Source organism: Blastococcus saxobsidens, from assembly GCF_010682065.1.
Taxonomy (GTDB): Bacteria; Actinomycetota; Actinomycetes; order Mycobacteriales; family Geodermatophilaceae; genus Blastococcus; species Blastococcus saxobsidens_B.
The window spans coordinates 110,239-167,909 of record NZ_JAAGWG010000004.1 but is presented as its reverse complement, the minus strand read 5'-3'; the positions used below and the strand labels follow the sequence as shown (position 1 = coordinate 167,909).

Below are 57,671 nucleotides of genomic sequence, written 5' to 3'. Positions count from 1 at the left end.
CGCCTCCCGGTACAGCCCCGGCCTCACCGAGTACCACACCCCGGCGCAGCTCCCGGACGACGTCGCAGAGCGGGCGGCCGCGATGGCGGTCCGCGTGCACGAGGCGCTCGGCCTGGCCGACCTGTCCCGCACCGACGCCATCGTCACCCCGGACGGCGAGGTGCACTTCCTGGAGGTGAACGTCTCGCCGGGCCTCACCGAGACGTCGATGTTCCCGATGGCGGTCGAGGCGGCCGGGCACGACCTCGGCGACGTCCTGGCGCGGCTGCTCGCTCGCCGGGCGGCGGCCCAGGGCTGAGCCCCACCCGCCCCAGTCGACACAGGGCCCTTACGTCAGTGACGTAAGGGCCCTGTTTGCTGCCTGGACGAGGCTGATCAGGCGTCGGGGCGCCGTCCGGTGATGTCCGGTGCCATGACGCCGATGATCCGCTGGAGGTCGTCGACCGAACCGAACTCGACGACGATCTTGCCCTTGGACCTGCCGATCTGGATCTTCACCTTGGTCTCGAACATGTCGGAGAGCCGGGAGCCGAGCTCCTCGACGCCGGGGGCCGAGATGCGCCGGGTGCGCCGCTTGGCGGCCGGCTCCTCGGCGGCGGCCATCGCGACCGCCTCCTCCGTGGCGCGCACCGACAGCCCCTCGGCGACGATGCGGGTCGCCAGGGCGTCCTGCGCGGCCGGGTCCGAGAGCCCCAGCAGCGCCCGGGCGTGGCCGGCCGAGATGACGCCCGCGGCGACCCGTGTCTGCACCTTCACCGGGAGCTTCATCAGCCGGATGGTGTTGGTGACCTGCGAGCGGCTGCGGCCGATGCGGCTGGCCAGCTCCTCGTGGGTGGCACCGAACTCCTCCAGCAGCTGCTGGTAGGCCGCGGCCTCCTCCAGCGGGTTGAGCTGCACCCGGTGGATGTTCTCCAGGAGGGCGTCCCGGAGCATCGCGTCGTCGGTGGTGTCCCGGACGATGGCCGGCACGGTCCCCAGGCCGGCGGCGCGGGCGGCCCGGAGCCGGCGCTCTCCCATGATCAGCTCGTAGCGCCCCTCGCCCGCCTCGCGGACGACGATCGGCTGCAGCAGGCCGAACTCCCGGACGCTGTGCGTCAGCTCCTCCAGGGCCTCGTCGTCGAAGACCTGGCGCGGCTGCTTGGGGTTGGGGACGACGTCGTCGACGGCGACCTCGCGGAGCTGCGCCCCCGGTACGCCCACGGCGGGCTCCGGCACGGCGGCCGGTGCCGGCACCAGGCTCACCGGGGAGGACTGCGTCGCCGGCTCGGCGGACGGGGACGACCCGTCACCCGATCGCGCCTCCGGCGCCGGCTCGCTCGCGGGCGCCGAGGGTGCCGGCGCCGGTGCGGGCGTCGGCGGGGGACCGGTCGGGATGAGCGCCGCCAGCCCACGTCCCAGGCCGCCTCGCTTGGTCATGACTGCTCCTCGTCGGGAGTGCTGCTCACTGGGATTCCTGGGTGCGGAACGGCTCCGCCGTCTCACCGAAGGCGAGTGCGCCGACCGGGGTTCCGCCCGCGCCGTGGGTGGCGGCGAGCGGCGGCAGGTCCACCCCGCGCTCGGCCAGCTGGCGGGCGGCCTCGACGTAGCTGGTCGATCCACGGGAGCCGGGGTCGTAGGTCAGCACCGACTGCCCGTAGCCGGGCGCCTCGGACACCCGGACGTTCCGCGGGATGACCGCCTCCAGGACGAGCTCGCCGAAGTGGTTGCGCACCTCGTCGGCCACCTGGTCGGCCAGCCTCGTTCGCCCGTCGTACATGGTCAGCAGGATGGTCCGCACCGCGATCCCCGGGTTCAGGTGCTGGCGGACCAGGTCGATGTTGTTGAGCAGCTGGCCCAGGCCCTCCAGCGCGTAGTACTCGCACTGGATGGGGATGAGCACCTCGTCCCCGGCCACCAGCGCGTTGAGCGTCAGGAGACCCAGGGACGGCGGGCAGTCGATGAGGACGTAGTGCGGGCGCCGCTCGCGGGGGAGAGCCGCCACGTAGGCCTCGATCGCGCGGCGCAGGCGGTGCTCGCGGGCGACGACCGACACCAGCTCGATCTCGGCGCCGGCCAGGTCGATGGTGGCCGGCACGCACAGCAGGTTCGGGCTGGCCGTCGTCGGGTGCACGACCTCCGACAGGGTGCTGTCCCCGACGAGGGCGTCGTAGATGGACGGCGTGCCGACTGTGTGGTCGACCCCGAGGGCGGTGCTGGCGTTGCCCTGGGGGTCCAGGTCGATGACCAGCGTCCGGAGGCCGTAGAGAGCGAGGGCCACGCCGAGGTTGACCGTGGACGTGGTCTTGCCGACCCCGCCCTTCTGGTTGGCGATGGTGATGACCCGGATGCGCCCCGGTGCGGGGAAAGGCTCCTGGTGGGCGGCGTGCAGCACGCGGGTGGCGCGCAGCGCCTCCATCGCGATCGGGCTGTCGAAGTCGGCCATCCCGCCGGCGGTGGACTCGGTCGACGACTGGTCAGCGGCGAGGCTGCTGCGCAGCCGCTCGCCCGGGTCGGTCATCGCGGGTCCTTCCTGTGCCGGCGTTTCACGTGGAACGGGTTGGGAACACTGTCCTGTTCCACGTGGAACAGACTAAGGACCCTCCGCCCCCCGCGGCTCGCATGCTCGCTGCGGGCCCCTGCAGAGGGCCGGACGAACCCGATGTCACCGCTCTCCACGCGTCATGACCACCACGGTAGTGGCAGCGTCCCCCAGCGATGCACCGACTGCCCGCGGCTCGATGTCGCGCATGCCCGCCGCGCGCAGCTCGGGGACCAGCTGGGGCAGCTCCTCCAGTGCGCGCGCACCCACCAGGGCCACCAGCTGGGCGCCCGGGCGCAGCAGTCCGCGGCACCAGCCGACGAGCCGGGGGAGCGGCGCGACCGCCCGTGCGGTGACGACGTCCACCGGGCCCACCGACGAGACGACACCGCGGTCCTCGGCGCGGCCGCGGACCACCCGCCAGGACGACGAGCCGGCGAGGTCCGCGACGGCCTCCTCGAGGAACTCCACCCGCCGGGCCATCGGCTCCACGAGGGTGAGCGTGACATCCGGCCGCGCCAGGCCCAGCGGGATACCGGGCAGGCCCGCACCGCTGCCCACGTCCACGACGCGGGCACCGGCGGGGACGGCCTCGGCGACGGCCGCGCTGTTGAGGACGTGCCGCTCCCACAGCCGGGACACCTCGCGGGGGCCGATCAGCCCGCGCGTCACCCCGTCGGTGGCCAGGCGCGCGACGTAGCGCTGCGCGGCCGGGAGTGCGTCCCCGAAGACGCCCGCCGCCGTGGCGGGTGGCTCCGGGGGGACGGCGACCCCGTCCGGGGAACCGTCGGTCACCTGTCGGGCAGGACCACGACGCGGCGGTTGGGCTCCTCGCCCTCCGACTCGCTGTGCACCCCGGCGACCGAGGCGATGACGTCGTGGACGACCTTGCGCTCGAACGGGTTCATCGGGCTGAGCCGCTCCGGCTGGCGGCTCGAGGAGACCCGCCGCGCGGTCTCGCCGGCCAGTGCGGTCAGGTCGGCCCGGCGCGTGGCCCGGTAGCCACCGACGTCGAGCATCAGGCGGCTGCGGACACCGGTCGACTGGGCGACGGCGAGCCGGGTCAGCTCCTGCAGGGCCTCCAGGGTGGCGCCGTCGGGGCCGATGAGGTCGTTCAGCCGGCCCCCGACGATCGCCACGGAGGCGCGGTCGCCCTCCACGTCGAGGTCGATGTCGCCGTCGACGTCGAGGATGTCCAGTAGGCGCTCGAGGTAGTCACCGGCGACGTCCCCCTCGCGCACCAGGTGGTCGTCGCCGGTCCCTCGCACCCCGTCCGTCGCATCGGCCCCGTCCGTCTCGAGGTCGACGGCGTCGACGACGGCGTCGTCGCTGCCGGCGTCGGCGTCGGGAAGGGCGGGCTGGCTGTCGGTCGTGGACTGCTGCGGAGCACTCACGGGTGTTCCTCCCAGGTCTGTGCGGCGGCCGGGCGTACCCGGTGGTCGATGTGCCGGACGTGCCGGCGGGGGAGCGGCGGGGTCAGCGACGCTTGCGCTTGCCGCGGTTCGCCGGGCCCTGGCCCGCCCCCGGGCGGGAACCGCCGCCCGAGCCGTTCCGGGACGCCGTCGCGCCGGTGGGCGGCGCGGCGTCCGGGGCCGGGTCGCCGGGGGTGCCGTCGACCGTGCTGGCCGGGGCCACCGTCGGCGCGGCGGGGCGGCCGGGCTTCGGCCGGACCGGCTTGGCGCCGGGCTTCGGGGCGAGCGTGCGCGGGTCGATCACCGGCTTGTCGGCGTCGGCCTTCCCTTTGGCAGCAGCCGATCCGGGCGGCGGCATCTTGCGCAGGATGAAGAACTGCTGGCCCAGCGTCCAGAGGTTGTTCACCATCCAGTAGATGAGCACGCCGATCGGGAAGATGAAGCCCGAGACGAAGAGGCTGATCGGGACGCCGTAGAGCATCAGCTTCTGGACCATCGCGGCCTGACCCTCGACCGGGCCGGAGCGCGCCATGATCTGCTTCTGCGTGAAGTACGTGGTCGCGACCATGACCAGGATCAGCACGAAGGCGACGGTGCGGATCGTGCCGTAGCTGGCGATCTCCAGGATCGCCCGCTCCTTGTCGCCGCTCATGTTGAACGACGCGGAGATCGGGGCGCCGAACAGCTTGGCCCGCGCGGCCTGGTCGGTCAGCTCGTTCGACCAGGAGTACAGCCCCTGCTTGTCCGGGGCCAGCCGCCGCAGGACGTGGAAGAGCGACAGGAAGATCGGAATCTGCGGGAGGATCGGCAGGCAGCCGGCCAGCGGGTTGACGCCGCGCTCCTTCTGCAGCTGCTGCATCGCCACGGCCAGGCCCTGACGGTCGCTGCCGTACTGCTTGCGCAGCTTCTGCAGCTCCGGCTGGAGCTCCTGCATCGCCCGCTGGGACTTGACCTGCTTGACGAACAGCGGGAACAGGATCAACCGGATCGTGACGACCAGGAACACGATCGCCAGGACCCAGGACAGCCCGGACAGGCCGCTCTCCGGGGCCGGGTTGCCGAAGGCGGCGTCCCACAGCGAGTGCCACCGGGCCATCACCCAGGAGATGGCGGTGTACAGCCAGTCAAGCAACGAAGGTCTCCTCGTTCGCCCGGCCGGGAGCCGGTGGGGAGGCCGGGACGGGGCCCGGGCCATCGGTCGGCGTTCCGGAACGGGACACCGCAGTTCTGGACGAGTGGGCGACCGGCGCGGTTCCACCGGGCCGCCGGGCGGGCGGCACCAGGTCGACCCCGCCCGGGTGCCACGGTGCGCACTTGACCAGCCGCACCAGGGCCAGCCAGGAACCGCGACCGGCACCGTGCACCGCCACGGCCTCCGCGGCGTAGGCGCTGCACGTGGGGTGGAACCGGCAGCGCGGCGGGAGCGCCGGGCTGATCGCCCGCGAGTAGAAGCCCACCGCGCGCAGCAGCACGCGGGCGACGGGGGACCGGCGGCCCGCGGCCGCCTGCTCGCTCATCGGGTGCGCACCCGGTCGCCCAGGAGCCGGTCCAGGCCCGAGGCGAGGTCGCGGCGGAGGGCGGCGGAGTCGGCGTCGGCGGCCTCCGGCCGCGCACGCACCACCAGGTCGGCACCGACGGGCAGCCGGACGAGCTCGTCCCGGACGACGGCGCGCAGACGCCGGGTCACCCGGTGGCGCACCACCGAGTTGCCCACGCTCTTGCCGACCACGAAACCGGCCCGCGCAGCCGCCGGGGACGCGAGGTCACCGGCCGGCTGCCCGGGCCGTTCGGAGAGGTAGTGCAGCACCATGGTCGGTCGCCCGGCACGCCGGCCGGATCGGACGACGGCGCTGAACTCCGGGCGCCGGCGCAGGCGTGCCTGCGCTGGCAGCACGTCAGGCGGAGAGCTTCTCGCGGCCCTTGCGCCGACGGCCGGCCAGGATGGCCCGGCCCGCGCGGGTACGCATCCGCAGCCGGAAGCCGTGGGTCTTGGACCGGCGGCGGTTGTTCGGCTGGAACGTGCGCTTGCTCACGAGGTACTCCCACTACACGACATCGGCGGTGCGCTCCCGTCGGTGGACGGGGGCGCGCAGGGCCTCGGACCGGCACGACGGCCGCTCCTGGTACCCAGAGGCAACGCTGCGGACGGTCGACCGGCTCCCGGCACCGCAGGCACGCTGCAGCGGCCGGGGACGGGCAGACCCGTCCACAGACTCCGGCAAGCATAACCGAGGACCGGTGGGTGCCGGTGACCGGTCGCGACCGACCGCCCATGGTCACCCGACCCGGCCCGCCGGCTGCCGACGACGCGCCGGGAGCCGGCTCGCGCGGTGCGCCGCCGCCGGCCGTCCCGGGGCGGTCGGACGGCACCCGGCGTCGTTGCCCGCCTGTGGACGGAGCTGTTAGCGTCGCCGTCGCTCCGCGTCGGGCGTCAGGGTCACGGCGCGCGGGCCGACCCCGGCGGTCGACCGACCGTCGAGCCGCTCCTCCTCCCGCCTGTTCAGGCCGCTGACCAGCAGAGATGCTGATCCGGCCGCCGTCTTCGTGGGCGGCCGGCGCATTCCACCGCCGACCGTGCACAGCCTGTGGACACCGATGTGGAACACGTGCGTGCGCGTGTCCACAGCGGACATCCTGAGGTGACGCGCAGCTCGCGGCGGGGCCGGTGCGGAGGTGCCAGGTGCACCGGGAGCGGCCGCGGGTCGAATGCATGGGAGGACGAGACGGCATGGCCGAGACGCCGGATCTGCCAACGGTCTGGGACCAGATCCGGGAGCGGCTGGCCACCAGCCTGTCTCCGCAGCAGAACGCGATGCTGAACCTGACCCGCCCACTGGGCCTGGTCGAGGGCACCGCGGTGCTGGCCGCGCCCAACGAGTTCACCCAGACGGTGCTCGAGTCGCGCATGCGCCGGGTGCTCGCCGAGGCGCTGTCCGAGCAGTTCGGCCGCGACATCCGCGTCGCCGTCCAGCTGGAGGACGCGCCGCCGCAGGCGGAGGAGCCCCGCGACGAGGAGCCGGTCCGCCGGCCGTGGTCGGCGGCCGAGGCCCAGCGCGCCGAGGAGGACCGCGCCACGCGGGACCGCGCCGACGACGGACGCAGCGCCTTCGGTGTGCGCAGCGACGTCGTGGGGACGGCGGCCCCCTGGGACCGCGACGCCTCGGCGGAGCGGCCCGCGCCCGCCGACTTCCCCCAGGTCCGGGAACTGCACCCGGCCGACGGCCCACAGCGTCCGCCGGTCGACCGGGGCGCGCCGGAGGACTGGAGCACCACGCCGTGGGGACCGGCCGCCGGCGAGTCCGCCGACGGCGACCGCACCGCCGACGTGCTGCCCTTCGCCGACGACTCAGGCCCGGGGGACCAGCGCCGCGGCGGTGGCGCCCCCGGCGGCCGCAGCCGTCGTCCGGACGGCGGGCGTCCGGCCGGCCTGGACCCCGGCCTCAACGCCAAGTACGTCTTCGACAGTTTCGTCATCGGCAACAGCAACAGGTTCGCCCACGCCGCGGCCGTCGCGGTGGCCGAGGCCCCGGCGCGGGCCTACAACCCGCTGTTCATCTACGGCGAGTCCGGGCTGGGCAAGACCCACCTGCTGCACGCGATCGGCCACTACGCCGCGCGCATGTTCCCCAACGTGAAGGTGCGCTACGTCAGCACCGAGGAGTTCACCAACGAGTTCATCAACCTGGTGCACTCCGGCCGGGCCGAGGACTTCCGCCGTCGCTACCGGGACATCGACTTCCTGCTGATCGACGACATCCAGTTCCTCGAGCGGGCCGAGCGCACGCAGGAGGAGTTCTTCCACACCTTCAACACCCTGCACAACGCCAGCAAGCAGATCGTGATCACCTCCGACCGTCCGCCCAAGAAGCTGACGACGCTGGAGGACCGCCTGCGCACGCGGTTCGAGTGGGGCCTGATCACCGATGTCCAGGCGCCGGACCTCGAGACCCGCATCGCGATCCTCCGCAAGAAGGCGTGGGGCGAGCGGCTGCAGGTGCCCGACCAGGTGCTGGAGTTCATCGCCAGCAAGGTGCAGACCAACATCCGCGAGCTCGAGGGCGCGCTCATCCGCGTCACCGCGTTCGCCTCGCTGAACAAGCAGCAGGTCGACCTGCCGCTGGCCGAGCTCGTCCTCAAGGACCTGATCAGCGACGAGCAGGGCCCCCAGATCACCGCGGCGATCATCATGGCGGCGACCGCCGAGTACTTCTCCGTGACGATGGAGGAGCTGCAGGGCACCAACCGAAGCCGCACGCTGGTGAACGCCCGGCAGATCGCGATGTACCTGTGCCGCGAGCTGACCGAGCTCTCCCTGCCCCGGATCGGCGCCTCCTTCGGCGGCAAGGACCACACCACGGTCATGCACGCGGTCAAGAAGATCACCAACCTGATGAGCGAGCGGCGGGCCACGTACACGCAGGTCACGGAGCTGACCGCCCGCATCAAGAGCCGCGCCCGGCAGTAGAAGGACCCCGTCCTCCCCACCCCTCGCACGCTCGGGGCGGTCCCCTGGACGGGGCCGCTCCGGACCGCACCGCGGCCTCGTGCCGTCCCGGCAACGCTGAGCCGCTTCGTCGTGCCTGCGCGGACCCTTCGGGCCCACTCGGCACGGACGGTGCGGGTCCCGTTCCCGACCCTTCGGGTCCACTCGGGACGGACCTCGCGGGTCCCGTTCCCGGCCTTTACGGGCCCGACGAGCTCTGCCCTGTCGGCGTCGTTCCGCAGCGCTCGGTGTCGTCGTCCCTGGCGGTTCGTGCACATTCCGCCGGGGGTCGTCCAGGGCGGCTGCACGGGCGGCCCCGGAGCTCGCCGCGTCCGGTGAACGGTGAGTGTTCCCGGGGGTGCCGGTCGTCGTCTCGGAGCGGTCGACAAGTGGTTGTCCACACCTGTGCGGAAGCCTGGGGAGGAAGGAAGCCCAGGATTCCGGGCCGCTGACGGCGCAACGACGATCGGTCGTGGTCGACACATCGAGAAGTTGTCCCCAGGAATGTGCACAGGTTGGGGAGATCTTCCGTTCGCCACGATTTCGAGGTAACGGTCCGACCGGCCCACCGAGCGCTCGCCCGCGCGGGCGAGCCGCTGACCTGCAGATATGCGCTACAGCACGGCCGGAAGCCTCCGACCGCGACGCCGGAGCCCGCCGGGGTGGGTACGGACTGGGGACGAGCCGGGGGTGGACGGGGGACAGCAGGTGGAGGAACGACGGCGACGGTGCACAACCGTCGATCTGTCCACGTGTCGACAACAGGAAGACGCTGACCACCCACAGCGGGCCAACACCCCCACTCGGCCGCTGACCTGCGGAAAGGGCCCCGATCCCCAGCATCCACACGTGTGATGACGAGGATGAGGGAGCTATCTCGAGAAATTCTTGAACCACACTCTGGGTGGGGACGCTGCGCTGGGAGGTCTTCCAGGCACTCCGCGCAGGCTCCAGCAGCTCATCGGGGGACGGGGTTTCCCCACGGGGCACTGCAACAGGCACGATGAGCACCGCAGCGGAGCCGTCGAGGCCTCGCTGCGGGAAACGACGAGCTCCTCCCCGTACCGGGCGCCGTGATCCGGTGACCGGTGGGCGGACCGAACATGGGTGGGTCGAGAGATGAAGTTCCGGGTGGCACGTGAGGTGCTCGCCGACGCCGTCGCGTGGACGGCGCGCAGCCTGCCGCCGCGGCCGTCGGTGCCGGTCCTGGCGGGCATCCTGCTGGAGGTCGACGGGAGCCAGCTGTCGGTCTCCGGCTTCGACTACGAGGTCTCGGCCCGCGCGGAGATCGACGTCCAGACCAGCGAGAGCGGTCGCGCGCTCGTCCCGGGCCGGCTCCTCGCCGAGATCACCCGGGCCCTCCCCCCGCACCCGGTCGACATCACCGCCGAGGGTCCGCGCCTGGCGATCACCTGCGGCAACGCCCGCTTCAGCCTGCCGACCCTGCCGGTCGAGGACTACCCGTCGCTGCCGTCGATGCCCTCGGCCGCCGGGATCCTGGCCAGCGACGTCTTCGCCGAGGCCGTGGGCCAGGTGGCCATCGCAGCCGGCCGGGACGACACGCTCCCCATGCTCACCGGCGTACGGCTGGAGATCGAGGACGACCAGATCACCCTCGCCGCCACCGACCGCTACCGGCTGGCCGTGCGCGAGTTCGCCTGGCGCCCGGAGACCTCGGGCATCTCGGCCGCCGTCCTGGTGCCGGCCCGCACGCTCGCCGACGCCGCGAAGACGCTGACCAGCGGCCCGGAGATCACCCTGTCGCTCTCCTCGGGCAGCTCCGGCGAGGGCATCCTGGGCCTGTCGGGCAAGGACCGGCAGACCACCACCCGGCTGCTGGACGCCGAGTTCGTGAAGTACCGCGCGATCATGCCGAACGAGTCGCTGTCCAACGCCACGCTGCCGGTCGGCCTCTTCACCGACGCCGCCAAGCGCGTCGCGCTGGTCGCCGAGCGCGGCACCCCGCTGCGCTGCGAGTTCACCCCCGGCCAGGTCACCCTGCGGGCCGGCGGCACCGACGACGAGGGGCAGGCCGAGGAGCGCTGCGACGTCGACTTCGACGGCGACCCGCTGACCATCGGCTTCAACCCGACGTTCCTGCTCGACGGCCTGGCCGCCGTGCACACGGCGCAGGCGCGACTGGACTTCACCAGCCCGCTCAAGCCGGCGGTCCTCTCCGGCGTCGAGGAGCCGCCCGCGGACGACGCGCCGGCCGCCCCCGCGGAGCGCCCGGGCAGCTACCGCTACCTGATCATGCCGGTGCGCCTGCCCGGCTGAGAGAGGACCTCGCTGCCCCCCACCACTCGCACGCTCGCGACGGGGCCCTGCAGCGAGGCCGCCCGCCGGGCACGATGGGCAGGACAACCGTGATCTACGACAGAGGGGACGCCGTCGTGCAGTTGGGGCTGATCGGGCTGGGCAAGATGGGCGGCAACATGGCCGAACGGCTGCGCCGCGCCGGGCACGAGATCGTCGGGTACGACCGGTCCCCCGGGAAGCGGGACGTCGACAGCCTCCCGGCGCTGGTCGAGGCCCTCGCCGCGCCCCGCGTCGTCTGGGTCATGGTCCCCGCGGGCGACCCGACGCGGCAGACGGTCGAGGAGCTGGCCGGGTTGCTGCAGCCCGGTGACGTGATCATCGACGGGGGCAACTCCAAGTACACCGACGACCAGGTCCACGACGTGATGTGCCGCGAGAAGGGCATCGGCTACATCGACGCCGGGGTCTCCGGCGGTGTCTGGGGCCTGGAGAACGGCTACGCGCTGATGGTCGGCGGCACCAAGGAGGACGTCGCCAAGGCGCAGCCGATCTTCGACGCCCTCAAGCCGCCGGCGCCGCACGACGAGTCCGGCCAGCCGATGCCCGGCGCGGGCTTCGTGCACGCCGGCCCCGTGGGCGCCGGACACTTCAGCAAGATGGTCCACAACGGCATCGAGTACGCGCTGATGCAGGCCTACGGCGAGGGCTACGAGCTGCTGGCCGCCGTCGACCTCGTCGAGGACGTCCCGGGCGTCATCGCCTCCTGGACCCAGGGCACCGTCATCCGCTCCTGGCTGCTCGACCTGCTGGTCCGGGCGCTGGACGAGGACCCCGACCTCGACCGGATCACCGGCTACGCCGAGGACTCCGGCGAGGGCCGCTGGACCGTCGAGCAGGCGATCGAGAACGCCGTCCCGGTGCCGACCATCGCCGCCTCGCTCTTCGCCCGCTTCTCCTCCCGCCAGGACGACTCGCCGACCATGAAGGCGGTCGCCGCGCTGCGCAACCAGTTCGGCGGGCACGCGGTGCGCGCCGTCCAGGCGCAGGAGGCCGAGCGGCCCGCGTGAGAGAGGACCCCCCTTCCCCCCACGCCTCGCTCCGCTCGGCGCGGGTCCCTGAAGGGGGGCCGTTCCAGCCCCGCGCCAGGGGCCGTTCCAGCACGTCACCTCGGGCGCTGCGGTGTACCTGAGGCACCTGCAGGTCGGGGACTACCGCAGCTGGGAGCGGGTCGACCTGGCCCTGGGCCCGGGGCCCACGGTGTTCGTCGGCCGCAACGGCGAGGGCAAGACCAACCTGGTCGAGGCCGTGGGCTACCTGGCGACCATGAGCAGCCACCGGGTCTCCGGAGACGCACCCCTGGTGCGTCACGGCGCGGCGCAGGCGGTGGTCCGTGCCGCGCTGCGCCGCGGTGACCGCGAGCTGCTGGTCGAGATCGAGATCAACCCCGGGCGGGCCAACCGGGTCCGGGTCAACCGGGGCCCGCTGCCGCGTCCCCGCGAGCTGCTGGGCCTGGTCCGCACGGTGCTGTTCGCCCCCGAGGACCTGTCCCTGGTGCGCGGCGACCCGACCGAACGGCGCCGCTTCCTGGATGAGCTGCTGGTCACCCGCACCCCGCGGCTGGCCGGCGTCCGCAGCGACTACGACCGGGTGCTCAAGCAGCGCAACGCCCTGCTGAAGACGGCGCGGCTGGCGCGGGGCAAGGCCATGGAGACCCTCGACGTCTGGGACGGCCACCTGACCGACCTCGGGGGGCAGCTCCTGGACGCGCGGCTCCGGTTGATCGCCGACCTGGTCCCGCACGTCGCGGAGTCCTACGCCGGGGTGGCCGGCGCCGGCGCCGCCGTGGCGGGGCTCGGGTACAGCTCCACGGTGCCGCTGGCCGGGGAGGGCGCCGCGCTCGTGCCGGGGGTCGCGCTGCCCTCGGTCGCGGAGCTGACCGAGGCCCTGGGCGCCCGCATCGCCGAGCGCCGAGGGGATGAGCTGGACCGCGGCATGACGCTGGTCGGGCCGCACCGCGACGACCTGGTCATCCACCTGGGACCCGCGCCGGCGAAGGGGTTCGCCAGCCACGGCGAGTCCTGGTCGCTCGCGCTGGCGCTGAAACTGGCGACGTTCGCCCTCTTGAGGGCCGAGGGCGAGGACCCCATCCTGATCCTCGACGACGTCTTCGCCACCCTCGACGCCGAGCGTCGGGCGGCGCTGGCCGCCGTCGCCCGGTCGGCCGAGCAGACCCTCATCACCGCGGCGGTGGTGGACGACGTCCCTCCGGAGCTGCGCGGTGCGCGGGTCGAGGTGGGCGACGGCTTCGCCGTCGTGGTCAAGGACGCGATCCCGACCGGGGAGGGCACGACATGAGCGAGGACCGCCCGGCCCGCCCCAGCGACATCGCCCGGGCCGCCCTGGAGGCGGCTCGGGCGGCATCGGCCTCGCGCCCCCGGCCGACCCGGCGACGGGTGGCCGGGCCGCGCCGCAGCTGGAGCGGCCCCGGACCCGGCGCCGACGACCCCCAGCCGCTGGGTCGCCTGGTCGACTCCCTGGTCACCAGCGAGGACTGGTCGTCCCAGACCCTGGTCGGGTCGGTGTTCGGCCGGTGGGACACGATCGTCGGCCCGGACATCGCCTCGCACTGCCGGCCGGAGACCCTCAGCGAGGGGGTGCTGCTCGTCGTGGCCGAGTCCACGGCGTGGGCCACCCAGCTGCGGCTGCTGGCCCCGTCGATCCTCGGCAAGCTCCGCGCGCAGGTGGGCGGGGACGTCGTGACGTCGTTGCGCGTTGTCGGTCCGACGGCCCCCAGCTGGAAGAAGGGTCCACGCTCGGTGCGCGGCCGGGGGCCCCGCGACACGTACGGATGAGGCGCCCGACGCACTGATCGGCGCCGGGAGGAGGATGCAGCGATGAGCAGCCCCCGCGACGGTGACCGGGACGGTTTCGACGACGGTGACGGCAGCGGCTGGCGCGAGCCGCCGCACCTCGGCTCCGGCGGTGCAGGTGAGGACGAGGCCGACCAGCCGAACTTCGTCGACCGGCGGAAGAAGCCCCGCGACGACCAGGAGCCCCTGTCCGCGCGCTCCTGGCAGCCGCCGGGCTGGGACCTGCCGGCCGCCGAGCCGCAGCGGCCGGTGCCACCGCCGGCCGCGGGGCCGGCACCCGACGAGGCGCGCCCGCCGCTGGACGCGCCCCCGCCGCAGGGCCCCCCGCAGGCAGGCCCCCCGCCGGAGGACGCCGGCGGCCCCCAGCAGCCGGCCGCCGGCGCACCGGGTTGGCTCGGCGGAGGCCGGGGTCGCCGGCGGACGCCCGGCGCGGCCGACCACGTGTTCGCCTACCAGGGTGACCTCGTCGGGTCGCAGGGCTGGGCGCTGCAGCAGGGCTGGACGGTGTCCGACGGCACGGCTCCCGAGGACGCGCCGCTGGCCGGCGTGATCGCGAGCTCCCCGGTCCGGGCCACCAAGGATCACCGCGCGGGCAACGTGCTGCGCGGGCGGGCCGGCCCGCTGGAGCTGGTCGCCTTCGACGTCGTCTACGCCTCGGGGCGGTACGTCGTCCCGGAGTACGCGATCACCGCGGCCCCCCTGCTGGGCAGCGTGCCGGGCTTCCGACTGAGCCCCTCCCGGTTCTGGCGGCACCGCACCGGTGGGATGGTGCCGCTGGGCACCGGCGACCCCGCCTTCGACGCGCGCTGGCTGCTGCTGGCGGCCGAGGACGACCCGCGGTTGCACCGGCTCGCGCAGGACCCGGCGGTGCACGGCCTGCTGCTCGGCACCGACGACGGCGACGAGTTCTGGTCCGGCGCCGGTCACGTGTCCGCCGTCCGGCCCGACGGGCACCGCCCGCAGCTGCTCGAGCACCACGCCCGGCTGCTGTCGGCGATCGTGGCCGCGCTGGGTGCCGGCGGGAACTGACCGGCCGACGGTGACCGACGAGGGACCCGCCGCAGCTCCCGCTGCCGGCGTGAAGGACCTGCTGCCCCTGCTGCGTCCGCACCGCCGGCCCCTGCTGGCGGCCGGTGCCCTGTCGCTGGTGGCCGCGGCCGCCGCTCTCGCCCAGCCGGCGCTGGTGTCGGCGACGATCCGCGCGGTCGGCGCCGGGGATCCGCTGCTCCCGGTGGTGCTCGCCCTGGTGGCGGTGCTCCTGGCGTCGGCCGGACTGGGCGCGGTGCAGCAGTTCCTGCTGCAGCGGACCGCCGAGGGGGTCGTGCTCACGACCCGCCGCACGGTGGCCGACCGGCTGCTCCGGCTGGAGATCGCGGAGTACGACCGGCGCCGCAGCGGCGACCTGATCTCCCGGGTCGGGGCCGACACCACCCTGCTGCGGGCCACGGTCACCTCGGGCGTCGTCGAGATCGCCGGCTCCACGGTGGTCGCCGTCGGCGCGCTCGTGGCGATGGCGCTCGTCGACGGCTGGCTGCTGCTGGTCACCGTCGGTGCCGTGGGCGTCGGGCTGGCGGTGGTGGTGACGGTCTCGCGCGGGGTGCGCCGTGCCTCCCAGGAGGCGCAGGCGGCGGTGGGCGCGATGACCGCGACCGTCGAACGGGCGCTGTCGGCGGTGCGCACCATCCGGGCCAGCGGTGCCACGGCCCGCGAGGTCGGCGTCGTGGGCGAGGCCGCGGGCGAGGCCTACGCGGCCGGCGTGCGGGTGGCGCGACTGCAGGCGCTCGTCGCCCCGGCCGGTCAGGTGGCCGTGCAGGGCGCGTTCCTCGCCGTCCTGGGGCTGGGCGGCTACCGGGTGGCGACCGGCTCGATCGCCGTCGCCGACCTCGTCGCGTTCATCCTGTACCTGTTCCTGCTGGTCATGCCGCTGGGCCAGGCCATCGGTGCGTGGACGCAGCTGCAGACCGGGCTGGGCGCGCTCGCCCGGCTGCGGGAGATCCTCGACCTCGCGCCGGAGGCCGACGACCGGCCAGAACGGGGCGGTGCCCTCGCCCGGTCCCGCGACGTCCCGCGGGCACCGCAGCCCGGCGACCCGACCCCGCTGCTCGCCCTCGAGGACGTCTCCTTCGCCTACCCGGACGGGACGCAGGTGCTGCGCGAGGTGTCGATGACCGTGCCGGCCGGGGCGCGGGTGGCGCTGGTCGGGCCCTCCGGAGCGGGGAAGTCGACGGTCCTCGCCCTGGTCGAGGGCTTCTACCCGCTGTCCGGCGGGTGCATCCGGTGGGCCGGGACCGACGTCCGGGAGCTGCCGCGGGCCGCGCTCCGGGCCCGGCTCGGCTACGTCGAGCAGGAGGCGCCGGTCCTGGCGGGGTCGGTCCGGGAGAACCTGCTGCTCGCCGCACCGGGCAGCACGGACGACGAGTTGTGGGCGGTGCTGGCCGACGTCGGGCTGACCGGCGTCGTCCGGCGCTCGCCCCGGGGGCTGGACGTCTCGGTCGGTGACGAGGGCGTGCTGCTGTCCGGGGGAGAGCGGCAGCGGCTGGCCATCGCGCGGTCGCTGCTCGCCCGCCCGGCGCTGCTGCTCCTGGACGAACCGACCGCCAGCCTGGACGCCCGCAACGAGGGGCTGCTGCGGGACACCCTGGCCGCGGCCTCGGCCGACCGGGCGCTCCTGGTCGTCGCCCACCGGTTGTCCACGGTCCGCGACAGCGATCAGATCGTGGTGCTCGACGGGGGCCGGGTGGTCGGGCGCGGCACGCACGACGAGCTGCTGGAGACCAGCGACCTGTACCGGGAGCTGGCGGCCGCGCAGCTGCTCGTCTGAAAGGGGACCCCCTTGCCCCCCACCACTCGCAGGCTCGCGGCGGGGCCCTGCAAGGGGGCCGTTCCAGCACGTCGCCGGTTCGGCGGCGGGCGCAGGAGTCAGTTCGCGGCGCGGTCCTCGGCGGCCCGGACGAGTCCCCGCAGCATCCCGCCGAAGACGAACCCGTGGAACGCGGCCACCGCCCACCAGTAGGCATGCCCGGCGAGTCCGCGCGGCGCGAAGGTGGCCCGCTGCCGCAGGACGCTGCCACCGTCCGCCTCGGCGCCGTGTTCCACGTGGAACTCCAGCCAGGCCAGGCCCGGCACCCGCATCTCGGCGCGCAGCCGCAGCAGCCGGCCGTCCTCCCGCTCCTCGACCCGCCAGAAGTCCAGCGCGTCCCCGACGTACAACCGGTCGGGGTCGCGGCGCCCGCGGCGCAGTCCGACCCCGCCGACCGCGCGGTCCAGCCAGCCGCGCACCCGCCAGGCCAGCGGCCACGAGTACCACCCGCGCTCGCCGCCGATCCCCTCGACCACGCGCCACAGGGCGTCGGCGGGGGCGGCGCAGGCGCGCTCCCGGTCGTCGACGTAGAGGCTGCCGCCGGCCCAGTCCGGATCGGTGGGCAGCGGGTCCGAGGGCGCGCCGGGTACCGACGCCGACGCCCATCGGGTGGTGACGGCGGAGTCGCGGACGCGCTGCACCGCCAGCCGGACGGCGTCGTCGAACCCCAGCAGGCCGCCCGGCGGATCGGGCACGTGCTCGGCGATGTCGTGCTCGGCGCAGACCACCGTGTTCCGCAGCGACTCCACCAGCGGCCGGGCGATGCCCGCCGGCACCGGCGTGATCAGGCCGACCCAGTGGCTGGACAGCGACGGGCTGAACAGCGGCACGGGGAGGATGCGGCGCCGTGGCAGGTCGGCGACGCGTGCGTACCGCTGCATCATCTCCGCGTAGTTCATGACGTCGGGGCCGCCGATGTCGAAGCACCGGTGCACGTCGGCGGGCAGCTGAGCGCAGGCGACGAGGTAGCGGAGCACGTCCCGGACGGCGATCGGCTGGATCCGGCTGTGCACCCAGCGCGGCGTGACCATCACCGGCAGCCGCTCGGTGAGGTGGCGCAGCATCTCGAAGGACGCCGACCCGGAGCCGAGGACGACGGCGGCGCGCAGCACCACGGTCGGGACGCCGGAGTCCAGCAGGACGGCGGCCACCTCAGCGCGGGAGCGCAGGTGCGGGGAGAGCTCCTCGTCGTCCGGCTCCAGCCCGCCGAGGTGGACCAGCCGACGCACCCCGGCACCGCGGACGGCGTCCGCCATGACGCGGGCGGTGCGCCGGTCGGTCTCCTCGAACGACGGCCCGGTGCCGAGGGCGTGGATCAGGTAGTAGACGACGTCGACACCCCGGCAGGCCTCGGCGACCGCGTCGGGGTCGCCCGCGTCGGCGCGGGCGATCTCGACGTCGCCGGCCCAGGGGTGGTCCCGCAGCCGCTCCGGGGACCGGCTCATCACGCGCACCCGGTGGCCGGCCGCCAGCAGTTCCGGCACCAGCCGCCCGCCGACGTAGCCGGTCGCGCCGGTGACCAGGCAGGTGAGCGCGCTGCCGGCTGAAGGGTCGGTCGGACCTGCTTCGGGGAGGGCCATGACCCGAGTCTGCGCGGCAGCGGTCACCGGCGTCCGCCGCTGCGAGCCGCCACGGGCCCGGCAGCGGCGTGGCGGGCCGGGTACCAACTCCCATGGTGCGGAAGGTGTCGAAAGTGGCGCAGACACCCCCTCAGGGCGTGGACGGCGCAATTCCTGTCGTACCGCGCGGTATCGTGGTGGGTGGAAACCGTCAGCAACCGGCTGAGCGCCCTTCTGCGCCGTCCACCCCTGTCCGACCGAAGGGGTGCGAGGTCGCCGGTTGCTCGAGAGGAAGGCCCCACGTGGTCGCAGCACCCCTGACCGAGAACGCCTACTCCGGCAGCTCCATCACCGTCCTCGAGGGTCTCGAGGCGGTGCGGAAGCGCCCGGGTATGTACATCGGGTCGACGGGCGAGCGCGGCCTGCACCACATGGTGTGGGAGGTCGTCGACAACTCCGTGGACGAGGCGCTGGCCGGTCATGCCGACACCGTGCACGTCACGCTGCTGGCCGACGGCGGCGTCCGGGTCGAGGACAACGGCCGTGGCATCCCGGTCGACGAGCACCCCGTGGAGAAGCGCCCCACGGTCGAGGTGATCATGACCGTCCTGCACGCGGGCGGGAAGTTCGACGGCAAGAGCTACGGGGTCTCCGGCGGTCTGCACGGCGTCGGTGTCACCGTCGTCAACGCCCTGTCCACGCGCCTGGACGTCAACGTCTGGCGGGACGGGACGGAGTGGAAGCAGAGCTACGCCTACGCCAAGCCGGGCCCGCTGGAGGAGGTCGGCCCCACCAAGAAGCGCGGCACCGCGATCACCTTCTGGGCCGACGGCGACATCTTCGAGACGACCCGCTACTCGTTCGACACGATCAACCGGCGCCTGCAGGAGATGGCCTTCCTCAACAAGGGGCTGACCATCACGCTGCGGGACGAGCGCCCGGGGCACAGCAAGGCCGAGTCCGGTCTGTCCGACGAGGTCACCCTGGCCGAGGCCGCCCCGCAGGCCGGCTCCGAGGACGAGGCCTTCGAGCCGACCGAGATCACCTACAAGTACGACGCCGGCCTGATCGACTACGTCGCGCACATCAACGCGAAGAAGTCGCCGATCCACAAGTCGGTCGTCAGCTTCGCCGCCGAGGGCACCGGCAAGAACGACATGGCCATGTCGATCGACGTCGCCATGCAGTGGTCCGAGGCCTACTCGGAGTCGGTCTACACCTTCGCGAACATCATCAACACGCACGAGGGCGGCACGCACGAGGAGGGCTTCCGTGCGGCGCTGACCTCGATCGTGAACCGGTACGCCGAGGAGAAGAAGCTCTTCAAGGGCAAGGACGAGAAGCTCACCGGCGAGGACATCCGCGAGGGCCTGGCCGCGATCGTCTCGGTCAAGCTCGGTGACCCGCAGTTCGAGGGGCAGACGAAGACCAAGCTCGGCAACACCGAGGTCAAGGGCTTCGTCCAGAGGGTCTGCAACGAGCAGATCGGCCACTGGTTCGAGGCCAACCCGGCCGAGGCCAAGATGATCATCAACAAGGCCTCGTCCGCGGCCCGGGCCCGGCGTGCGGCGCAGGACGCCCGCAAGCTGGCCCGCAAGAGCCTGCTCAGCAACAACTCGCTGCCCGGCAAGCTGGCCGACTGCCGCTCCACCGACCCGCGCGCCTCGGAGATCTACATCGTCGAGGGCGACTCGGCCGGTGGCTCGGCGAAGTCCGGCCGCGACTCGATGTTCCAGGCGATCCTCCCCATCCGCGGGAAGATCATCAACGTCGAGAAGGCGCGCATCGACCGGGTCCTCAAGAACAACGAGGTCCAGTCGATGATCACCGCGTTCGGCACCGGCATCCACGACGAGTTCGACCTGTCGAAGCTGCGCTATCACAAGATCATCCTGATGGCCGACGCCGACGTCGACGGCCAGCACATCCGGACCCTGCTGCTGACCCTGCTGTTCCGCTTCATGCGGCCGCTGGTCGAGGCCGGGCACGTCTACCTCGCCCAGCCCCCGCTGTACAAGATCAAGTGGGGCGGCAAGCACGCCGACGACTACGTCTACACCGACCGCGAGAAGGACGCCGTGCTCAAGGCGGCCGCCGAGTCCGGCCGGAAGGTCAAGGACGACGCGATCCAGCGGTTCAAGGGTCTCGGCGAGATGAACGCCAAGGAGCTCTGGGAGACCACGATGGACCCGGAGACGCGCATCCTGCTGCAGGTCACCCTCGAGGACGCCGCCACCGCCGACGAGCTGTTCAGCGTGCTCATGGGCGAGGACGTCGAGGCACGCCGCAGCTTCATCACCCGCAACGCGCGCGACGTCCGGTTCCTGGATGTGTAGGAGCCTCGACGTCTGACCCGGCGCCGTCGGGCGGCCGGCCGGTGAACACCTTCCGGCGGCCGCTCGACGGCCCGGTTGACCTGCGACTTTGTCCACCTCTGTGCACCGACCTGTGGAGATCTGAACCGTGACGGAGACCCCACCCCGCGACCGCGTCGAACCGGTCGACCTCCAGCAGGAGATGCAGCGCAGCTACATCGACTACGCCATGTCGGTCATCGTCGGCCGCGCGCTGCCCGAGGTCCGCGACGGCCTCAAGCCGGTCCACCGCCGCGTCCTGTACGCGATGTACGACCAGGGCTTCCGCCCCGACCGCAGCTACGTCAAGTGCGCCCGCGTCGTCGGTGAGGTGATGGGTAACTACCACCCGCACGGCGACACCTCGATCTACGACGCCCTCGTGCGGCTGGCCCAGCCGTGGGCGATGCGCTACCCGCTCATCGACGGGCAGGGCAACTTCGGCTCACCGGGCAACGACCCGGCCGCGGCCATGCGGTACACCGAGGCCCGGCTCACGCCGCTGGCCATGGAGATGCTCCGGGACATCGACGAGGAGACCGTCGACTTCCAGCCCAACTACGACGGCAAGAACCAGGAGCCCCTGGTCCTGCCGGGGCGCATCCCGAACCTGCTGATCAACGGCTCCGCCGGCATCGCGGTCGGCATGGCCACGAACATGCCGCCGCACAACCTGCGCGAGGTCGCCGAGGCCGTCTTCTGGACCCTCGACCACCCCGATGCGGAGCCCGAGGAAGCCCTGACCGCCTGCATGGAGCGGGTCAAGGGCCCGGACTTCCCGACCCACGGCCTGATCGTCGGGCGCGAGGGCATCGAGGACGCCTACCGGACCGGGCGCGGCTCGGTGCGCATGCGCGCCGTCGTCACCGTCGAGGAGGACGCCCGCGGCCGGGTGCAGCTGGTCTGCACCGAGCTGCCGTACCAGGTGAACCCCGACAACCTGGCCGAGTCGATCGCCGAGTCGATCAAGGAAGGCCGGATCCAGGGCATCAGCGAGATCGCCGACGAGTCCAGCGACCGCGTCGGCCGCCGGCTGGTCTTCACGCTGCGCCGCGACGCCGTCGCCAAGGTCGTGCTGAACAACCTCTACAAGCACACCCAGCTGCAGACCACGTTCGGCTGCAACATGCTCTCCATCGTCGACGGCGTCCCGCGGACGCTGCGCCTGGACGAGCTGGTGCGCGAGTACGTCAACCACCAGATCGACGTCATCCAGCGGCGCACCCGCTACCGGCTGCGCAAGGCCGAGGAGCGCGCACACATCCTGCGCGGCTGGGCCAAGGCCCTCGACCAGCTCGACGCCGTCATCGCGCTCATCCGCAGCAGCCCCTCGGCCGACGAGGCTCGAACCGGGCTGATGGAGCTGCTCGACGTCGACGAGATCCAGGCGATCTCGATCCTGGATCTGCAGCTGCGCCGTCTGGCCGCCCTCGAGCGCCAGCGGATCATGGACGAGCTGGCCGAGATCGAGGCCCGCATCGCCGACCTGCAGGCGATCCTGAACTCTCCCGAGCGCCAGCGGCAGATCATCAAGGACGAGCTCGCCGAGATCGTCGAGAAGTACGGCGACGACCGCCGCACGCAGTTCGTCGCGAACGACGGCGACGTGTCGATGGAGGACCTCATCGCGGAGGAGGAGGTCGTCGTCACCATCACCCGCACCGGGTACGCCAAGCGGACGAAGAGCGACCTCTACCGCTCGCAGCGCCGCGGCGGCAAGGGCGTGATGGGTGCCGCGCTCAAGCAGGACGACATCGTCGACCACTTCTTCGTGGGCTCCACCCACGACTGGATCCTGTTCTTCACGAACAAGGGCCGGGTGTACCGCGCCAAGGCCTACGAGCTCCCCGAGGCCAACCGCACCGCCCGCGGCGCGCACGTGGCGAACATCCTGGCCTTCCAGGGCGACGAGAAGATCGCCCAGGTCATGCAGATCAAGGACTACTCGGTCGCGCCGTACCTGGTCCTGGCCACCGCCAAGGGCCAGGTGAAGAAGACCCGGCTGACCGACTTCGACTCCCCCCGCACCGGTGGCGTCATCGCCGTCAACCTGCGGGACGGCGACGAGCTCGTGGGTGCCGCGCTGATCGACCCGGAGCAGGACCTCCTGCTGGTCACCCGCAAGGCGATGTCCATCCGGTTCAAGGCCGACGACGCCGCGCTGCGGCCGATGGGCCGGGCGACCGAGGGCGTGCGGGGCATCGCCCTGAGCTCCGACGACCGGCTGCTGTCGATGATGGTGGTCCAGGAGGGCGTCGACGTCCTGGTGGCCACCGAGCGCGGGTTCGCCAAGCGCACCGGCATCGAGAACTACCCGAACCAGGGTCGCGGCGGCAAGGGCGTGCTCACCGCCGACCCGAAGGCACGCAAGGGTGCGCTCGTCGGCGCCCTCGCGGTGACCCTCGGCGACGAGCTGTACGCGATCACCTCCGGTGGCGGCGTGATCCGGACGCCGGTCAACGGGGTGCGGCACAACAAGGATCGCGCGACCATGGGTGTCAAGCTCATGAACTTGCCTGAGGACGTGTCGATCGTGGCGATCGCGCGTACGACGGACAACGACGAGCCGGCGGCCTAGGGTGAGCAGCTAGTCACGGAAGCGTCCGTGTCCTGCGGCGGCCCCGGTCGCCGCAGGACCGACACCGAGAGAGCGGCTCCGCCGCTGGGGAACGGGAGACTGGCATGAGCGACCGGACGCACAGTTCGGTGCGCACCGACTCCCGGGCAGGGGACGGCCCGGCCGCGTCGGGCACGCCCGGCACCGGGCCGGACGCCTCGACGACGCAGTCGATCACCCCGACCGGCTCGCAGCGCGCGCAGGGCCCGGGCACCGGATCGGTCCCGGTGGTGCCTCAGCCGCTGGTGGACCCCCCGACCGGCCCCACGCCGTCGTCCGCCTCCTCGTCCACCCCGCCGGTCCCCGCGCCGAGCGGACCGGCCACGGGCGCCGGCCCCGTTCCCGACGCCACCGCGGCGGCCACGGCTCCCCCGCGTGCCGCCGCGAAGCAGACCGGTCGCGGGCCCCGTCGCGCGCGGCTCCAGCTGCGGCACATCGACACCTGGTCGGCGCTGAAGATCTCGCTGGTGCTGTCCATCTCGCTGTTCTTCGTCTGGATGGTCGCCGTCGGCGTGATGTACCTGGTGCTCAACGGCCTCGGGGTCTTCGACACCATCAACGGGCTGGTCGGCCAGTTCGGCGACGCGTCGGAGTCGGGCGGCGGCAGCGAGGTCGTCACGCCGGGCATCTTCTTCTGGGGCGCGGCGATCATCGGCGCCATCAACGTGGTCCTGCTGACGGCGCTGTGCACCGTGGCGACGTTCATGTACAACCTCTGCTCCGACCTGGTCGGCGGGCTCGAGCTCACCCTCTCCGAGCGGGACTAGGCCGGCCGCGGTCCACCGGACCGCAGCGCGCCACCACGGACCGAAGGGGCCCAGCGTGCGGGCGCCAGTCCTGGTGGGCGTGTGCCCGTGCGGGGGCGTTCGGGTAGTCGCGTGCGCCCGAAGCGGCGGGCGCCGGCGTCGCCCGGTGCCGCTCGACCGCGTGGCCGGTGGGCCCCTGGTGCGGGGGAGCAGGGCTCCGGCGGCGCTCCCCGGGCGCCTGGTTCCCCGCACGAGGCGCCCGCCACCGGCGCCAGCGTCGTTCCGTCGCCCCGGCCCGCCGTCGCCGCCCACCGGCGCCTGCCCGACCCCCTGCCGGAGCGGGTGCAGGGGTCAGGTACGCTTTTCGAGGTTCACGGGCCTGTAGCTCAGGCGGTTAGAGCGCATCCCTGATAAGGATGAGGCCGGAGGTTCAAGTCCTCCCAGGCCCACCCGTGTGCCGGAGCCCACTGGTTCCGCGCATCTCCGGTCGTCGCCTCCGCGGCGGGCGAAGCTGCTCGAGGAGGTTCTCCGCGTGCTGAAGAAGCTGGCGCTCGCGGCCGTCGCGGCCGGTGCCCTCGCCGCCGTCCGCAAGCGTTCCGCCGGCAAGGGCGAGGCGGATCTGTGGCACGAGGCCACCAGCGGTCCGGAGGCCGTCAGCCGGCCCACCCGGTGATCTCCCGGCCCGCGAGGGCCACCCCGGGGACGTAGCTCAATTGGCAGAGCACCGCCTTTGCAAGGCGGGGGTTAGGGGTTCGATTCCCCTCGTCTCCACTCCTCTGACCTGGGGATTCACCTCCGCGGGAGGCTCCGGAGAGCCCTCCGAAGGGGGCTTAGTCCGCAAAAAGTCCGCAACTCGTCCGAGGGATGAGGCCCGCAGGGCGTCCAGCCGGTCGGCCACGTCGTCCAGGTCGTCGTCGAACAGGTCGGCGTAGCGGTCCAGGGTCATGGCCGCCGAGGCGTGCCCGAGCATCCGCTGCACCGCCTTGACGTTGGCGCCGGCCTTGATCGCCAGCGAGGCTGCGGTGTGCCGGAGTTCGTGCGGCGTGAGCCCGGGCTCCCCGATGGCCCGGGCCGCGGCGTCGAACCAGGCGGACCGGGCGTTCCGGTTGCGCAGCACCGCGCCCTGCGGCGAGGGGAAGGCCAGCTCGTCGGCAGGGCGGGTCACCACCGTGCGGGCCAGTTCGTCGACGAGGAACCGCGGCAGTGGCACCGAGCGGCGGCCGTGGGTCTTCGGCGTGCCCCAGACCAGGCGGGAGCCGTCGACCTCGGTGACCGCCTCCTCGACGAGCACCCGCCCGCGGAGCAGGTCGAAGTGCCGCACACGCAGCGCGGCCAGCTCCGACCAGCGCAGCCCGCAGTAGCCGAGCACCAGCACCGCCACCCGGCCGGGCCCGGCGGCCTCGGCGAGCGCCTCCAGCTGCTCGGCTGTCAAGTACCGGCGGCGCTTCTCCCGCATCGGGGGCAGGGCGACACCGAGTGCGGGGTTAACCGCCAGGCGCCGGTCGCGCACCGCGAGCCCAAGGATGCCGGACAGGACGCCCTGCGCCTTGCGGACCGAGGCCCCGGCCAGCCCCCGGTCGGAGAGCTCGGACAGCCAGGCCTGCACGTCGCCGTGCGTCACCCGGATCAGCGCGACGTTCCCCCAGCGCGGCAGGACGTGGGTCTTGAGGACGTCGGCGTAGCGGGCCCGGCTGGTGGGCTTGAGGTTGATCTTCCCGGCGAGCCAGACGGGTGCCAACTCGCCCACGGTCGTCCTGGCCCGCTTGGGGTCGACGTAGGTGCCCGTCTGAACGGCCGCGGTGACCTCGTCGAGCCATCGCTGGGCGTCGACCTTGCGCTTGAAGTGGCGGGCGTGTTCCTTGCCGTTCTCGTCGCGGTACCGCGGCCGGTACGTGCCATCAGGCCGCCGTGCGATCGACGCCATCTCGATCACCTGCCTCTCTGCAAGCGCTGGCCGCCGTAGCGTGGGGCTGCACGACGCGATCACCCCGGTGGTCAGCCTGCCGTCGGCTCCCTGCTCCTCCGGCGGGGCCAGCGCGATCTGTGGAAGGCGGTGCGCCGTGCCTCGAGCCGATCACAGACGCGCGGCCGGGACAGGCGCGACCTTGCCGTGCTGATCGTCAATCCAGCTGCGGAGGTCATCGTGGCGGTAGAGGACGCGGCGGCCGAGGCGGAAGCTGCGCGGCCCGGTGCCCAGATGTCGCCAGTACCGGAGGGTGGCGACGGGAGCGCGGAGGAGTTCGGCGGCTTCGGTGATGGTGAGCAGTTCGGGCTCGCGGCGGGCGGTCTGATCGGACATGGCTGGCTCCGGTGGGCTCGGGTGGGCTGTGCTCCTTCACTGGAGAAGGCGCCATTTGGGTGCGATTGGTGACAGCCGACCACTGATTGCTTCCGAAATTCTCCGGTTCTCCTCCTGTTGCATGTGTCCGGGCCCGGGACGGCCCATGGGGGCGGCCCTGCTCATCGACCGATGCCCGGCGCCGCGCCTCCACGGGCGAGGGACGGTCCGAGGCGCTCGGGCTTGGGGTGGGGGACGTTCGGTACCGGGGCGGCCGACCGCGGGCGCCTGGATTCGCGATGGTCGGTGCCTGTCGAGCGCCGTGTGCGCCAGTCCTTGCGGTCGCGAGTGAGCTGCTCCACTGGCTGGGCAAGGATGGCCGGTTCGGCGGTGAGGGTCGCGATGCGCGCGCGTGTGGCGGTGAGCTCCTGGCGGGTGGCGGCGATGTCACGCTGGAGGTCAGTGAGGCGGCCGGCCGGGTCGGTGGTCCAGGCCACGGGACCGAAGGAGTCGAGCCGCTCGTCGCGGCGGCGGCCGGCCTCGGCGACGGCGTGCCGGGCCTGCTCGTGCGCGTGCCGGGCGGCGTCGGCAGCTGCGCAGAGCTGTGCGTGTTCGGGATGGGACTGTTCGGCGGTCCGGCGGGCGGAGGCGTCGAGCGACCTCCACAGGGTGGGGCGGTCGTCGAACCAGCCGGCGACCGGGGAGAGGTCCTCCGGGTCGGTAGGCAGGGAGGGCAGGTGGGGCCGCCAGCGGTCGGCCCAGCCGGTGAGCTGCTCGCAGGCCCGGGCCACTGCGCCCCGTCGGAGGCCGAACCGACCGGAGCCGTTGAGCACCACCCGCGCGGCTCGGCGGGCGGCGTCGCGTTCGCCGTCCCAGCGCGCGAGGAGGGTGTCGCGGACCTGCTCCGCGTGGGCGGCGACAGCCGCCCCGCTCTCCCCGGCCCGGCGGCTCGCCCGCGCCGCGGCGAGCGCCGTCTGATCCCGGGCGGCTTCGAGGTTCGCGAGTTCGCCGACGTGGGGGGCTTCGAGCGCGATGACGTTGCGCAGTGTGTCGCGCTCCGGCTCCCACAACGCGAGCCGGTCCAGGCAGCGCTGCTCGGCCGTCCACCCCGCGCGCAGCTCGGTCAGCACCTCTTCCAGAGGACGGGACGGGGCGTAGCGGGCGGCCTCGGCGGCGGCTTCCTCGGCGGCGTGCGCGGGCCCGAGGTCGGCGCGGTCACGGCCGAAGACGGCGACCCACTGCTCCCTCGCCTCGTCCGCGTCGGCGGCGATGAGGTGGGCGGTGTCCGCCTCGCGTCCGCGGGTCATTCCAACGTAGGCCGACCCGGCCCCGGTGTGCTCCCCGATCACCAGGTGTGCGGCGGCGACGGTCTCACCCTGCACACCGTGCGCGGTGCTCGCGTAGGCCAGCTCCACGTTCGAGGTGACGTAGTCGGAGGGCAGCACCCGCGCCCCTTGCGGGGCCGGGGTGACACCGTCGGGAACGTCCCCGGTGCCAGGCCGGGCCGGGGTGACATATAGCGCGCCGCTTCGGTCGACGGCGGTGACGGTCCAGGTGTCGCGGTTGGCCACGCCCAGGTCGTGGTCGTTGCGGCGGGTGGCGATCCGGTCCCCAGCGCCGATCCTCTGCCCGGCGCCGGTGACGGCGATGCGCTGGTCGTCGACCCGGCCGTCGGCGACCCGTCGTTCCCGGATGGCGGCGTTGAGCTCGGCGGCCTGCTCGCGAGTGTCCACCACCACCGCCACGGGTTCGCCGCGGCGGTGGTGCTCGGCGGCGGCCGCCGCGATCGCCTCCCGCAGCGCGGCCGCGTCGGGGTGCAGCAGGATCTGCCCGCGCGCCAGGAGCGCGTCGAACACCACGGCGGGGTCGGTGCCGGTACGCATGGCCAGGGTCAGGTCCGCGTACTCGATGTCGGGCACCGGCGCGCCGGTGGTGCCGGTGCGGGTGAAGCGGTGCACCGCCTCCAGGGTCAGGTGCCCCGCCGGGTCGGCGGCGTCGGCGGCGAGGTCGAGAACTCCGCCGCGGCCGACCGCAGCCAGCTGGTGGCGGTCGCCGAGCAGCACCACCCGCGCCCGGGACTCGTCGGCGACGGTGAGTAGGGCGCGGGCGGTGTCCTGGTCCAGCATGCCGGCCTCGTCGATCACCAGCAGGTCTCCCGGCCGTAGCCGCGCTTGCTCGGCCGGGCCGGCGTAGACCCGGCCGGTGACCGGGTCGGTCTGCCCGGGCGCGAGCCGGGTCCAGGCGCCGTCGTCGTTCCACCGCCAGCCGTGCTGGTAGGCCAGCCATGCCGCCGACCCGGCCGCCGAACCCACCTCCGCGGCGGCGACCTTGGCGGCCTTCAGCGTCGGGGTCACCACCACCAGTTGACGTCCCTGCTGGCCGAGCACGTCGCGGACCGCGGCCAGGGTGGTGGTCTTGCCGGCGCCGGCCGCGCCCTCCACCACGGCCAGCGGCCGGTCACCGGCCAGCACGGCGACCACCGCGGCCTGTCCCGGGTCCAGCCTCGCGCCGCCGGCCGCGAGGTCGAGGGGCGATGTCAGCTCCGGGTCCGATCGGCCGGTCGCGGCGCGGGCAGCGAGCCGGGCGGTCAGGTCGGCCTCGACCTCGAGCACCGGCTGCGACGTCCAGGCCCGGATGTGCTCCGGTATCCCGTCGCGATCCAGCAGCGACACGCAGCGGTCCATCGCGCGGGCGGTGACGTCCTCTGCCAGCTCGACGCGCACCGCAGCCGCGACCACCACACCGGCGGCGGCGATCAGCCGCTCCACCTCGCCGCGGACGTCGGCGGCGTTCCACGCCGACCGGGCGGCGGCCAGCCTGGTGAGGACCACTTCTGCCGCGCAGTCGCGGTCGAGCGCGCCGATCGGGGTGGGGGCCAGGTCAACGGGACCTTCGGGGTCGCGGCAACCCAGGTCGTGCAGCCCCCTCCGCCAGCGCTCCTCCACGTTCGCACCGGGCTGCGGGGTGACCTTGTCCGGGCGGCCGTCGGCCCAGGCGCGGGCGTCCCACGCCCGCCGCAACGCCGGGCCGGGTTGTTCACCGGGGTGCGCGGCCGTCCATTCGGCTTCGTAGCGGTCCACATTCCGGGCGATCTGCGCGTGCCGGGCGCTGAACGGGCCGACATAGTCGGCGAGCTCCAGTATTTCTCCAGTCGCGTCCTTCGTGTAGCCGTGCGCGGCGAATGCGGCGTTCAATTCCGGATCACACGCCATCGCCGCATGCCCGATCCCGTTGATCGCCCCGAGCGAGTCCCGGATGCCGACGGTGTGCAGGCCCCGCCATTTCCCGGCCGCGAACACGCGGGAGAGCAGCTGCAGGTGCAGATGCCAGTGCGGATCCTCCGCCCGGGAGGTGTAGTGCCGCACCGTGGCCGCCTCCAGCGCCTGTAGCGGCACCTGCACCTGCCCGCCGCGCGGACCGACCCGCGTGGTGGCGTGCTGGGAGAGCCAGCCGACGATCTGCCCGGCCGCGCGGTCCTGCGCCGCCTCGTACGCGGCGGCGATGTCCGGGTGCAGCGCGGCGGCCAGCGACCACGTCTTCGGGCCGTTGACCACCACCTCCACGAACCGCACCGCCCGCGCGTCGTCGCGCAGCTGCCCCCGCGGCTGGTCGGTGTCCGGGTCGCGGCCGGCGACCCAGGTCTCGTAGCCGTCGCCGGTCAGCGAGACCAGTTCGGTCACGCGCCCGTCGGTGGCGGTGAAGCGGCGGGCGAACCCGGTGCCCTCGGTGAGGTAGTAGTCATCGGCGCGACCCCGGTCGGCCTCCACATAGGCGCGGGCGGCGGCCGGGTCGCCGACGTACACCTTCATTCCCCCGTGCATTTTCAACGCCACCCAATAATGGCCAACAGGTCACCCCTAGAAACGGCAATGGGCCCCGCGAAGCGGGGCCCGAACTACCCGCAAGGGTAGCATGCGTGCCGTCGTTTGGCGAAGGCCTGGGCTTGCCCGAGAATAACTGGAGCGATGGGCGTACAGACACCACGAGAGTTACGTCTTTGGTTGTATACGACGATTGTCGACTGAGCGCAGAGCACCCTCTTCCGAGCTGCAGGTGCGGATGACAATCAGCTCCGGGTGCCCCGACTCGCGCTACCGGCCACCTGCGACCCGTCGGCGCGGATGTCGAGCGGCCAGCCGGACGAGGCTGGGACCGACTCCCGGGGCGTCTGATTGTCCTCCCCAGGTTCTATCGGTCGACGCAACGCCTTCTTCGAAGCCGGTCATCGGTGCATGCGCGACGGAATTCCGCTGCTGGCATCCGGTTGCTGGCTGCGGTAAATGGGGCGGGGTCTCAAACCGTCCGCCCGCGCCGCCGGCATCGACAAGGACACCGGCTACCGGTGATTGCTGGAGGCGTTCGTCGCGCTGCGCGACGACGGCCTCAGCGTCGAGCAGGCGGTCGGCCGATCTGGGTTCCGCCTCGTAGCTGACGCTCGAGTGGGATCGACAGGTTGGCGACTCCGGTCGTGGGCCCGTGTGGCGGCGCGCGGCATAGTGCGGAAGGGAGTAACTAGCCGACCGTCGACACGGGAGGGGGCCTCGGCGGCCAGCAACCCCGCGGCGACAAGGTGATCGAGCTGATGGTGCACGGCAGCCAGTGCGACGCCCAGAGTGAGCGAGAGGTAGCGGGGGGTGCGGGCGCGGGCGGTACACGCGCGCAGGACCATTTCGGTCAGCGGGTCGGTCAGGTCAGGCTGGACCAGACTCTTGGGGGTCGGCGGCATGGGGTCTCCTGTGTGGCGGCAGGGCGATGGGCGCCGCGCGGAGCTGGGCCCGGCTGGCCTATCCCGAGTCGGCGGTCGCCGTCCAGTAGCTGGCCGAGACTAGCTCGCCGACACCGTGCTACCCGGGATCGCCGCGAAGCGGCTCAGCTGTTGCCCGGCGAGCAGGTCCATGGCAAATGCGGCTAGCCGATGCGTACAAAGACGCGCAAGAGGATCGTCACAGCCGTCAGCGTCGGCTCAGTAGACAGCTGCGCGTCGCTAAGTTTGGACAGCATGGTCATGGCCTCGCGGACGGCCGACTCGGGGTCCGCAGCGGGCATGACCGCGGGGGCGGGCAAGCCTACTGCTTGCCGGAGCAGGTCTGCCGCCCGACGGCAGTCCTCCGCGACCGGGGCAGGTATTCGGTCCCGATCCGAGCCGACCGCCTCGAGTAGCGAGGCTGCCTCCCCAAGAAGTCGACGGGCATCGCAGCTGTCGTCACCTGTCATGGGAGCGCCCCCGCGTCGAGTAAAGGGACACTGCGGCCGGGAGCACGGTACGCCGTACACCCCCGTTTGCAGCCGCAATGTCCCACGATGCCACGTGCGGGGGCAGTGCAGAGGCTTGCTTTGCGCCGTCGGAACAGGCGAATCGAGCAAGCTTATTTGACATGGGAGGCCGTCTCGTTGAGCGATGACCTTGCGGTGCGGTGCGGTGGCCAGCAGCGACGCTGTGGTCTCATCGTACTCTCGTCGATCGTCCTTGGTCTCATGTCGGCGACCGTTGTTGGCGCCATGTCGACACGGTAGGAATGGTGACCAACCTTCCTGACAACAACTTAGTAAAGCAGTCGGGAAACGTGTTTGGCCGCGCCGTTGCCGACATGAGGCGGACGTATGGTCCGGCACGTCGAATCCCCGATATTCAAACGGGTTCGACCGCGAGTGCACTGGGCCGCAAAGCGAACCGTGGACTCGTGTGCCCGCTTCGATCCCGCTCATTGCGGCCCGCGCCTGGAGATAGCCCGATGTCACAATCAGAACGTCTGCCTGAAAACCCCGCCTCGGGCACAGGTAACCGCCGTCGTGCCTGGTGGGGCGACCGCGGCGTCAAGGTCAAGGTCCTCGTCTCGGTCAGCGTTGCTGCCCTGGTGGCTGTCGCGGTCGGGGTTCTCGGCATTCAGAGCCTTGGGACAGCGGCCGCCCGGACGCAGTCCATGCTGGAGCACAACGTCCATGGGATCAGCAACGTCGCCGCGATGCGCGGTGCCGTGAAGGACACTCGCGCCGCCATTCGGGACGTCCTGCTGACCGTGGACCCGGTACAGGCTCGGCAGAACCAGGACGGACTGGCCGACATCGAGGCGAAGTTCCGGTCGGCCCTCGACGCCTACCTGGCGGACGGCCCCAACCCGGCCAACGCCGAGCTGGCCGCGGAGGCCGAGACGACGTACACCCAATTCCTTCAGGTGGCGAACACCACCCTCGCCCCGCTCGCCCTGGCCGACGACTACCAGGGATGGATCGCGGCCAACACGCAGGAGGCCCGTCCCCTCAGCAGCCAGGTCGAGGAGACCTTGAACGAGCTGATCACCGCGGAGCAGGCGGCCGCCGAGGATGCGGCGCAGGCCGCCCAGGACGATGCCGCTGCCCAGCGGGTCGTCGCGATCGTCCTGCTTGTCGTCGGCATCTCCCTCGCTGCAGGCCTCGGGCTCTTCGTCGCCAGCGGCATCGCACGGGGCGTCCGCAAGGTGCAGTCCGTGACGACGGCCCTGGCCGCCGGCGACCTGACCGCCACCAGCGGGCTGACCACGCACGACGAGCTGGGCCGGATGGGAGCCTCCCTCGACGAGGCCGTGGCCAAGCTGCGCGACCTGATGGCCACGGTGGTGTCCTCCGCCGATGCGGTGGCGGCGAGCTCGGAGGAGCTCAGCGCCTCGTCGGCGCAGATCTCGGCCGGTGCCGAGGAGACCAGCGCCCAGTCCGGTGTCGTCTCGTCGGCCGCGGAGGAGGTCAGCCGGAACGTGCAGACCGTCGCGGCCGGTGCCGAGCAGATGAACGCCAGCATCCGGGAGATCGCCAGCAACGCTGCCGAGGCCAGCGACGTGGCCACCAAGGCCGTGACCGCGGCCGAGACGACGACGGCCACGGTCGCCAAGCTGGGTGAGTCCTCGGCGGAGATCGGCAACGTCGTGAAGGTGATCACGAGCATCGCCGAGCAGACCAACCTGCTGGCCCTGAACGCCACCATCGAGGCCGCCCGTGCCGGTGAGGCGGGCAAGGGTTTCGCCGTCGTCGCGAACGAGGTGAAGGAGCTGGCACAGGAGACGGCGAAGGCGACCGAGGACATCGCGCGGCGGGTGCTGGCGATCCAGGGCGACACCGGCGCTGCCGTGAGCGCGATCGAGGAGATCAGCTCGATCGTGGCGCAGATCTCCGACCGGCAGACCACCATCGCCAGTGCGGTGGAGGAGCAGACGGCGACGACCAACGAGATGTCCCGCTCGGTGCAGGAGGCCGCCAGCGGCTCGACGCAGATCGCGGAGAACATCACCGGGGTCTCGACGGCGGCGGAGTCGACCACCCAGGCGCTGACCCAGACCCGTACGGCGGTCGACGAGCTGTCCCGGATGGCGACCGACCTGCGCACCACCGTCGGGAGGTTCACCTACTGATCCCCTGCTGGTGGGGCCGGCTCAGGCCGGCCCCGCCGGCAAGGCAGACCCCAGGGTCACAGCGATCTACAAGTGCACGGCGCGGGGCCAGGGGAGCAGAGCTGCAGAACGACTGGGGAGCGCCGCAGCCAGGATGGTCCCCTCGCCGGGCTCGTTTGGACGTAGCGGAACCGCTTGCGACCCCCCGACGTCCGTCGAACTCTCGAGGACAGCTGCCTCGCCGGACGTGTGACGTCGCGGCTCGCTGGTCTGGGCGAGGGCCAGTCCGGTCGCTTACGCGATTTTCGTCAATGGGCCGCTTCGTAGGCCTCCACAACCGCAATCGGAATACGGCCACGCCCGGAGACGTCATGCCCGTTCTGCCGCGCCCACGAGCGAATGGCCGCCGTGTGGTGACGGGTCGGGCGCCCGCGGCGGCCGATGGCCGGCTGGCGGCCCACCTTCCGGCCGGCCTGAATGTACGGCTTGAACGCCGCGCGCAGGGCGTCTGCGTTTGCCTGGTTGAGGTCAATCTCGTACGACGCGCCGTCAAGGGCGAAGTGGACCGTCTCTCCTCCGTCCGGCAGCAAGTCGCCGGTCAAATCGTCCACGAACACAATCTGCGTCGTCGTTGCCACGCTCGACTCCTCCAGTCACTTCTTCGCACCGTGGGCCGGTGCCCGTCTCGACCGGAGATGAGTAAACCGGAATCAAGTGCGGGCTCAGAGACGGCGCGGCGGCACAGCCGAAACGGTGCCCCACGGCCGTGCTCAGTCCGCAACCAAGGTAGCTGGCTAGAGTTGACCGGCGCGTCCGTTTCGGCCCTACGGACGTGCACTTCGCCCTTCTTGTGGGCTGGCGTTCGCCGACGACCGCATGCCCTGAAGGTGTGACGGCGTAGGCGCCCCGAACCGTCGCGAGGTTTCCGTCGGGGGCATCCTGTAGGCACGTGGTTGTGGACGTCATTGTGGATGGAGGTGTGGATGGAGGAGGGGTGACGATGTCGATCGCAGAGAGCAGCGCGTCGGTCGAGGTCAGTGAGCTCACCCCGGAGGAAGCCCGCGCGGCCTTTGACCAAATCGCGCACGCCGCGATGGACATGAGCGGCGAGGAGTTCCTCGCCGCCTTCGACGAGGGCACGTTCGGCGACGTCGATCCCGATGACCATCCGGGGTTGCTCGACGTGCTCATGGCGCTGCCCCTCGTACGCTGACGCCTCGTGCCGGGAGCTTCGCCGTATCAAGCGGTCGAGGCGTTCCTGGCCCCCCTCGAACGAGTCGTGGCCTGCCTCGCTCCGGCAAGATCGTCGTCTCATCTGGCGGTCGCGCGATGACGGACAAGACGCACCTATGGAGGCTTAACGGCGGAGATGGCCTCGTTCTGCGTGGCGACGCGGCAGGCTGCCGGTTCCTTGCATCCATGCACTACCGGATCATTCCGACCGACCCGGAGAAGTACAAAGTCACCCGGGGGCGCTGGCGGGTCACCACTCGGCCTACCTGTATGAATTCCGGACTCCAGACGGCGCGAAGCTGTGGCGATGCACTGGCATCCGGCCGCCAGGAGCCACGCCACCTTCCCGCACCTCCATCTCTACACCGTCCGCGGACGCCCGTCGCGTCTTCGGCTGATGTCGATGGTCCGAGACCTCACCGGGGAACTCGTACAAGAACTGTCAGTGTTCCCCGTCAAGCTCCCTACCGAGGCCACCACCGTGGGGCCTCGGTAGGGAGGACTCATGTCCAAGGTCGGCAACTACTACTCGATCAACCCCTCGGACCCGGACGTCTATCACGACCAGAGCAACTGCCCGTCCGGTCAGCAGATCCCGCCGGCGAACCGTCGATCGGGTACGAACGGCTACCCGAAGTGCAAGCACTGTCGAGACATGTAATCAGGTCCGAACTCGACACGCGCTGACTCCGACAGATGTGGTCTCGGCGGACCGGCGGCGCACGCCGCCTCCTCGGTAACGGCCGCTCGGCAACGCGATGGAGGCCTACGGTTCAGGCACCGTGGGCCTCCATCGTTTCGGTTTGCAACCCCCCGCTGCGCGTGTTGCCGGTGAGGTTGTCCCGCCACCCCGCTGACCTTGGCGTTCTTCCCCGGTCGCCGATTCTGTGAGCCTCATAGGCAAGACTGCATCCCGTGGTGCTCCGGTCGGCTTCTGCAGATCTTGATACAGCGTCCCTCAGGAAGGCTCGAGGCGCCTTCTTCACCCCGGAACCCCTCGCTCGCTACATCACTGACTGGGCGGTCCGCTCCGTCGAGGACCGGATCCTCGAGCCCTCGTGTGGCGAGGCTGCATTCCTCCTCGCCGCAGTCGATCGCCTGGCCGCCCTTGAGGCCGCCAGCACCGGACGGACGCTGCTACCCCACCTCGACGGCGTCGAACTGCACGAGGACTCCGCCCAAGCAGCACGGGAGCTGCTGACCGCGGCTGGCGTGGAGGCGACCGTCACCGTCGGCGACTTCTTCGGGGTTGAGCCGGGGCAGCAGTACGACGCGGTCATCGGAAATCCGCCTTACGTCCGCTACCAGGACTTCTCCGGCGAGAGCCGGGCACGGTCTCGCGCGGCGGCGCTCCGCGGCGGTGTGTCTTTGACCGGCTTGGCGTCGTCATGGGCCGCTTTCACCGTGCATGCGGCACAGTTCTTGAAGCCGGGCGGCCGCCTCGGCTTGGTCCTGCCGGCCGAGCTCTTGACGGTGAACTATGCCGCTGGAGTGCGCACCTTCCTGCTGCAGAACTTCGAGCACGTCGATCTCGTTGCCTTCGACGAGCGCGTCTTTCCCGGGGTACTCGAGGAGGTCGTTCTGCTCCTGGCCGACGGCTACGCCAACGGCCCCACCGATCACTTCCGGCTGTACCAAGCGAAGAACGCCGATGACCTGGTGAACACGACGACGCCAAGGCTATGGCGGCCGATCCCGCCCGCCGGCAAGTGGACTGCCAGCCTGCTGACCAGCGAGACCCTCGGCGCCTATTCCGGGCTGCTGGCGAGTGAGTCCTTCGCGCTGCTGGAGACGTGGGGTGACACCACGCTCGGCATGGTCACGGGGAACAACAAGTACTTCGCCTTGAGCCCAGCGCGCGTCGCCCAGCTCGGCTTGTCCAAGTCAGACCTGCTGCGGTTGTCGCCTCCCGGCTCGCGGCACCTGCGAGGCCTGAGCCTCACCACCGCGGCGCTCACTGAGCTCGGAGACGCTGGCGCAGCAGTCTGGTTGTTCCGACCGGCTGGCGAGCCGTCTGCGGCGGCGGGGGCGTACATCGACGAGGGCGAGGCGCGAGAGGTCGATCAGGCCTACAAGTGCCGGGTGCGAAAGCCGTGGTGGCGCACGCCGCTGGTGAAGCCGGCCGATCTGCTGCTGACCTACATGAACGCCGATACGCCGCGACTGTCCGCGAACAAGGCCCGGGCGCACCATCTCAACTCGGTGCACGGCGTCTACCTGAAACCGGAGCACCGGGCGCTGGGCAGCGATCTGCTGCCGGTGGCGTCCTTGAACTCCATGACGCTGCTCGGCGCAGAAATGGTTGGCCGCGCCTACGGCGGCGGGATGCTCAAGCTGGAACCCAAGGAAGCCGACCTGTTGCCCGTGCCGTCGCCCGCCCTAACCGCAGCCGCCGAGACGGCCCTACGGAGACTCCGGCCGCAGTTGGTCCGCCTCCTGGCGAGCGGTCAAGTCGTGTCGGCGGCCCGCGCGGTCGATGAGGTGCTTCTCGTTGGTGAACTCGGGCTACCAGAGGCTGAGGTGAAGGCGCTGCGCCAAGGACACGAGGAGCTGACGGCCCGACGCGTCGCGAGAGGTGGTGCTCCGCGTGATCATCGCCGTCGAGAAGGCGGCACAATCGGCGGAAGCGCGGGCAATAACAAGCTGCGGCGTCCCTGATGGCCGTTGAACGCAGTCTCAAGGCCGAGGCCTGGACCCTGTTCGACCGGATCGTTGAGCGGGAGACCGGCGGGGAGCTGCAGGACTACAGCAACCCATGGAACCGCGAGTCCGAAGACGGGCCTGTCCGCTACAACCCCGACTACGACGTCCTCCAGCAACTGCTGGGTGTGCCGCTACTGCTGCAAGCGGCCTCGCAGTCCGGTGTGCCGGCCTTGGCCCTTGACGTCTGGACTGCCTACGAGCTGCGCCGAGCCGGCTTCGAGCCTGATCTGGTGTGGCCCCGGGCCAGTCCACCACGAATCCTGCCGTCGACGCTGGTGGCGCTACGGCGGGAAGCAACTCGTGAACAGCTGCGCGTGCTCGATGCCATGCTGCAGTCCGGTAAGACGTACAGCAACGAGACCGGAGCGAACGCCAACATCCTCGGCAAGAACTACGTCAAGCAGGTCGACGTCGTCATGTCCGCCTGGAACACCGGTCCCGAAGTCATGATCTCGACCAAGCGGATGGACTCGTCGTTCGGCAAGAATGCCGCCAACCGTGTCGAAGAGAGCTACGGCGACGCCAAGAACCTGCGCAGCCGGCACCCGCAAGCGGCACTTGGTTTTCTCTACAGCCTGCGCTCGACGGCGCTGACGCCGCAGTTCGCCGACATTGCCGCCTGGATCATCGACCTTCTCGGCAAGCTCGGCCGCGAGGACGACGCTTACGATGCCGTCTGCCTCGTCATCCCTGACTGGTCGGACGAATTGCCGTCCCCGCCGGGCGGCGACGAGGACGACGAAGACCCTCTTGTCTCAGCTGGTGTACAACCCAGCGCCGCCGCTGAGGAGGAGCCGCTGCCGCTCCCGCTGCCCGAAGATGAGCTGGATCAACGGCTCCGGGACCTCCCGCATGTCGGGCTACGTCGCGACGCCGTACCGCCGAACCTCTCGCCAGAGGTCTTCTTCCCTACGATCGTCAACCGGGTGCTCGACAACAGCCCCGTGAACTTCCACGGCGAGGCGCGGCTGCGCCGGGAGCAGGCTTCTGCCTAGTGCCGCAAGTCGTTGCGCAAAGGTGAGGGGACTCGGCCAGACGCCCGACCGAAGGCTGCGTGACCGTCAGTGCCCGCGCCTACCGTTCCAGCCGTGCCTCGACCCGAACCCCTCCCTGACCAGTGGTACAGCCGGGACCTTCTCGTGCTCCGCGAGATAGCCACCGTGCTCTCGTCCGGCCCGGACGCCCGCGTCGACGTGGACCACCTGGCCGAGAAGTTCGGCCTGGACCAGCGAACGGCCTCGGCCGTGACCGGGACGCTCCGGGACGCGGGCTTCATGGCGGCGCTCGATCAGGCCATCGGGCGGGCACCGGAGGGGCCGCAGAAGACGTGCCTGCAGAAGATCCGGGACGGCTTCCTCAGCGCCGGGCGGGACCTCATCGTCGACGTCGCCGGCGGCGTTCTCACCGGCCAGATTGCGTGACCGCACGAGTGCTGGCCGCGCTGTTCGGGGCGCAGCGGCGGGCGCGATCCTGAGTCCGGTCTTCGGCCTGCTGACCGGATGGCTCGATGGCCGCCATGAGCACCGGCGCGGGCTGCTCGACCGCCGGCTCGAGCGCCGAGCTGACGTGGCGGCGAGCACGCTAGAGCGATTCTGTCGGTGGTCGGCCCTACCGTCCGCGGCATGGAGCAGTGGGAACACCTTAAGTTCGTCGTGCAACGCGCCGGTGGGGCGCGCCAGTTCGTCATCGAGCCCTCGGTGCCTGACGTCCAGCTGCCCGAGGCGAGCGACTACAACGTGCTGAAGGTGCTGAACGACCTCGGTGGCCTCGGCTGGCAGCTCGTCGCCATCGACACGGCGAACGACACGTACTGGATGAAGCGTCGTGTGCCCGAGTCCGACGGCGTGCCGCACATCAGCTTTGGGGTCTGAGCGTCGGACCGGCAGCCCCCAAGGGGACGCGCCGCCGGAGGCCTTCCGTCCCACTCCTCCGCTTCCCCATAACCCGCCCACCTCCGACTGCAGCGCCGGGGGAAGGGTGGGCCGGAGGCCCATCCCGCAGGGACGCGCAGCGCCCTTCCGGCGGCCGGTGCAGTCGGAGACACTCCGGGGGTGATGGGGGCGGGTGCAGTCTCGTGTCGCCTGATCTCGTCTGCGGCCGAGGGGTCAGGCGGAGCGCCCGCGGCGACCATTCTGGTGTGTCCCAGTCCGCACACAGTCCGCAGATAGTCCGCAAAACGGCCAGAATCGGCCAACGACAGCCGCGAGCGACCATCCGGAAAAGCGCTGGTCAAGTGGGGCTTTCAGTCACAGCCCACTGCGCCAAACCACCCCCCGGTCGATTTTGCAAGGCGGGGGTTAGGGGTTCGATTCCCCTCGTCTCCACGTACGGCAGGGTCGCAGGACCGCTGAGGATCCACGTGGAACACCCGCCGGCGCCGGCAACTCCCGGCCCCGCGCGACCCGCTCCCGCCGTCGGTGGGAGAGTGGAGCCGTGACTGAATCGACTCCCGCCCGCCGCGCGGTCCTGCACACCAACCACGGCGACATCACCGTGGACCTTTTCCCCGACCACGCGCCGAAGACCGTCGCCAACTTCGCCGACCTCGCCGAGGGCCTCCGCGAGTGGACGCACCCGGCCACCCGCGAGAAGACCACCGCCAAGCTCTACGACGGCACGGTCTTCCACCGGATCATCTCCGGCTTCATGATCCAGGGCGGTGACCCGCTGGGTCAGGGCATCGGCGGCCCGGGCTACCAGTTCGGCGACGAGATCCACCCCGACCTGGCCTTCACCAAGCCCTACCTGCTCGCCATGGCCAACGCCGGCCCGGGCACCAACGGCTCCCAGTTCTTCATCACCGTCGCCCCCACCGCCTGGCTGACCGGCAAGCACACCATCTTCGGTGAGGTCGCCGACCAGGAGGGCCGCGACGTCGTCGACCGCATCGCCGCGGTGCAGACCGGCCGCAACGACCGCCCCGCCCAGGACGTCGTCATCGAGTCCGTCGAGGTGCAGCGCAGCTGAGCACGGGTGCTGACGGCGGGGGCGCCGGCGAGCAGCCGGTGCCCCCGCCGCCCTCGTGCTACCGGCACCCCGACCGGCCCACGGGGATCGGCTGCGCCCGCTGCGGCCGCCCGATCTGCCCGGAGTGCATGATCCCGGCCTCGGTCGGGTTCCAGTGCCCCGAGTGCGTCCGCGAGGGCGCGGCGACCGTCCGCACGGTCCGGCACACCAGCAGCGGCCTGCGCGGCGCCGTGGCCCGCTGGGGCGCCGTCCCGCTGGCGCTGATCGCGGCCAACGTCGCCATGTTCCTGGGAACGGCGGTGTCGGCCGGCCTGGCCGGGTCCGCTCCGCTGGACAACTACCGGTCGCCGGTGTTCACCGCGCTGGCGCAGGTGCCGCTGCTGGTCGAGCTCGGCGAACCGTGGCGTCTGCTGACCGCCGCGTTCCTGCACATCGGTCTGGTGCACCTGGCGCTCAACATGCTCGCGCTGCTCGTCTTCGGCTCCGAGCTGGAGCGGCAGCTGGGCCGGTGGCGGTTCCTCGCCCTCTACCTCGTCTCCGCCCTCGGTGGCTCCACGGTGATCCAGCTCTTCGGTGAGCCGCTGCGCCCGGTGGCCGGCGCCTCCACGGCCATCTACGGGCTGCTCGGCGCCCTGGGCGTGCTGATGGTCGTCCGCCGGCAGGACATCCGGGGCATCCTGGTGCTGCTGGCGATCAACGTGTTCATCAGCTTCCTGCCCGGCGTCTCGCTGCTCGGTCACCTCGGGGGGCTGGTGACCGGCGCCGCCGTCGCGGGCGTCCTGGTCCTGACGCGCCGGCGCAGCACCCTCCAGTGGGCCGGGCTGGCCGGCATCGCGATCGTCCTGCTGACGCTGGCCCTCACGGTCCCGACGGCGGTCGTGCTCTAGCGACCCAGTTCCTCCAGCGCGGCGGCCACCTCGGCCGGGTCGGTGCCGAGGTCCCAGCGACCCAGCACCACGAGCAGGCCGTCGTCGTCGGGGCCGGCGGCCGTGTCGAGCTCCAGGGTCCGCACCGTCGTGCCCCAGCGGCGGCCGGTGCGCACCCGCACGCGCAGCAGCCCCCAGGGGAGGACCCGCCGCCCGGTCAGGGTCCGCACCTCCAGACCGTCCTCGGCCGCCGCGAGCCGCGGGCGGACCAGCAGGTCCCGGGCCGCCAGCAGGAGCAGCAGCAGCGCCGCGGCGCCGACGAGGATCCGGCCGGCCTCGTCGAGCAGGACCGAGGCAGCGGCGAGGAGCAGGCCGCCGGCCGCCAGGGCTGCCGGTACCACTGCCGGGGGCGACCACTGCACGCCTCCAGACTGCCAGGGGGAGCGTGGAACATACGATCGCGACGGGTGGCCGTCCCGGGCCGCGCCGGATCGTCGACGACGAGGAGTGGGTCCATGCGAGATGCCGTCATCTGTGCCGCCGTCCGTACGCCGGTGGGCAAGCGGGGGGGAGGGCTCTCCGGCGTGCACGCCGTGGACCTCTCCGCCCACGTGCTGGGCGCCCTGGCCGAGCGCTCGGGCATCGACCCTGCCGTCGTCGAGGACGTCTTCTGGGGCTGCGTCAGCCAGGTCGGCGAGCAGACCTTCAACATCGGCCGCAACGCCGCCCTGGCCGCCGGCTGGCCCGAGTCGGTGCCCGGCACCACGATCGACCGGCAGTGCGGGTCCTCCCAGCAGGCAGTGGCCTTCGCCGCCGCGACGGTGATCAGCGGCCAGGCCGATGTCGTCGTCGCCGGCGGTGTCGAGTCGATGAGCCGCGTCCCGATGGGCGCCGCCCGGGGTGACGGCTCGGCGGGCACGCCGCTCGGCCCGCGGTTCATGGCCCGCTACGACGGCGTCCACCCGAACCAGGGCATCGGTGCCGAGATGATCGCCGAGCGCTGGGGCTTCTCCCGCACCCAGCTCGACGAGTTCGCGCTCGCCTCGCACGAGAAGGCGGCCAAGGCCCAGGCCGACGGGGCCTTCGACGAGGAGATCGCCCCGGTCACCCTCGACGACGGCGCGGTGGTCAGCAAGGACGAGGGCATCCGTCCCGGCGGCACCCTGGAGAAGCTCGCCTCGCTGAAGACGCCGTTCAAGGAGGACGGCGTCATCAGCGCCGGCAACGCCAGCCAGATCTCCGACGGCTCGGCGGCCCTGCTGGTGACCACCAGCGAGAAGGCCCGGGAGCTCGGCCTGCGCCCGATCGTCCGCATCCACACCACCGTGATGGCCGGCGACGACCCGATCATCATGCTGACCGCGCCGATCCCGGCCACCCAGAAGGTGCTCGCCCGGTCCGGCCTGTCGGTGCAGGACATCGGCCTCTTCGAGGTCAACGAGGCCTTCGCCCCGGTGCCGCTGGCGTGGCTGGCCGACACCGGTGCCGACGCCTCCCGGGTCAACCCGCTCGGTGGTGCGATCGCGCTCGGTCACCCGCTCGGTGGTTCGGGGGCCCGCATCATGACCACCCTCGTGCACCAGATGCAGGCCACCGGCACCCGCTACGGCCTGCAGACGATGTGCGAGGGCGGTGGGATGGCCAACGCCACCGTCCTCGAGCTGCTCGACGCCTGATCCCCGCGGCCCGCGCCGCTTCCCACAGCCCCCGGCGGTCTCCCGCCGGGGGCTGTGGGCGTTCCGGGGAGGGAACGGCCGGTCGGTGACCGGACGGGTCCGTCCCCATCCGGTGCGTGACGGGATATGCGCAGGTCAGATGGGTAGGGGAGCACGGCGGTCACCGTCCCGTCCGCACGGACATGTCGACTCGTCCACAGCTGGGTACACAGCTGGGGACAGACTCACACAGCTGTAGTTACGCGGCCGGGCGCCCTGTCACACGAGCCCCACGAGCGGCGAAAGCGCAGGTCAGGCCCGTTCCGTCGCGCCCGCTCCCTCCACACGTGGTGGACAACCCTGGGGGCGGAGCGCCAAGTCGACCTGTGGACGGCGTCCACCGCTGTGCACAGCCGGGAACGCCCGTTCCCGCATCCACGGCCCGCGAGCGGTCCGGGTGGGGCACGAACGACGAAGGCCCCCGTCCCAGCGGGGACGGGGGCCTCGGGGCAGGTCGCTCAGCGCCAGCGCATCGACATGATCAGGCCGGCCACCATCGCGCCGAAGCCGATGGCGAAGTTCCAGGCCGACAGCGACACCATGAACGGGATGCGGTCACCGGCCACGTAGTAGACGACGATCCACAGCAGGCCGACCAGCATCAGCCCCACCATGAGCGCGACGTACCAGCGAGGGCTGGGCTGCAGCACCTTGGCCTGGGCACCCCGCGAGCGGAGCGCGTCCTCCGGCGGTGTGTACACCGACTTCTTGCGCACCTTGGACTTGGGCACCGCGTACTCCCTCCGGGGGGCCGGGCTCGTCCTCCCCGGCCGTGATTGCACCCCAGCCTAAACTTCGGGGGAACGCGGACGCCGGACTCCTCACCCGACCGGTACCGCGTCGCGGCGAGGAGGTGCCCGTGGCCAGGTCCGTGCTCCGGCGTGCGCGCCCCTCCGCCTGGAGCGCCCTGGTGCCCGTCGTCGCCCTGGCCGCCGGCCTGCTGTTCGCCACCTCGGGCAGCACCGCCCAGGGCACGGACCTGCGCGCCGGTGAGGTCACCCAGCTCTCCGAGCTCATCCGGGAGCGGGATGCCGCGGTCGCCCGCCAGGCGCAGCAGCTGACCCAGCTGGAGCGGCAGGTGCAGGACCTGACGGAGGAGGCGGCCACGATCGACGGCGCCGTCGCCGAGGCCCAGGCCGACGGCGCGGCCGGGGCAGCCGGGGCCGGGCTGACGCCGGTGAGCGGCGCCGGGGTCGTCATCACCCTCGACGACGCCCCTCAGCGCCCCGACCGCAGCCTGCCGGGGGGTGCCCGGCCCGATGACGTCGTCATCCACCAGAGCGACGTCCAGGCGGTCGTGAACGCCGTCTGGGCCGCCGGGGCCGACGGCGTGGCCGTCATGGACCAGCGGCTCATCTCCACCAGCGCCGTCCGGTGCGTCGGCAACACCCTGCTGCTCCAGGGACGCACCTACTCCCCGCCGTTCGTGGTGTCGGCCGTCGTCGACGCCTCCGCGCTGCGCGGGACGCTGGCCGACTCCCCGCAGGTGGCGGTGTTCCGCGAGGCCGTGGCGTCCTTCGGGCTCACGTTCGAGGTACGGGAGCGGCCCTCGGTCACGGTGCCCGCCTACGATGGCGGCCTCACCCTGCAGTACGCGTCCACCGGCTGACCGGCCTCCCGCCGCCGGGACGGGCAGGGGCGACCCGACGAGCGAGGAGCGACCGACCGCGATGACCACCGCCGACCGCCCGGTCCTCGTCGTCGACAACTTCGACAGCTTCGTCTACAACCTGGTGCAGTACCTCGGCCAGCTGGGTGTGCGCTGCGTGGTGCGGCGCAACGACGCCGTCGGCGTGGACGAGCTGGCCGATCTCGACGTCGCCGGCGTGCTGCTCTCCCCCGGGCCGGGCACCCCCGCCGATGCCGGCGTCACCGTGCCGATGGTGCGGGCCGCCGCCGAGCGGGGGACGCCGGTCCTCGGGGTCTGCCTGGGGCACCAGGCGATCGCCGAGGCGTTCGGCGCCGAGGTCGTCCGCGCCCCCGAGCTGCTGCACGGCAAGACCAGCCAGGTCGTGCACGGCGGCTCCGGCGTGCTCGCCGGACTGCCCTCGCCGTTCACCGCGACCCGCTACCACTCGCTCGCCGTCGACCCCGCCACCGTGCCCGACGAGCTCGAGGTGACCGGCTCCACCCCCTCGGGGCTGGTGATGGCCCTGCGCCACCGGGAGCTCCCCGTCGAGGGCGTGCAGTTCCACCCCGAGTCGGTGCTCACCGAGGGCGGCCACCGGATGCTCGCCACCTGGCTGGCGTCCTGCGGCCTGGCTCCCGACGAGGACGTCGTCGCGGCCGCGGAGGCCGCGGCGCACCGGTTGTCCTCCGCGATCGCCTGACCGGCGCCTGAACGCAGCAGGCCCCCACCCCGTCCGGGGTGGGGGCCTGCTGCGTCCGAGCCGGCTCAGCCGCCGGTGCCGGCGGGCGGGACGACCGGGGTGGGGGTGGTGGGCGTCGGGGTCGGCGTCGGGGCCGGCTCCTCGGCCGGCTCCTCGGCCGGCACCGGGACGGCGACCAGCAGCGTGATCGTGTCGCCGGACGAGACGTCCGTGCCGGCCCGCGGGTCGGTCTCCACGACGGTGCCGGGGGCGACGTCGTCGCGCTCGACGTTCTGCACGTCGATCTGCCCGGTGCCGATCCCCTCCTCCTGGAGCAGCGCCCGCGCCTGGGACTCGGGCTGGTTCACCACGTCGGGCATCTCGACCGTGCCGGTGGAGATGTTGAGGGTGATCGGCGTGGTTCGGGAGACCTGGCTGCCCTGGGCGGGGCTCACCGTGGCGACGCGCCCCTCGTCGACGTCGAGCGAGTCGACCGGCCGGACGGAGACGTTCTCGAAGCCGGCGGACTCCAGGTTGGCGCGGGCCTGCTCCTCGGTGAGCCCCTCGACGCCGGGCACCGTCACCGTGTCGGGGCCACCGCTGACGATCAGGTCGACCTCGCTGCCCTCCTCCACCATGGCGCCGGCCGCGGGGAGGCTCTCGATGACGCTGCCCTCGGGGACCACGGGGTCGGCTGCGGTCGTGACGTCGCCGACGGCCAGCCCGGCCGTCTCGATGGCGTTCTCGGCGTCCGCCTGGGTGAGGTTGGCCAGCGTCGGCACCCGCACCTCCTGGGCGGTGGGCGTGTCGTCGTCGTTGCCGAGCAGCAGGGCGGCGGCGATCGCGCCGCCCAGCAGCAGCACGGCCAGGACGGAGACGAGGGCGATGATCCGGCGCTTGCGGCGGCGGGCCTGCTCGTCGTCGTCGGCCCAGTCGTCCTCGTAGCCGTAGCCGCGGACCGGGGCGCCGATGATGGCGGTCTTCTCGTCCTCGCCCATCACCGGCGTGGCCTCGACCCGCTGCCCGGCCAGCGCCCGGAGCAGGTCGTTGCGCATGTCGGCGGCCGACTGGTACCGGTTGGCCGGGTTCTTGCTCATCGCCTTCAGCAGGATCGCGTCCAGCTCCGGCGGCACGTCGCGGTTGATCGACGACGGCAGCCGGGGGTCCTCGCGCACGTGCTGGTAGGCGACCGAGACGGGGGAGTCGCCGGTGAACGGCGGTGCGCCGGTGACCAGCTCGTACAGCAGGCAGCCCAGCGAGTAGACGTCGGAGCGGGCGTCGACGCCCTCGCCGCGTGCCTGCTCCGGGGAGAGGTACTGGGCGGTCCCTATGACGGCGGCCGTGGAGGTCATCGTGGCCGCGGAGTCCGACACCGCGCGGGCGATGCCGAAGTCCATGACCTTGACCGCACCCTGCGGCGTGATCATGACGTTGCCCGGCTTGACGTCGCGGTGCACGATGCCGTTCCGGTGGCTGAAGTCCAGGGCGCCGCAGATGTCGGCCGCCAGGCTCATGGCCCGTTCGATCGGCAGCACGCCCTCGCGGCGCAGGACGTCGCGCAGCGTCTCGCCCTCCACGAACTCCATGACGATGTAGGGCGTGGCGCCCGCCGGCGTGCGGTCCTCGCCGGTGTCGTAGACGGCGACGATGGCCGGGTGGTTCAGCGAGGCCGCGGCCTGCGCCTCGCGGCGGAACCGGACCTGGAAGGAGGGGTCCCGGGCCAGGTCGCTGCGCAGCACCTTGACCGCCACCTCGCGGCCCAGCCGCAGGTCTCGCCCGTGGTGCACCTCGGCCATACCGCCGCGGCCCAGGACCCCGCCGATCTCGTAACGCTCGCCGAGCAGCTGCGGCGTGGTCATCGACGGTCCTCTCGGGCGGTTCGGTGCGTGCTGGGCGTCCCGCCGGTGCGAGGTCGTTCATCGCTCGGCGTGGCGGACGGCGCGCCGACGGCGAGCCTAACCGCCGGACCGCCCGGATCCTGGGAAGCGGCGGCCGGTCGGCTCACTGCCCGTTGCCCGCCGGTGCCGCTCCATTCCCTTGGGTCACGCCGGCCGCTCCCGGCTCGACCGGGGGCTCCACCGAGGGCTCGACGGTGGGGCTGGGGGCCGGGCTGCCGCTGGCGGACGTCGGGGCGACGCTGGTGGTGGGGGCGGCGCTCGTGGTCGGAGGGGTGGTCGACGGCGGGGCGGAGCTGGACCGGGTCGGGGGCGCGCTCGTCTCGGCCGGCTCCTCGTCCTCCTCGGCCGGCTCCTCCTCGTCCTCCGGCTCGGCGTCGGGGTCCCAGGCCTCGGCGGCGAAGAAGAGCGTCACCTCGCCGCCGACGGGCACGGAGCCGTTCGGCGTCACCGCGGCGACGTCGCCGGCGTCGAGCACCTGGCCCACCCCCGCCAGGACGTCGTCGTCGGCCGCCCGCTGCTCCGGAACCAGCCCGGCCTGCCTCAGCTCGGCGGCCACCTCGTCGACCGGTCGGCCGATCAGCGCGGTCGCGTCGACGACGACGGCGCTCGGGCTCGCGCTCGTGGTGGTCGGCGAGGTGGTCGGGTCGGTGGCGGTGTCGTCGCCGCCGTCGCCACGGGTGAGCAGCCAGATGAGGCCGGCCAGCAGCAGGACGAGCACGACCGCGGCGACCACCCACACCCAGCGGCGTCGCCCGCCGGGCGGCGGCTCCTCCCCGGGGAGCCACTCGTCGTCCTCGTCCTCCCGCGCGTGCAGCGGCGGCATGGGACGCCCCGCCGTGGCCGGGGACACGGCCGGGAGGCCGGCCGCCGGGGTGGCGAAGACCTGCGTCCGGTCCGCCGCGGCAGCGCTGTCGACGATCTGCGTGGGGGCGGTCGGCGGCGCGAAGGCCGCCGCGGCGGCCCCGGCGGCGGCCGCGGCGGGAGCGGCCACGTTGCCACCCGCGGCGACCCGGCGGACGGCGTCGGCGAACGCGCCGCCGTCGGCGAACCGGTCGGCCGGGTCCTTGGCCAGGGCCCGCTCGACGAGCAGCCGCACGGCGGGCGGGACGTCGCCCGGCAGCGGCGGCGGCGGGCGGTTGATGTGCGCCAGGGCGATGGCCACCTGGGAGGCGCCGTCGAACGGCCGGGCGCCGGCCAGGCACTCGTAGCCGACGACGCCGAGGGAGTAGACGTCGGAGGAGGCGTTGACCTCCATGCCCTGCGCCTGCTCGGGGGAGAGGTACTGCGCCGTCCCCACCACCATGCCGGTGCGGGTGAGCGGGGCGGCGTCCCGGGCCTGGGCGATGCCGAAGTCGGTCAGCTTCACCACGCCGTCGGGGCGCACGATGAGGTTGCCCGGCTTGATGTCCCGGTGCACCACCCCGGCCCGATGGGCGGCGGACAGCCCGTCGGCGGACTGGGCGAGGACGTGCAGCGTCCAGTCGACCGGGAGGCGGGTCTCCTCGTGGAGGATCGTGACCAGCGGCTGCCCCTCGACGAACTCCATGACGAGGAAGGCCAGGGTCTGGGTGCCGCTGTCGTCGGTGGTCTCGCCGTAGTCGTAGACCGAGGCGATGTTCGGGTGCGACAGCGCGGCGGTGTGCCGGGCCTCGTTGCGGAACCGGGCCAGGAAGCTCGGGTCGTTCGTGTACTCGGTCTTGAGGACCTTCGCCGCGACGATGCGGTCCAGCACCTGATCGCGGGCCTTCCACACCTCGCCCATGCCGCCGGTGGCGATGGGGGCGGTGATCTCGTAGCGCCCGGCCAGCAGGCTCCCGATGCCCAGCGCCATCAGCCACGCCCCTCGAAGAAGGCCGCCATGACGTCGCGGGCGATGGGAGCGGACACGTCGCCCCCGGTACCCCCGCCGTTGGCGACGAAGACGGCGACCGCGATCTGCGGGTCGTCGGCCGGTGCGAAGCCCATGAACCAGTTGTGGTCGGCCACGTCGGGCCGGACCTGGGCGGTGCCGGTCTTGCCGGCGACCTCCATCCCCGGCAGGCGCGCCGCCCGCCCGGAGCCACGGGCGACCACGCTGGTCATCATCTCGGTGAGCTGGTTCGCCACCTCCGCGGAGATCGGCTGTCGCAGCTCCTCCGGGTCGGTCTCGTCGATGACCGTCAGGTCGGGGGCGAGCACCTCGTCGACCAGGTAGGGCTTCATCTGCACGCCGTCGTTGGCCACGGTCGCCGCGACCATCGCCGCCTGGAGCACCGTCATGCGCACGTCGCGCTGGCCGATCGAGGTCTGCCCCAGGGCCGCGTCGCTCTCGATGTCGCCGATGCCGCTCGGTGCGACCAGCAGCGGGATCTCCATCTTCTCGTCGTCCAGCCCCCAGGCGGCCGCCGTCTCGCGGATCTTGTCCTCGCCGAGATCGATGCCCAGCTGGGCGAAGGCGGTGTTGCAGGAGATGGTGAGGGCGTCGATGAGCCGCTGCTGCTGGCTGGGGTCGCAGCGCGAGTTGTTGAAGTTCCGCAGCTGCTGGGTCGTCTGGGGCAGCGTCATGATGTCGGGCGCCGGCACGACCGTCTCCGGGGTGTACCCCTCCTGGAGGGCAGCGGCGGACACGATCACCTTGAACAGCGAGCCGGGCGGGTAGTTGTTCTCGATCGCGCGGTTGACCCGCGGGTCCGGGGCGTCGGTGCCGGTGATCTCGTCCATGTAGGTCCGGATCGCCTCGGGGTCGTGGCTGGACAGCAGCGCCGGGTCGTAGGTCGGCGTGCTGGCCATGCCGAGGATCGCGCCGGTGGACGGGTCGAGCGCCACCACGGCGCCGGTCACGCCCTCGAGCCCGGCCATGGCGGCCTCCTGGACGGCCGGGTCCAGGGTGGTGACGACGTCGCCGCCGGCGGGGTCCCGGCCGGTGAACAGGTCGGCGATCCGGCGGACGAAGAGCCGGGAGTCCTCACCGGAGAGCACGTCGTTCTCGGCCCGCTCCAGCGCGGTGTTGCCGTACACCAGCGAGTAGTACCCCGTCACCGCTGCGTACAACGGCCCCTGCGGATAGGTGCGGAGGTACTCCAGCCGGTCGTCGGTGGGCACGGAGACGGCGATCTCGTTGCCGCTGACGATGATCGAGCCGCGCTCGCGGTCGTACTCCTCCGCGAGCACGCGGGTGTTGCGCTCGTCGCCGCGCAGGTCGTCGGAGCGCACCACCTGGATGATGTTGACGTTGATGATCAGCAGGGTGAACAGCACCAGCACGCTGATGGCCACCCGTCGCAGCGGTGCGTTCACGGCATGACCACCTCGGTCGGGGCGTCACCGAGGCGGACCGGGGTGGCGTGCGGGGCCACCGGCCGGCGCGCGGCGTCGCTGATCCGCACGAGCAGGGCGACGAGCACGAAGTTGGCCACCAGCGAGGAACCGCCGTAGGCGAGGAACGGCGTGGTCAGGCCGGTCAGCGGGAGCAGCCCGGTGACCCCGCCGAGCACGACGAAGACCTGCCAGGCGATGGCGAACGCCAGCCCGGCGGCGAGCAGCTTGCCGACCGCGTCGCGGACGACGAGCGAGGTGCGCAGCCCGCGCTCCACGAGCACCAGGTAGACGACGATGACCGCGACCAGGCCGAAGAGCCCGAGCTCCTCGCCGACGGCGGAGGCGATGAAGTCGCTCTTGGCCACCGGCACCTGGTCGGGGCGGCCGCCGCCGAGCCCGGCGCCGAACAGCCCGCCGGTGCCGAGGCCGAACAGCGACTGGACCAGCTGGTAACCCGCACCGTCGATGTAGGCGAACGGGTCCAGCCAGGTGTCGACGCGCGCGCGGACGTGGCCGAACGCCTGGTAGGCGATGAGGGCGCCGCCGGCGAAGAGCAGCAGGCCGATGAACAGCCAGCTGGCCCGCTCGGTGGCGATGTAGAGCATCACCACGAAGATGCCGAACAGCAGCAGCGAGCTGCCCAGGTCGCGCTCGAAGACCAGCACGAGGATCGAGAGGATCCAGGCCAGCAGCACCGGCCCGAGGTCGCGGCCCCGCGGCAGCTCGAGCCCGGCCACCCTCTTGCTGGCCAGGGCCAGGACGTCGCGCTTGTCGACCAGGTAGGCGGCGAAGAAGACGACCAGGCAGATCTTGGCGAACTCGCCGGGCTGGATGGAGAAGCCGGCCACCCGGATCCAGATCTTGGCGCCGTTGACCTCGGAGATCGACGCCGGCAGCACGGCCGGGAGGGCCAGCAGCACGATGCCCAGCAGGGCCAGGGTGTAGGCGAAGCGGGACAGCGCGCGGTGGTCGCGGACGACCACCAGCAGGGCGACGAACAGCGCCACCCCGAGGGTGGCCCAGATGAGCTGGACCGGGGCGTCCTCCCGGGTGACCGTGCTGTTCACCTGCTCGGCGGCGAGGTCCAGCCGGTGGATGACCGTCAGCCCGAGGCCGACCAGCAGGGCCACCGCGGGCAGCAGCAGCGGGTCGGCGTAGGACGCCCACCTGCGGACGACGAGGTGGGCGACCACCCACAGCGCGGTGATCCAGACGCTGAAGCCGGCCATCTCCGGCCGGAGATGGCCGGTGACGGTGAGGTCGACGATGATCTGGGCGACGACCGTGATGAGCACGGCGAAGCCCAGCAGCGCCGCCTCCGTGCCCCGCCTGGTGGGGGTGTCCGTGGCGACCTGGCCGCGCGGGTCGGTGACCGGTCCGGGCATCAGCTCGCCTCCCGGCAGTTCACCCCCGGCTCGGACGACGTGGTCGTCCGGGCCGACGACGAGGCGGTCGCCGTCGCGTCGGGAGCGGGGGGTTCGGTCAGGGCCGGCTCCCCGGGAACGGGCTCCTGCGGCGCGGCGCCGTCGGCCGGCGGCTCGGACGGCAGCGCGGACGGCGTCGCCTGGGCCGATCCGCTGGCCCCCGTGCGGCACACCGGCAGCCGCTGGTCGCGCAACGCGTCGAGGATCCGGTCGGCGTGGCCGGAGTCGTCGGCGGTGATGCCGCCGCGCACCCGGGTCCGGGCCGCCGCGGTCAGATCGGAGACCGCCAGGTCGGTGCCGCGCTCGAGCTCGTAGAAGTCGACGCCCAGGACGGAGACGTCCAGCCCGCGGAAGACGGCGACCTGGGAGTCCTCGCCGCTGCCGCTGACCCCCACGAACCAGTGGTTGAGCGCCCAGACGTACGTACCGATCGCCCCCACCACCAGCACGGTGAGGAGGGCCCCCGCCACCAGGAGGATGCGCAGCGGGCGGCGGCGGGCGGAGGGGCCACCGCCCGTCGGCAGCGTGGGTGTCGGCGGGGGTGCCGGGGCCGGATCGGCCAGGGCCGCGCGTCCTGCGGCCGAGCGCGCGTCGACCTGCCGTTGGCCGACGTTGTCCCCGGCGGCGCCGTCGACGACCGGGTCCAGGCGGCCCTGGCCGCCGGTGTCCTCGACGACGTCGGCGACGATCACGGTGATGTTGTCCGGGCCGCCGCTGCGCAGCGCCAGCTCGATCAGCCGGTCCGCGGTGGCCTGCGGGTCCGGCTCCTGCAGCGCGTCGGCCAGCGTCTCCTCGCTCACCACGCCGGAGAGGCCGTCGGAGCAGAGCATGTAGCGGTCGCCCGCGCGGGCCTCGCGCATGGAGAGGTCGGGCTCGACCTCCTGGCCGTTGAGCGCCCGGAGCAGCAACGAGCGCTGCGGGTGCGTGTTGGCCTCCTCGGCGGTGATCCGGCCGTCGTCGATCAGCGTCTGGACGAACGTGTCGTCGTGCGTGATCTGGGACAGCTGGCCGTCGCGGACCAGGTAGGCGCGCGAGTCGCCGACGTGGCACAGCGCCAGCCGGCCACCGGCGAAGAGGATCGCGGTGAGCGTCGTCCCCATGCCCTCGAGCTGGGGCGACTCCCGGATCACCTCGCGCAGGTGCTCGCTGCCGTCGAACACCGCGCCGCGCAGCGCCTGCAGCATGTCGCCGGAGGGCGTGTCGTCGTCGAGGTGCTCGAGGGCGGCGATCACCACCTTGCTCGCGACGTCACCGGCGGCGTGGCCGCCCATGCCGTCGGCCACGGCCAGCAGCCGGGGCCCGGCGTAGACCGAGTCCTGGTTGTTGCCACGGATGAGGCCGCGGTCGGAACGCGCGGCATAGCGGAGAACCAGCGTCACGAACGCAGCTCCAGTGCGGTCTGGCCGATGCGGATCGGCTGGCCGGGGGCCACCAGCAGCGGGCCCTGGACGCGCTGCTGGTCGAGGTAGGTGCCATTGGTGGAGCCGAGGTCCTCGACGTACCACTGGCCGCCACGGTTGGTGAGCCGCGCGTGCCGCGAGCTGGCGAAGTCGTCCGTCAGCACGAGGGTGGAGTCGTCGGCCCGGCCGATGAGGATGGGCTGGTCGCCCAGGGTGATCTTGGTGCCGCTGAGCGGACCGGCGGTGACGACGAGCGTGCGGGGGCCGCGCTGGCCGCGCTTCTTCGGCGTGGCCGTGCGCGGGGGCACCGAGGCGACGCGTCCGGGACGGCCGCCGAACAGGTCGGCGCGCACCACGCGGAACGCGGCGAAGATGAACAGCCAGAGCAGCAGCAGGAAGCCGAACCGGAAGATCTGCAGGACCAGTTCGCTCACCGCGACACCACCTCGGCCCCGGGCCGCCCGGCGACCCTCCGGGAGGGCTGCTGCGGTGTCCGGTGCTGCTGCGACCGCGCGGATCCGGTCACGCCCCGTCCTGCCGGTAGACCAGGACCGAGTGGCCGATGCGGATGACGTCGCCGTCGCTGAGCGGCTGGCGGGTGATGCGGCGGCCGTTGACCAGCGTGCCGTTGGTCGAGCCCAGGTCCTCCACCGTCGCGACACCGCCCTCGAGGACGACGTCGACGTGCTTGCGGCTGACCCCGGTGTCGGGCAGCCGGATGTCGGCCTCGGTGCCGCGGCCGATCACGTTGCGGCCGGTGGTCAGCTCGTGCCGCGTGCCCGGCCCGTCGACGACGAGGACGTGGGTCGTCGTGTCGCGCGAGCCGGCCCGGCCGATGATCGAGGGTGCCTGCTTGCCGGTGTCGGTGGCCGAGCGGCCGCCGCGCAGCGGCGGCAGCGGGGGCAGCGGCGGCAGCGGCGGCAGGCCGGGGGAGCCGGCGGCCGGCGCCGCGACCTCCGCCCGCGGGGCGGGACGGGCCGGGTCGGCCACGTGCGAGCTGACCTCGAAGACGCCGGTGGTCAGCTCGTCGTCCTGCTCGAGCTGCACGGTGACCTTGTCGAAGACCTGGTAGCCCTCGTCCTCGATGTGCTCGGTGACCATGTCGGCCAGCTCGCCGGCCAGCTGGTCGGACCACTGGCCCAGGTGGGAGAAGTCCGTCTCGCCCAGGCGGACGACGTAGACGTTCGGTGCGAGCACCCGGCCCTCGCCCACGATGGAGCGCTGCTCGTCGGCCTCGCGCTGCAGGGCCTTGGCGATCTCGGCCGGGTGCACCTTGCCCTTGAAGAGCCGGGCGAAGGCCAGACCGACCATGCCTTCGAGTCGGCGCTCGAAGCGCTGCAGCACACCCACAGTCGCTCCTCTGCGCTCGTCCGATGATCCGCCTGTGCCACCCGTGATCGTAGCCGGGACGGACGAGGCTGACTGCTCCGGAAGCCGCGACGCCCCGGACATCGTCCCGGGACAGGCCAACGACCGACCCCCCGCCGGAGGTACGGCCCGCGGCTGCTAGTGTTCTCCCTCGCCAGGGCCAGTGGCGGAATGGCAGACGCGCACGGTTCAGGTCCGTGTGTCCGAAAGGACGTGGGGGTTCAACTCCCCCCTGGCCCACCAGGACGCGACGAGCGCCGGCCCCTCGGGCCGGCGCTCTTTCGTCGTCCGGGGGCCGGTGCGCGCGTCAGGTGCGGACGTCCCGGCGGGCGTACCCGGCGAGCCCGAGGGCCGCCAGCGCCGCCGCCACGGCGACCATCCCCGCCGCGCCGGGCGCGTGCCACGGCTCCGCCGGGACGGCGGCCAGGTGGGCGAACGGCGAGAGCGCCCGCACGGCCGACGGCCAGCCGAACGTGTCGGAGAACACCAGCAGCAGGTAGCCGCCGACGGCCGGCGTGACCCCGAGCGGGAGCACCGCGGCCGGCGCCCAGCCCAGGGCCGCGATCGCCGCGCCCAGGCACAGCAGCGCCACCGGCAGCACCGCCAGCGCACCGGCGAGCGCCTCGCCCGGGCCCAGCCCGGCGTCCACCCACGCCGCACCCGCCCAGGTGGCCAGGCCGGCGGCGACGGCGAGCACCGCGACGGCGAGGGTGGTCGTGCCGGCCTCGACGGCCGCCCACCGGGCGCGGGCCACCGGCCGGGAGTAGAGCAGGGCCAGCCGCCCGGCGGCCTCGTCGGCCGCGGTGGCGGCCACCCGCCCGGCGGCGAAGGCCCCGAGGGCCAGGGCGAGCAGCGTGTCCAGCGCGGCGACGTAGCCCTGCACCGACCCCAGCTGGGCGAAGCCCGCCTGGGCGGCCAGTTCGGCGAAGGCCGCGTTGTCCCGGAGGAAGTCGGTCATCGTGGTGGCCAGCAGGCCGATCAGCAGGAAGTAGGCCACCGCTCCGGCGGCCCAGCCGGCGAGGGGCCGGCGCACGCGGTGCACCGCCAGGCCGGGGAGCGAGGTGAGCAGCCGGCTGGGCCGGGTGCGCCGGTCGCGGCCGGCCCAGCGGCCGCGCCCGACGTCCCGGCCGGCGTGCAGCACCACGGCGAGCGCACCCAGGGCGGCGACCAGCAGGCCCAGCGCCAGCAGGGGCGGCCACCGGTCAGCGGCGAAGGGGGCGACGCGCCCCGTCAGCCCGAACGGCGTCGTCCACGCCAGCCAGGACAGCGCCGGGACGCCGTCGGCCACCATCCGGACGAGCAGGGTGCCGAGGAGCACCGCGACCGCCAGTCCGGAGGCCGAGCGCCGCTCGCCGAAGAGCTGCGCGCCCACGACGCCGAGGGCCGCGCCCACCATCCCGGTGCCGGCCAGGCAGGCGCCGAACAGCACCGACCCCCGGACGCCGGCCCCGGCCAGCGCCAGGCCGAGCCCGGCGGCGGCCCCGACGAGGGCGGCGGCGCACAGCACCACGGCGAGCACCCGGGTGACCAGCGTGCCCAGCCGCAGCCGGCCGGAGAGCAGGAGGTCCCATCGGCCGGCCTCCTCGTCGCCGCGGGTGAGCCGGGTCGCGGTCAGGGCCGCCCAGATCCCCACCAGGACGGCGAGGACGGTGCCGGTGCGCCACACCGTGAACCCGCCGGCGGTGTCCAGCCCGGCCGGTGGGCCGAACAGCGTCCGGATCGCCGGGTTCTCCGCCAGTGCGGCCAGCGAGCCGGCACCGAGGGCGCCGTCCATCCCCCGGTACTGCAGCGCGACCATGGCGGTCATGCCGCCGCAGACGAGCGCGAGGACGGCGGTCCCGCGGCGCACCTCCCGAAGCGCGGCCGCGGTCGCCGCGCGCGCGGCGGACCGCGGCGGGACCGGTGGCGTGGTGCTGCCCGGTGCCCGGTCCGGCGCGGTCCGGGTGGTCATGCCGGCACCTGGCCGTAGTAGTCGAGGAAGATCTCCTCGAGCGTGGGCTCCCGGACCTCCAGGTGCGCGACGTCGGCGTCGCCCAGGGCGCGCAGCACGGCGCCGGGCGGGCCGCTGAGGGAGAGCTCCAGCCGGAGCGGCCCGGACCACCGCAGGTCCGAGACGGCCGGCAGGTCGGCGAGGTGCTGCAGGTCCGGCGCGGCCGTGCCCAGCTCGACGACCACCTCCGCCCGGTGCAGGCGCCGCAGGTCGGCCAGCCCGGCGACCTCCACCAGCCGGCCGCTGCGCAGGATTCCAACCCGCGAGCAGACCGCCTCGACCTCGGCGAGCTGGTGGGAGCTGAGGAACACCGTCTGCCCCCGGGCGGCGGCCTCCGCGATGCAGGCGCGGAACTCCCGCTCCATCAGCGGGTCCAGCCCGCTGGTCGGCTCGTCGAGGACCAGCAGCGGTGCGCGGGTCGAGAACGCCGCGACGAGCGCCACCTTCTGCCGGTTGCCCGTGGAGTAGGTGCGTGCCCGCCGGTCCGGATCCAGCGCGAAGCGCTCCACCAGCTCGTCGCGGTAGCGGCCGTCGGTGCCCGGGCCGACGCCGGCCAGCAGGTCGAGGCACTCCCGGCCGGTCATCGACGGCCACAGCGCGACGTCGGCCGGTACGTAGGCCAGCCACCGGTGCGCGCGTTCGACGTCGGCGGCGGGGACGTCGAAGACCCGGGCGGCGCCGGCCGTGGGCCGCAGGAGCCCGAGCAGCATCCGGATGGTGGTGGACTTGCCCGCCCCGTTGGGCCCCAGGAAGCCGAAGACCTCGCCCGGGGGGACGGTGAGCGACAGGTCGACCACCGCGTCGGTGGTCCCGAAGCGCTTGCCGAGGCCGTCGAGACGCAGGGCAGGGGCGGACGGGGCGGGGGCGGCCATGGGAACTCCTCGGCGTCGGCGAACACGACTGCCGACCAGACTTCCCGGCGCTCCGGGGGGAGACGCTAGACCTGCCGGGGCGCGGGCGGAAGCACCTTCTGCCCGGCCGGGCGACCGCCGATCGGAAGGGCTCCGGCCGGGCCGGCGGGTCCGGCCGTCAGGTCAGCCGGCGGTCGTCCCGGCCGCCGGGCCGCAGGCGGTCGCCGAGCGTGCCGAACGCCAGCATCGCGCCCCAGGGGGCGATGACCCAGAACGGCCAGAAGTAGCGCAGCTCCCCGGTGGCCACGCAGGACACGGCCCAGACCGCCAGCACGA

At 72.7% G+C, this 57,671-nt stretch carries 47 protein-coding genes, 3 tRNA genes and 1 pseudogene (2 of these 51 only partly in view); 26 read left to right on the top strand and 25 right to left on the bottom strand.

The features are described from left to right. On the top strand, positions 1-298 hold the 3' portion of the coding sequence (locus GCU60_RS03925; RefSeq protein ID WP_163202409.1) for a D-alanine--D-alanine ligase family protein. 698 nt of this gene lie to the left of the window's left edge; the window shows 298 of its 996 coding nt (coding positions 699-996); its start codon lies beyond the left edge, outside the window; it ends in the stop codon at positions 296-298. A 77-nt stretch (positions 299-375) separates the two neighbouring features. Here GCU60_RS03925 and GCU60_RS03920 read toward each other — a convergent pair whose 3' ends face one another. The 8 genes from GCU60_RS03920 to rpmH all read right to left on the bottom strand — a co-directional run bounded on the left by GCU60_RS03920 (position 376) and on the right by rpmH (position 5,963). Continuing rightward, positions 376-1,416: a ParB/RepB/Spo0J family partition protein gene (locus GCU60_RS03920; RefSeq protein ID WP_163202407.1), complete on the bottom strand. Its 1,041-nt coding sequence runs from the start codon at positions 1,414-1,416 to the stop codon at positions 376-378. A gap of 25 nt (positions 1,417-1,441) precedes the next feature. Then, complete coding sequence (locus GCU60_RS03915; protein ID WP_163202405.1) at positions 1,442-2,497, bottom strand: AAA family ATPase; 1,056 nt, start codon at positions 2,495-2,497, stop codon at positions 1,442-1,444. Positions 2,498-2,641: 144 nt separating this feature from the next. Continuing rightward, the gene (rsmG, locus tag GCU60_RS03910; protein WP_163202403.1) at positions 2,642-3,313 is read right to left on the bottom strand and encodes a 16S rRNA (guanine(527)-N(7))-methyltransferase RsmG; all 672 of its coding nucleotides are present in this window, start codon (positions 3,311-3,313) and stop codon (positions 2,642-2,644) included. Beyond that, entirely contained in the window at positions 3,310-3,912 is a 603-nt protein-coding gene (locus tag GCU60_RS03905; protein ID WP_163202401.1) for a R3H domain-containing nucleic acid-binding protein, read from the bottom strand. The genes rsmG and GCU60_RS03905 overlap by 4 nt, the downstream gene beginning before the upstream one ends. An 82-nt stretch (positions 3,913-3,994) precedes the next feature. Beyond that, on the bottom strand, positions 3,995-5,062 hold the full coding sequence (gene yidC / locus GCU60_RS03900) for a membrane protein insertase YidC (protein WP_204261376.1): 1,068 nt from the start codon (positions 5,060-5,062) through the stop codon (positions 3,995-3,997). After that, entirely contained in the window at positions 5,055-5,447 is a 393-nt protein-coding gene (yidD, locus tag GCU60_RS03895) for a membrane protein insertion efficiency factor YidD (RefSeq protein WP_163202397.1), read from the bottom strand. The genes yidC and yidD overlap by 8 nt, the downstream gene beginning before the upstream one ends. Further along, positions 5,444-5,824 (bottom strand): ribonuclease P protein component, encoded by a 381-nt coding sequence (gene rnpA, locus GCU60_RS03890; protein WP_163202395.1) that lies wholly within the window; start codon positions 5,822-5,824, stop codon positions 5,444-5,446. Before rnpA ends, yidD begins: the two co-directional genes overlap by 4 nt. Before the next feature lies 1 nt (position 5,825). Next, positions 5,826-5,963, bottom strand: coding sequence for a 50S ribosomal protein L34 (gene rpmH / locus GCU60_RS03885; protein ID WP_040338882.1), 138 nt, complete (start codon positions 5,961-5,963; stop codon positions 5,826-5,828). Between the two features lie 695 nt (positions 5,964-6,658). On the opposite strand from rpmH, the gene dnaA reads away from it, so the two are divergent. The 7 genes from dnaA to GCU60_RS03850 all read left to right on the top strand — a co-directional run bounded on the left by dnaA (position 6,659) and on the right by GCU60_RS03850 (position 16,363). Further along, positions 6,659-8,395: a chromosomal replication initiator protein DnaA gene (gene dnaA / locus GCU60_RS03880; protein ID WP_163202392.1), complete on the top strand. Its 1,737-nt coding sequence runs from the start codon at positions 6,659-6,661 to the stop codon at positions 8,393-8,395. Positions 8,396-9,532: 1,137 nt separating this feature from the next. Continuing rightward, positions 9,533-10,690, top strand: a complete 1,158-nt coding sequence (dnaN, locus tag GCU60_RS03875; RefSeq protein WP_163202390.1) for a DNA polymerase III subunit beta — start codon at positions 9,533-9,535, stop codon at positions 10,688-10,690. An 89-nt stretch (positions 10,691-10,779) separates the two neighbouring features. Next, positions 10,780-11,739, top strand: coding sequence for a phosphogluconate dehydrogenase (NAD(+)-dependent, decarboxylating) (gene gnd / locus GCU60_RS03870; RefSeq protein ID WP_345770373.1), 960 nt, complete (start codon positions 10,780-10,782; stop codon positions 11,737-11,739). 112 nt (positions 11,740-11,851) lie between these two features. Then, complete coding sequence (gene recF / locus GCU60_RS03865) at positions 11,852-13,027, top strand: DNA replication/repair protein RecF (protein ID WP_163202388.1); 1,176 nt, start codon at positions 11,852-11,854, stop codon at positions 13,025-13,027. Next, positions 13,024-13,524 (top strand): DciA family protein, encoded by a 501-nt coding sequence (locus GCU60_RS03860; protein WP_163202386.1) that lies wholly within the window; start codon positions 13,024-13,026, stop codon positions 13,522-13,524. The genes recF and GCU60_RS03860 overlap by 4 nt, the downstream gene beginning before the upstream one ends. A gap of 42 nt (positions 13,525-13,566) precedes the next feature. Continuing rightward, positions 13,567-14,571, top strand: coding sequence for a hypothetical protein (locus GCU60_RS03855; RefSeq protein ID WP_163202384.1), 1,005 nt, complete (start codon positions 13,567-13,569; stop codon positions 14,569-14,571). 10 nt (positions 14,572-14,581) lie between these two features. After that, positions 14,582-16,363: an ABC transporter ATP-binding protein gene (locus GCU60_RS03850; RefSeq protein ID WP_345770372.1), complete on the top strand. Its 1,782-nt coding sequence runs from the start codon at positions 14,582-14,584 to the stop codon at positions 16,361-16,363. A gap of 98 nt (positions 16,364-16,461) precedes the next feature. Here GCU60_RS03850 and GCU60_RS03845 read toward each other — a convergent pair whose 3' ends face one another. After that, positions 16,462-17,982, bottom strand: a complete 1,521-nt coding sequence (locus tag GCU60_RS03845) for an SDR family oxidoreductase (protein ID WP_163202382.1) — start codon at positions 17,980-17,982, stop codon at positions 16,462-16,464. Between the two features lie 281 nt (positions 17,983-18,263). Between GCU60_RS03845 and gyrB the strand changes: the two genes are divergently transcribed. The 6 genes from gyrB to GCU60_RS03820 all read left to right on the top strand — a co-directional run bounded on the left by gyrB (position 18,264) and on the right by GCU60_RS03820 (position 24,449). Then, on the top strand, positions 18,264-20,297 hold the full coding sequence (gene gyrB / locus GCU60_RS03840) for a DNA topoisomerase (ATP-hydrolyzing) subunit B (protein WP_163202380.1): 2,034 nt from the start codon (positions 18,264-18,266) through the stop codon (positions 20,295-20,297). 127 nt (positions 20,298-20,424) lie between these two features. Then, positions 20,425-22,893, top strand: a complete 2,469-nt coding sequence (gyrA, locus tag GCU60_RS03835; protein ID WP_163202378.1) for a DNA gyrase subunit A — start codon at positions 20,425-20,427, stop codon at positions 22,891-22,893. A 104-nt stretch (positions 22,894-22,997) separates the two neighbouring features. Then, positions 22,998-23,699 carry a DUF3566 domain-containing protein gene (locus GCU60_RS03830; protein ID WP_163202376.1) on the top strand — a complete coding sequence of 234 codons (702 nt, stop codon included), beginning with the start codon at positions 22,998-23,000 and terminating at the stop codon, positions 23,697-23,699. Between the two features lie 354 nt (positions 23,700-24,053). Beyond that, a tRNA-Ile gene (locus GCU60_RS03825) sits at positions 24,054-24,127 on the top strand. An 83-nt stretch (positions 24,128-24,210) separates the two neighbouring features. After that, positions 24,211-24,351, top strand: coding sequence for a DLW-39 family protein (locus GCU60_RS19785; RefSeq protein WP_204261441.1), 141 nt, complete (start codon positions 24,211-24,213; stop codon positions 24,349-24,351). 25 nt (positions 24,352-24,376) lie between these two features. Further along, a tRNA-Ala gene (locus GCU60_RS03820) sits at positions 24,377-24,449 on the top strand. Between the two features lie 205 nt (positions 24,450-24,654). Here the strand turns inward: GCU60_RS03820 and GCU60_RS03815 are convergent. The 3 genes and pseudogenes from GCU60_RS03815 to mobF all read right to left on the bottom strand — a co-directional run. Then, a pseudogene (locus tag GCU60_RS03815) lies at positions 24,655-25,602 on the bottom strand (tyrosine-type recombinase/integrase); the annotation flags it as partial. Between the two features lie 150 nt (positions 25,603-25,752). Continuing rightward, positions 25,753-25,977, bottom strand: coding sequence for a helix-turn-helix transcriptional regulator (locus GCU60_RS03810; protein WP_163202374.1), 225 nt, complete (start codon positions 25,975-25,977; stop codon positions 25,753-25,755). Positions 25,978-26,138: 161 nt separating this feature from the next. Continuing rightward, complete coding sequence (gene mobF / locus GCU60_RS03805; protein WP_163202372.1) at positions 26,139-29,765, bottom strand: MobF family relaxase; 3,627 nt, start codon at positions 29,763-29,765, stop codon at positions 26,139-26,141. 1,923 nt (positions 29,766-31,688) lie between these two features. Here mobF and GCU60_RS03800 point away from each other — a divergent pair. Beyond that, positions 31,689-33,335: a methyl-accepting chemotaxis protein gene (locus tag GCU60_RS03800; RefSeq protein WP_163202370.1), complete on the top strand. Its 1,647-nt coding sequence runs from the start codon at positions 31,689-31,691 to the stop codon at positions 33,333-33,335. 287 nt (positions 33,336-33,622) lie between these two features. Here GCU60_RS03800 and GCU60_RS03795 read toward each other — a convergent pair whose 3' ends face one another. Then, on the bottom strand, positions 33,623-33,952 hold the full coding sequence (locus GCU60_RS03795; RefSeq protein ID WP_163202368.1) for an Lsr2 dimerization domain-containing protein: 330 nt from the start codon (positions 33,950-33,952) through the stop codon (positions 33,623-33,625). Between the two features lie 362 nt (positions 33,953-34,314). Here GCU60_RS03795 and GCU60_RS03790 point away from each other — a divergent pair, with 362 nt between their 5' ends. The 7 genes from GCU60_RS03790 to GCU60_RS03760 all read left to right on the top strand — a co-directional run bounded on the left by GCU60_RS03790 (position 34,315) and on the right by GCU60_RS03760 (position 41,104). After that, entirely contained in the window at positions 34,315-34,527 is a 213-nt protein-coding gene (locus GCU60_RS03790) for a hypothetical protein (RefSeq protein ID WP_163202502.1), read from the top strand. Positions 34,528-35,462: 935 nt separating this feature from the next. After that, the gene (locus GCU60_RS03785) at positions 35,463-37,205 is read left to right on the top strand and encodes an HsdM family class I SAM-dependent methyltransferase (RefSeq protein ID WP_163202366.1); all 1,743 of its coding nucleotides are present in this window, start codon (positions 35,463-35,465) and stop codon (positions 37,203-37,205) included. Continuing rightward, positions 37,205-38,245, top strand: coding sequence for a hypothetical protein (locus tag GCU60_RS03780; protein ID WP_163202364.1), 1,041 nt, complete (start codon positions 37,205-37,207; stop codon positions 38,243-38,245). The genes GCU60_RS03785 and GCU60_RS03780 overlap by 1 nt, the downstream gene beginning before the upstream one ends. Positions 38,246-38,389: 144 nt before the next feature. Beyond that, positions 38,390-38,671, top strand: a complete 282-nt coding sequence (locus GCU60_RS03775) for a hypothetical protein (RefSeq protein WP_163202362.1) — start codon at positions 38,390-38,392, stop codon at positions 38,669-38,671. Between the two features lie 201 nt (positions 38,672-38,872). Next, complete coding sequence (locus GCU60_RS03770; protein WP_163202360.1) at positions 38,873-39,121, top strand: hypothetical protein; 249 nt, start codon at positions 38,873-38,875, stop codon at positions 39,119-39,121. A 562-nt stretch (positions 39,122-39,683) separates the two neighbouring features. After that, a complete protein-coding gene (locus GCU60_RS03765; protein WP_163202358.1) occupies positions 39,684-40,217 on the top strand; it encodes a peptidylprolyl isomerase in 534 nt (177 codons plus the stop codon). Positions 40,218-40,345: 128 nt separating this feature from the next. Further along, on the top strand, positions 40,346-41,104 hold the full coding sequence (locus GCU60_RS03760; protein ID WP_163202356.1) for a rhomboid family intramembrane serine protease: 759 nt from the start codon (positions 40,346-40,348) through the stop codon (positions 41,102-41,104). Here the strand turns inward: GCU60_RS03760 and GCU60_RS03755 are convergent. Next, entirely contained in the window at positions 41,101-41,505 is a 405-nt protein-coding gene (locus GCU60_RS03755; RefSeq protein WP_163202354.1) for a PH domain-containing protein, read from the bottom strand. The two genes, GCU60_RS03760 and GCU60_RS03755, sit on opposite strands and share 4 nt — an antisense overlap. A gap of 93 nt (positions 41,506-41,598) precedes the next feature. On the opposite strand from GCU60_RS03755, the gene GCU60_RS03750 reads away from it, so the two are divergent. Beyond that, on the top strand, positions 41,599-42,759 hold the full coding sequence (locus GCU60_RS03750) for a thiolase family protein (RefSeq protein ID WP_163202352.1): 1,161 nt from the start codon (positions 41,599-41,601) through the stop codon (positions 42,757-42,759). Positions 42,760-43,256: 497 nt separating this feature from the next. Here GCU60_RS03750 and crgA read toward each other — a convergent pair whose 3' ends face one another. Beyond that, the gene (gene crgA, locus GCU60_RS03745) at positions 43,257-43,529 is read right to left on the bottom strand and encodes a cell division protein CrgA (protein WP_163202350.1); all 273 of its coding nucleotides are present in this window, start codon (positions 43,527-43,529) and stop codon (positions 43,257-43,259) included. 128 nt (positions 43,530-43,657) lie between these two features. Here crgA and GCU60_RS03740 point away from each other — a divergent pair, with 128 nt between their 5' ends. Both GCU60_RS03740 and GCU60_RS03735 read left to right on the top strand, forming a co-directional pair. Continuing rightward, positions 43,658-44,407, top strand: coding sequence for a DUF881 domain-containing protein (locus GCU60_RS03740; RefSeq protein WP_163202348.1), 750 nt, complete (start codon positions 43,658-43,660; stop codon positions 44,405-44,407). A 61-nt stretch (positions 44,408-44,468) separates the two neighbouring features. Then, complete coding sequence (locus tag GCU60_RS03735; RefSeq protein ID WP_163202346.1) at positions 44,469-45,128, top strand: aminodeoxychorismate/anthranilate synthase component II; 660 nt, start codon at positions 44,469-44,471, stop codon at positions 45,126-45,128. Positions 45,129-45,193: 65 nt separating this feature from the next. On the opposite strand, the gene pknB is transcribed toward GCU60_RS03735, so the two are convergent. The 7 genes from pknB to GCU60_RS03700 all read right to left on the bottom strand — a co-directional run bounded on the left by pknB (position 45,194) and on the right by GCU60_RS03700 (position 54,476). Next, on the bottom strand, positions 45,194-46,966 hold the full coding sequence (pknB, locus tag GCU60_RS03730) for a Stk1 family PASTA domain-containing Ser/Thr kinase (RefSeq protein WP_163202344.1): 1,773 nt from the start codon (positions 46,964-46,966) through the stop codon (positions 45,194-45,196). A gap of 142 nt (positions 46,967-47,108) precedes the next feature. Further along, complete coding sequence (locus GCU60_RS03725) at positions 47,109-48,836, bottom strand: serine/threonine-protein kinase (protein ID WP_163202342.1); 1,728 nt, start codon at positions 48,834-48,836, stop codon at positions 47,109-47,111. Beyond that, positions 48,836-50,281: a penicillin-binding transpeptidase domain-containing protein gene (locus GCU60_RS03720; RefSeq protein ID WP_163202340.1), complete on the bottom strand. Its 1,446-nt coding sequence runs from the start codon at positions 50,279-50,281 to the stop codon at positions 48,836-48,838. The genes GCU60_RS03725 and GCU60_RS03720 overlap by 1 nt, the downstream gene beginning before the upstream one ends. Then, positions 50,278-51,687, bottom strand: a complete 1,410-nt coding sequence (locus GCU60_RS03715; RefSeq protein ID WP_163202338.1) for an FtsW/RodA/SpoVE family cell cycle protein — start codon at positions 51,685-51,687, stop codon at positions 50,278-50,280. The genes GCU60_RS03720 and GCU60_RS03715 overlap by 4 nt, the downstream gene beginning before the upstream one ends. Then, positions 51,687-53,105, bottom strand: a complete 1,419-nt coding sequence (locus GCU60_RS03710; RefSeq protein WP_163202336.1) for a protein phosphatase 2C domain-containing protein — start codon at positions 53,103-53,105, stop codon at positions 51,687-51,689. Before GCU60_RS03710 ends, GCU60_RS03715 begins: the two co-directional genes overlap by 1 nt. Continuing rightward, positions 53,102-53,560 carry an FHA domain-containing protein FhaB/FipA gene (locus tag GCU60_RS03705; RefSeq protein ID WP_163202334.1) on the bottom strand — a complete coding sequence of 153 codons (459 nt, stop codon included), beginning with the start codon at positions 53,558-53,560 and terminating at the stop codon, positions 53,102-53,104. The genes GCU60_RS03710 and GCU60_RS03705 overlap by 4 nt, the downstream gene beginning before the upstream one ends. 88 nt (positions 53,561-53,648) lie before the next feature. Next, positions 53,649-54,476 carry an FhaA domain-containing protein gene (locus GCU60_RS03700; RefSeq protein ID WP_163202333.1) on the bottom strand — a complete coding sequence of 276 codons (828 nt, stop codon included), beginning with the start codon at positions 54,474-54,476 and terminating at the stop codon, positions 53,649-53,651. 175 nt (positions 54,477-54,651) lie between these two features. On the opposite strand from GCU60_RS03700, the gene GCU60_RS03695 reads away from it, so the two are divergent. Further along, positions 54,652-54,737 (top strand) — tRNA-Leu (locus tag GCU60_RS03695). 64 nt (positions 54,738-54,801) lie between these two features. Here GCU60_RS03695 and GCU60_RS03690 read toward each other — a convergent pair. The 3 genes from GCU60_RS03690 to GCU60_RS03680 all read right to left on the bottom strand — a co-directional run. Next, positions 54,802-56,445, bottom strand: coding sequence for a hypothetical protein (locus tag GCU60_RS03690; RefSeq protein ID WP_204261373.1), 1,644 nt, complete (start codon positions 56,443-56,445; stop codon positions 54,802-54,804). Next, entirely contained in the window at positions 56,442-57,356 is a 915-nt protein-coding gene (locus GCU60_RS03685; protein ID WP_163202331.1) for an ABC transporter ATP-binding protein, read from the bottom strand. The genes GCU60_RS03690 and GCU60_RS03685 overlap by 4 nt, the downstream gene beginning before the upstream one ends. A 157-nt stretch (positions 57,357-57,513) precedes the next feature. Continuing rightward, a protein-coding gene (locus GCU60_RS03680) for a DUF1707 SHOCT-like domain-containing protein (protein ID WP_163202329.1) crosses the window boundary here: on the bottom strand, positions 57,514-57,671 show its 3' portion. Its footprint extends 301 nt past the window's final position; the window shows 158 of its 459 coding nt (coding positions 302-459); the start codon falls outside the window, past its right edge; it ends in the stop codon at positions 57,514-57,516.

What these genes read in the sequence shown, in the direction of transcription:
- dnaN (WP_163202390.1), top strand. Translation starts at nt 9,533, where the DNA reads ATGAAGTTCCGGGTGGCACGTGAGGTGCTCGCCGACGCCGTCGCGTGG.
- yidD (WP_163202397.1), bottom strand. Translation starts at nt 5,447, where the DNA reads ATGAGCGAGCAGGCGGCCGCGGGCCGCCGGTCCCCCGTCGCCCGCGTG.
- GCU60_RS03715 (WP_163202338.1), bottom strand. Translation starts at nt 51,687, where the DNA reads ATGCCCGGACCGGTCACCGACCCGCGCGGCCAGGTCGCCACGGACACC.
- dnaA (WP_163202392.1), top strand. Translation starts at nt 6,659, where the DNA reads ATGGCCGAGACGCCGGATCTGCCAACGGTCTGGGACCAGATCCGGGAG.
- GCU60_RS03685 (WP_163202331.1), bottom strand. Translation starts at nt 57,356, where the DNA reads ATGGCCGCCCCCGCCCCGTCCGCCCCTGCCCTGCGTCTCGACGGCCTC.
- GCU60_RS03830 (WP_163202376.1), top strand. Translation starts at nt 22,998, where the DNA reads ATGAGCGACCGGACGCACAGTTCGGTGCGCACCGACTCCCGGGCAGGG.
- GCU60_RS03750 (WP_163202352.1), top strand. Translation starts at nt 41,599, where the DNA reads ATGCGAGATGCCGTCATCTGTGCCGCCGTCCGTACGCCGGTGGGCAAG.
- pknB (WP_163202344.1), bottom strand. Translation starts at nt 46,966, where the DNA reads ATGACCACGCCGCAGCTGCTCGGCGAGCGTTACGAGATCGGCGGGGTC.
- GCU60_RS03845 (WP_163202382.1), bottom strand. Translation starts at nt 17,982, where the DNA reads ATGGCCCTCCCCGAAGCAGGTCCGACCGACCCTTCAGCCGGCAGCGCG.
- GCU60_RS03735 (WP_163202346.1), top strand. Translation starts at nt 44,469, where the DNA reads ATGACCACCGCCGACCGCCCGGTCCTCGTCGTCGACAACTTCGACAGC.
- GCU60_RS03920 (WP_163202407.1), bottom strand. Translation starts at nt 1,416, where the DNA reads ATGACCAAGCGAGGCGGCCTGGGACGTGGGCTGGCGGCGCTCATCCCG.
- GCU60_RS03780 (WP_163202364.1), top strand. Translation starts at nt 37,205, where the DNA reads ATGGCCGTTGAACGCAGTCTCAAGGCCGAGGCCTGGACCCTGTTCGAC.
- GCU60_RS03725 (WP_163202342.1), bottom strand. Translation starts at nt 48,836, where the DNA reads ATGGCGCTGGGCATCGGGAGCCTGCTGGCCGGGCGCTACGAGATCACC.
- GCU60_RS03690 (WP_204261373.1), bottom strand. Translation starts at nt 56,445, where the DNA reads ATGACCACCCGGACCGCGCCGGACCGGGCACCGGGCAGCACCACGCCA.
- GCU60_RS03770 (WP_163202360.1), top strand. Translation starts at nt 38,873, where the DNA reads ATGGAGCAGTGGGAACACCTTAAGTTCGTCGTGCAACGCGCCGGTGGG.
- GCU60_RS03855 (WP_163202384.1), top strand. Translation starts at nt 13,567, where the DNA reads ATGAGCAGCCCCCGCGACGGTGACCGGGACGGTTTCGACGACGGTGAC.
- GCU60_RS03860 (WP_163202386.1), top strand. Translation starts at nt 13,024, where the DNA reads ATGAGCGAGGACCGCCCGGCCCGCCCCAGCGACATCGCCCGGGCCGCC.
- GCU60_RS03915 (WP_163202405.1), bottom strand. Translation starts at nt 2,497, where the DNA reads ATGACCGACCCGGGCGAGCGGCTGCGCAGCAGCCTCGCCGCTGACCAG.
- GCU60_RS03800 (WP_163202370.1), top strand. Translation starts at nt 31,689, where the DNA reads ATGTCACAATCAGAACGTCTGCCTGAAAACCCCGCCTCGGGCACAGGT.
- GCU60_RS03810 (WP_163202374.1), bottom strand. Translation starts at nt 25,977, where the DNA reads ATGTCCGATCAGACCGCCCGCCGCGAGCCCGAACTGCTCACCATCACC.
- GCU60_RS03790 (WP_163202502.1), top strand. Translation starts at nt 34,315, where the DNA reads ATGTCGATCGCAGAGAGCAGCGCGTCGGTCGAGGTCAGTGAGCTCACC.
- GCU60_RS03760 (WP_163202356.1), top strand. Translation starts at nt 40,346, where the DNA reads ATGATCCCGGCCTCGGTCGGGTTCCAGTGCCCCGAGTGCGTCCGCGAG.
- mobF (WP_163202372.1), bottom strand. Translation starts at nt 29,765, where the DNA reads ATGAAGGTGTACGTCGGCGACCCGGCCGCCGCCCGCGCCTATGTGGAG.